Consider the following 46,818-nt stretch of genomic DNA (forward strand, 5'->3'; position numbering starts at 1 on the left):
CAGCGGGTGGCCGGCGAGTTCCGGGAGGTGCTCCAGCACCCACGTTCGAGAGACCGTCCCGACCCGCTTGCCGGCGGGCATCTCGTCCGGCCCCTCTCCGCCGATCCATGCGGTGTAACGGCGGATGGCATCTGCCCTGCCGCGCAGACGATGATCGAACGGATTGCCCCACCGGGTGGTCCGGTCAACCTTCACCGCGTTGTCGGGCATGCGCCATCCCGATGCGCGGGAAAGCCGGACCCGCGCCGGCACAGTGCTCGTGGGTGTGCTGGCCATGCCGCCTCCTGGTCGTCCGCTCGGCACCAGGCCCCCGTGCCCTGCTTGGCATGCACGTTCTACCCGAACTACCACTCGCGGAAGCACAGGACAGCGCACAGAGCGACGTCAGAGGGTGAAGGAGAAGTACCTGGTCAGAAGCCCGTCCGACACGAACGGGCCCGACCAGCAAGGGCGGAGGCTCGGGGATTTGAACCCCGGATGGGCTGTAGACCCAAACCGCATTAGCAGTGCGGCGCCATAGACCGGACTAGGCGAAGCCTCCTTGAAGGTGCGTCCCAAGCATAGCGCCCCGCACAGCGGACCAGACCACGACCCTCCCGTGCGGAGCGCAACACTCCCCCGRTGGCACCACGCCGGCTCCCGATCAGGACACCCTCAGGTATCTGACGGCGACGAACATGACGGGAGCGAGGCGGACGGTCACGGGCCGTCGCCGGTGCTGACGCCGGCCACCGCGCCTGCGGTCAGGGCTGCCAGGACGACGGACTCCACCTCGGCGCGCCGTTCGCCRCTTAGCACCGCGGCCGGTCGCGTGCCGGCCGGCCCCTCGACCGGATCCTCGACGTAGAAGGCATCGACCACGTCCAGGCCCAGGGTCGCGACGATCGCGGTGCGGACGTCCAGGCCCGTCTCGGCCAGCGCCCTGGCGATGCGGTGCAGCACGCCGGCACGGTCGGGCGCCCGGACCTCGACCACCGGCACCGAGCCGGAATCGTCGAAGATCACCTGGGGTGGCGCAGGGGTGCTGCGCCGCCGACTCGATGCATAGTCCTGTTCGCGGCCGGCGAGCCGTGCGGTCAGGTCGAGGCTGCCCGTGATCGCCCCACGCAGGTCCGCCTGGAGCCGTTGGAGGTCGGGCCGCTCGCCGTGCGGCGCGGCGACGGCGGCCTGCAGCAGGGACCGTCCGGCGGAGCTTCGCGCCGAGGCACGTCGGACGTCCAGCCGGTTGAGCGCGAGCACGCCCGCGGTGGTGGCGAGCAGCCCCACCCGGTCGTCGGCCGTCACGACGACGATCTCGAACATGCCCTCGTCGGGCAGCGGGTTGACCTGCACGGTGAGATCGCCGGGCAGCGCGAGCAGCGCGATCTGGCGGTCGGACAGGGCGGGCGGGCAGGGCGGCTCGCGGCCGTCGAGCACGGCCGTGGCGCGTTGGACGAGCTCGGAGACGAGCCGGGCCTTCCAGGCGTTCCAGGCGGTCGGCCCGGTCGCCTGGGCGTCGGCCTCGGTGAGCCGGTGCAGCAGGGTGAGCACTCGGACGCTGCCGGCGGAGGCGGCCACCGACTCGATCGTGGCGGTGTCGTCGATGTCCCGCCTCGTCGCGGCCTCGACCAGCAGGAGATGGTGCCGGATCATCGCGAGCAGGATCTCGGTGTCCTCGGGCGGGAGCCCCAGCCGGGGCGCCAGCTCTCGCACGACGTCGATGCCGGCGTCGGTGTGGTCTCCTGGGTATCCCTTGCCGATATCGTGCAGCAGCGCGCCGAGCAGGAGCAGGTCGGGCCGGTCGACGTCCCGGGTGTGCGCGGCGGCGCGGGCGGCGGCCTCGAGCAGATGCCGGTCGACGGTGTAGCGGTGGTACGGGTTGCGCTGTGGCCTGCTGCGCACCGCGGCCCACTCGGGGATCAGCCGCTCGAGCAGCCCCACCTGGTCGAGGGACTCCATCACCCGGATCGCGGGGTCACCGGTCGCCAGCAGGCTGACCAGGTCGTCGCGCGCGGCCTCGGGCCAGGGCGCGGGCATCGCGGGCGCCTCCTGGGCGAGCCGGTCGATGGCGTAGCGGCCGAACGGGATGCCGGTGCGCGCCGCGGCGGCGGCCGCACGCAGGACGAGTCCGGGGTCGTTCGCCGGATCGGCGTCCCGGGCCAGCTGGATCTCCCCGTCCTGCTCGACCACGCCTTCGTCCAGCGGCCGGCGGACCGGGCGGCGCAGCCCGGCGCCGATCCTGGAGCTGGAGCGCTGCGCGGCCGCGACCCGATACCAGGTGGTGTCCCAGGTCCAGGAGATGACCCGGCCCGCGTCGGCGACCGCGCGGGAGACGGCGACGGAGTCCGGGTAGCCCAGGGCCGTGGCCACCGCCTCGCCGTCCTGCAGGAGAAGCCGGTCCTGCCCGCGGCCCTGACCGATCCGGCGCACCTCACCGCGGACGTCCAGCAGCACCTCGTAGGCCTGCTGGACGCGCGCCGGGGGCTCCTCGGCCACCCAGGCGGCGGCGAGTGCCTTCAGCGCCTGCACATCGCGCATGCCGCCCCGGGAGTCCTTCAGGTCCGGCTCGAGGAGGAAGGCGACCTCTCCCGTCCGGCGAGCCCGCTCGTTGACCGACAGGGCGAGCTCCGGCAGCCGACGTGACGCCCGCGACCGCCAACGGGCCCGGACCGTGTCGACGAGCTTCGCCGCGAGGCCGGTGTCACCGCGGATGAGACGTGCGTCGAGCAGGCCCAGGGCCACCTTGAGGTCGGTGTCGGCGACGGTGACGGCTTCGTCGACGGTGCGGACGCTGTGGTCCAGGCCGACCCCGGCGTCCCACAGCGGGTACCAGATCGCGTCGGCGACCGCGGACACGTCCTTGCGGCGACCGTCGTGGACGAGCACGAGGTCGAGGTCGCTGCCGAAGGCCGGCTCGCGGCGCCCGTAGCCGCCCACGGCCAGCAGCGCGATACCGGCACCTGGTTCTCCGAACAGGTCGGCGAGCGCGGCGTCGGCGAGTTCGGCCAGGGCCGCACGCAGCGCGGATCCGGTCAAACCGGGAAATTCGTCCGCACGGCCCCGCAGAGCCTGGAGTCTCGCGTCCACCGGTCGCCCCCGTCCTACTGGTCCACAGCCCCCACTCTGGCACTCTCGCGCACTTTCCTTCCCGCTGTCCGGTGATATGCGACCGAAAGCTCTTCTGGTCGTCACGGCACCGAAACGGAAAGGGGGCGCACCGTAACAGGTGCGCCCCCAGGATGTTTCGTACGGCTTACAGAGCGTCCGAGCCCCGCTCGCCCGTCCGCACACGGACAACCGCGTCGACGGGAACGACCCACACTTTCCCGTCACCGATCTTGCCGGTCTGGGCAGACGTGGTGATCGCGGCGACGAGCTCGTCCACCGCCTCGTCGTCGACAACGACCTCGATCTTGATTTTCGGGACGAAGTCCACCTTGTACTCGGCGCCCCGGTAGACCTCGGTGTGCCCCTTCTGGCGGCCGTATCCCTGAACCTCGGAGATCGTGAGACCGTGCACGCCGAGACCTTCCAGCGCCGTCTTCACGTCGTCGACCTTGAACGGCTTGATGACCGCGGTGACGAGCTTCATGCCTGGGCCTCCTCGGGGACACGGGCGGCGGCGACGGAGGTGAACCCGCTGCCGCTGCTGAGCGAGGTCTGGCGGTAGGCGGTCTCACCGTGCAGCGCCTCGTCGAGGCCCTGCTCCTCTTCCTCCTCGGAGACCTTGAGGCCGATCGTGTACTTGATCGCCAGAGCGATCAGCAGGGTCACGACCGCGGAGTAGCCCAGCGTCGCGCCGATGGCGATCAGCTGCTCGAGCACGACCTTCCAGGGGCCGCCGTAGAACACGCCGTCCTTGCCCGCCGGGTTGGTGTCGACGGTCGCGAAGAAACCGGTGAGCAGTGCACCGAGGACACCACCGACGAGGTGGACCGCGCCGACGTCGAGCGAGTCGTCGATGCCGACCTTGCCCTTGATCGAGGTGGCCAGTGCGCAGACCGCACCCGCGATCAGACCGATGGCGATCGATCCCATCGGCGAGACAAAACCACAGGCCGGCGTGATGGCGACCAGACCGGCGACCGCACCGGAGGCGGCGCCGAGCGTGGTGGCCTTGCCGTCCCGCAGGTACTCGATGGCGATCCAGCCGAGGATGGCCGTGGCGGCGCCGATCTGAGTGTTGAGCAGGGCGAACGCCGCGACCTTGTTCGCACCCAGCGCGGAGCCGGCGTTGAAGCCGAACCAGCCGACCCACAGGATGCCGGTGCCGAGCAGGACGAACGGCACATTGTGCGGGCGGAAGTCGCCGCCGGGCCAGCCACGCCGGTTGCCCAGCACCACGGCGAGCACGATCGCGGCGATACCGGCGTTCGCGTGGACGACCGTGCCACCGGCGAAGTCAAGCGCRCCCCGCTCGAACAGCCAGCCGGTGCTCGCCCAGACCCAGTGCGCGATCGGCGAGTAGACGAGGATCGACCACAGCGTGATGAAGACCGCGAAGGCGCTGAACTTCATCCGGTCCGCGATCGCCCCGGTGATCAGCGCCGGGGTGATGACCGCGAACATCATCTGGAAGGCGACGAACGCGACGTAGGGGTACGCGCCGTCGCTGGCGGTCAGGTCCTGAAGCGCGAAAAAGTCGAGGCCACCCCAGAATCCGTTGCCCGCGCCGAATGCGAGGCTGAATCCGATGACCGACCACACCAGGGTGATCATGCCCATGGTGAAGAAATTCTGCATCAGCATGCCCAGCACATTCTTCGCGCGGACCATGCCGCCGTAGAAAAATGCCAGGCCGGGCGTCATGAAGAGCACGATCGCGGCGCTGATCAGCACCCACGCGGTGTCGCCCGAGTTCAGTTCTGCCATGTCACTCCTGTCATTCCCCCCGCGCGCACCGCGCGGACTGCGCTACCCGGACTCCGGCCACGCTGCGCTCGTCCCGGTCCCTCCGGCCGAAGAGTCGATAAGATCTGTTCCGTTCTAGTGTCTAATCTGTTTCCGACGTGTGAAATCGCTGAATTGGGCGACCCGTGCGCCCCGACCTTGGGCACCAGGTGGGCGTTCCGAGACCCTCCGTGTCGGTCGGCGCGCTTCCGTGACTCTACAACTGCACAGAGTTACGGTGCCGCGTCGTGACCAGTGTTCCGACGGAGGGCTGGCATAGCGCCGGCAGCCCGTCCCACGAGGCCAACAGTATCCCCCGATCGGGTATGAATTCGCCCGCTTCGTCCGCCGCGGATGACAGAGGAGGTATTGAAGGGCCGAGCTCATCGAGCACGAAAGACGAGAAATGGCGCCGCGAGCCGCCACCGCGGCCTCGGGAGAGCGGTCCGCGAGGCCGGCGCCCGGCCCTCGTCGCGCTGGTTGGCGTGCTGACTGCAGGCCCCGCGCTGACAGCTGGTCCAGGCCTCGGAGTCGGCCTCGGTATCGCCCGCGCCGAGCCAGGCGCCAGCCCTCGCGCCGGCTCCGACTCCGCCTCTCGCGCCGGCTCCGACTCACGCGCCGGCTCTGGCTCCGGCTCCGGCGACCGGCCGCGGGAAGGCCACGCAGAGGACCTCGGTAGCGTCACCGCGCAGATCGCGACCACCCGGGCCCGTATCGACGAGCTCGGGCACCAGCTCTCCGTGGCAGCCGAGCAGTACAACGCGGAACGCATCCGGCTCGCCGAGGCGGAACGCACCGCGACAACCGCCCGTCAGCGCCTCAGCGCGGCGGACGCAGCCGTCCGAACGGCGTCGGACCGCCACCGTGGGCTGGCGACCTCGGCCTACCGCTCAGGCGGTTTCGAACAGCTTTCCATCCTGCTTACCGGAGATCCACGGACCGCGCTCGACCGCGCCGGCGCCGTCAACGCACTGTCGCGGCGGCAGCGGGCCGCCGAGTCCGACCTGCGCCTGGCCCGTCACGACCAGACCGAGGCGAAGCAGGCCGCCGACGAGGCCCTCGCCGGTCGTCAGCACGTCGTCGACTCACTCTCCGAGCAACGGCGCGGAATCGAAGCCTCCGCCGCCGAACAGCACCAGCTGTTGGACGACCTGATCGGCCGACAGGCCCAGCTGGAACGAGAGGCCCGCGAACGGGAAGCAGCCGCGCTACGTGCCCGTCAGGCCGCCGAAGCCGCGGCAGCCGCGGAAGCGGCCCGCCAGGCCGCGCTGGAACGTGAACGCCTGACCCGGGAAGCCGGGCTCGTCGCGACGGCCGGCTCAGCCTTCGCCGCCGCACCCGTCGCGCCGGCGCCACCGCCCCCCACCGGCGGCAGCGGCGGGGCCGCCCGCGCGGTCCAGGAAGCACACGCACAGCTGGGGAAACCGTACGTCTGGGGTGCCGAGGGACCGGACAGCTTCGACTGCTCCGGGCTGGCCCAGTGGGTCTGGGGCAAGGCAGGCGTCGCCATCCCCCACTACACCGGCGACCAGTGGACATCCGGTCGGCGGGTCTCCCGCGCGGAGCTGATTCCCGGCGATCTCGTCTTCTTCGGCGCGGATCTTTATCACGTCGGCATCTACATCGGTGATGGAAAGATGATCCACGCCCCGCGCACCGGAGAGGTCGTGCGGATCGAGAACGTGTGGTGGTCGTCCTTCCAGGGCGGTGTACGTCCCGGAGCCTGACCGCGCTGTACGGGGCACCTCATCCGCGGGGCGCTCTGGAACGAGCAGCGACCGTCGGAGCCCGCAGCGGTGGGCTGTGGCGGTGGGCTGTGGCGGCCGGACGAGACCGAGCCCAGCCCTGGCAGCGGCGAGCCCAGCCCTGGCAGGTCAGGCCGTGGCGCCGGCTCCCACCACGGCCGGAGCGCCTGCCGGCCAGAACATGCCAGGCCACACCCGGCCAACCACCACCTATGGGCTATCAGCTTGCCGGGCCGCCTGGTCCGCCAAACGTCTGGCGCACGCAGCGGCGCCCGACCTCTCCCCGGAAAGACATCGGACCGGACCCACCGGGCCCGGTCCTCAGATACCAGCAGTGAAGTTGTTCGAGATGAGCCGAGCGACGCTTGCCGACAGGCGCACCGCTGTGGCGGGCGCCACCGCTGGCTCGCCGGAGTGCCAGTGAGCCTTCTCCGTCACACAGCCCGCGGACACGGATGCCGCGGAGGCCGAGCCGACGACGGAAAAGGCTCAGTGATCGACGTAGACCAGGGACGCCATGCCCCGGCTGATCTCCGATTCGTCGGCGTCGCCGTCCGGCTTCGCGATGTAAAGCCTGTCACCACGAGCGTTCAGCGAGATCTTCGCGCCTGGCACGACCGATGCGTCGCGCAGGGTGCGCATCGCGTTCTCGTCGGTCTGGAGGCGTTCGGAGATCCAGCTCACCGTCACGGCCTTGGGGCCACTGACATTCCGCTCAGCGGAGGTGAGCAGGCTCACCGGGGCCGCGACGGGCGGCTCGGCGGTCTCCAACGGGGCCGGGATCTCGTTGCCGAAGGGGCAACGCTTCGGATCACCCAGAAGAACCGTCAGCCGGGCCTCGACCTCGTCCGAGATCACGTGCTCCCAGCGACATGCCTCGTTGTGAACCAGCGCCCAGTCCAGGCCAATGATCTTGGTCAGGAGTAGCTCGGCGAGACGATGCTTACGCATCACCGCCGTGGCCCTGACCAGGCCCTTCTCCGTGAACTGCACCGTCCGGTCATCAGCCAGGGCCACCAGGCCCTCGCTCGCCAGCCGCGCAGTCGACTCACTGGCCGCCGGAGCACTCACATGCAGCCGTTCGACCAGGCGGGCACGCAGCGGGGTGATGCCCTCCTCCCGTAGCTCGTACAGGGTCCGGAGGTACATCTCGGTACTGTCAATCAGTCCAGTCACCGGTCTCCTTCGTCCGCAACCAGAGTACGCTTCAACGCCCCTCAGGAGGAGCCACATTCCTCTGCGTCCTGGTGTCGGATTGTGGTATGGCCAAGCCGCCCCGGAAGCCGCTCCGTCGTCACCACGCCGAACCGCTCCCTACCCACCGAGGGTACCCGACCGGGTACCCAAAGTGGGGATTGGGCCTTGTCGGAGGACAGGCGTCGCCAGCTCGGCACGCCCGCACCTCGACCCAGCCCGGAGCATGCACAAACACGACATTAAGGACCGGCTTCCAGGAACACGGCGGCACCGCCGGGCAGGAGCCCAGACGGCCGCGAGCATGATCTCGCCTGCGGTCACGCAGCCACCACGGCACCCACACCGTCAGSGCGGCACGACGCGGGCAGGTACCTACACTCAAGGGTATGAGCACCACGCAGATCGCGCCGGAGACGTCCGACACCCGCACCAACGAGGGAGATGACCACTCCCACTACGCGCGCCGCGAGGAGATCGTCCGAGCCTCCATCGAGGGTGGCCGCGTAACAGCCCTGTGCGGCTACAAGTTCGAGCCGGTCCGCGACCCGCAGCGCTACCCGGTCTGCCCCCGCTGCAAGGAACTCGTCGAGATGGCCGAGCAGTTCGGCTGATCCCCGGCCCCCGAAAAGACGTCTGATCACGCAGCGCGCACGCTCAGCCAGCCCGCAGGACCATCGAGCGCGTGGCCGCCCAACGGACGTCAACCACCCCGGCGCGGTGGCGAGTAGACTTGCCGATGGTTTTCGAAGATCCCGAGAAGCATCGGGTAGGTTCGCGCCACTCGCCGCAGTACGCGACAGGTCCGGCGTGAGGCAGCGGCCGAATCCTTGTATTATTGCGGCGCAATGCCTCTGTAGCTCAGTGGATAGAGCGACCGCCTCCTAAGCGGTAGGCCGCAGGTCCGATTCCTGCCAGGGGCACACGATCGGCTTCCGCCTGTTCGGTGGCCTTCGGCCGCCTTCCCGGGCTCCCGCGCCATGCTGGCCCAGGGGGCCACCCCCTGGAACCCCCAGCTCAGGGGGCTTCGCCCCCCGAGCCCCCGGCCGCTGCGCTTCGCGCTCGCGGCGGCGGCGGCCCAACACACCCGGGTGCCGAGCAGAGCTGGGGCTCCGATGGCGTGGCGGGCGTCGGGGTTCTGGCCGTGCGCGTTGTGGATGCGATGTTGGTTACGCGCCAGAGGGGTCCTTGCGGTCGGCGTCACCTGCGCCGCGAGTATTTCGATGCCTTGTAGGCGCCGAGTGCTGCCTTACTGGAGCGGTAGCGCCCATCCGGGCCGATGATCGCCTCTAGCCTTCCCCGAGTTGCCGCCTGCTTGAGGGCGGCAAGGCTGAACTCGTCGTCAACCAGAGCCTCAAGGGGGACATACTTCGCAGGCCCGGCGATGTTCGGGATCAGTCGGTGCAGATTGTCGATGACCGACCTGGCAATAATCTCGGCCAGCGAGCCAAGATCGTCATGGTCGGCGCGGTCGAGAGCCTTGAGGTAGCGGGCTCGCTGCGCCTTGAGGATGATCGCCGGAGGCCAGCCCAACCGAACCAAGATCAGGTTGAGCGCGAGTCGTCCGGTGCGCCCGTTGCCGTCAAGGAACGGGTGGATCTGTTCAAAGCGGACATGGATGCCTGCCAGCATCTCAGGAACCTGCTCGATCGCGTGCTCATCCTTGACGATGCCGGGCCCGATCGCGTTGACCCGGTCGACCCAGCCTTTGATCTCCATGGGCACGAGCGTGTGTGCCGGGGATGTCATCCCACCCGCGAACGGCTGAATGTCGTGACTTCGGAAGTTTCCTGGGCTCTCCGACTCGTGCGCGTGTGGGTGCGGAGCGACATCCCACACCTTGCCAAGCGCAACCGCGTGGACGTTGCACACCTCGGTAAGCGTGATCAAGTCGTCGTGTTGCCACCGTGGGGCACAGTCCCGGACGCAGTGACCTGCTGGCCTTGGGTGTCCATCGAAGAGCGCGTCTGGTCATGCTCGCGACAGCACCAGGGCCGGCCAAGGTCCGTTGGGATGTCCACTGCGTGGGTCTCAGTTCTGGTCTCGTTCGTGGTCGTTCAGCGCCGGTTGCGACGATGCCACCGACCGCGCTGGCGCCCCTGCCAGACCGTCAGGGACGTCGGTGAACAGGTCACCATGGCACTCCTAGGCGGTAGGCCGCGGGTCCGATTCCTGCCAGGGGCACAAACAGGCTCTGGCCTGCGCTGGGCCCGACTAACAGTGATCATGAGGGTCGAGTACAGCGCTGATAGGCGTGTTGACTTTCCGCGCATGGCCGATCTTCGCGGGGGTCTGGACCCCTCTGGGGACTGTTGCTTACGAGCTGGAACCGCTCGATGGAAGCGGCGCGGCGCGCGCCCAAGACCCGCAAGCTCCACCTCGACGCCGCCACCGCGCTGATCAACTACCTGGCCGACTCCGCCGACCCACTCGACCCAGCAGCTCAGATCACGAAGCCCCAGATCGAGGAGTTCCCGATCTGGTTCGGCACCGTCCCGACCCCGCGACGCCCCGAGGGCCGCGGGGGCGCCTACGTGAACCAGACCTCCCGTGCCCGGCAGTAGTGGTTCCAGTGGCTCCACGACGAAGAGGAGATCACGCACTCACCGCCGGAGCGGGACGCGACCATCCGCTGGCTGCTCGATTCCCGCGGGCGGCGTACCGGGATTGCGAAGCTCCGTGTCGACGGTGTCGACCTCACGCGGAAGGTGCTGCACATGCTCGGCAAGGGGCACCGCCCGCGGCCGACCCCGATCGGCAGCAACACCGCGCCGGCCCCTGGCAGCCTGACCGGGCCGCGGCGTCGTCCACCGCGAGCTACCTGAAGAGGGGCGGGATACGGATCTTCCCGATGTCGATCTTCCATCCTCGGTGGCCAGACGGTCCGGGGGGACCTGGGGGTCCGGCAGGACCGACCGGCCCAGCGGGTCCAGCGGGCCCGACCGGCCCAGGCGGCCCAGCCGGCCCGACCGGCCCAGGCGGCCCAGCGGGCCCAACCGGCCCGACCGGTCCAGCGGGTCCAGCAGGTCCAGCGGGACCGACCGGCCCAGCCGGTCCGGCAGGACCGGGCGGTCCGGCAGGACCGGGCGGTCCTGCCGGGCCTGTGTCGGAGCGCAGTAGAACCGAGGTGGTTGACGGCTTCGAGGTCACCGTGGCCCCGAACACCGGGGTCGCGCTCACGGTCGCCACGTTTTCGACCTTCCGCGCGTCGACGTCGGCCTGTGTGGTCACGTAGTTCGCCGTGCAGATCGTCATCGCGGTGACGGCCAGTGTCGTCACCGGGCAGTCCACGGCCGACAGGCCGGGCATCGGGTCGTTCACCACGAGGCCGGTGAGTGCGCCCGGGCCACGGTTGGTGACGATGTAGAGGTATGTGAGCCGCTCACCCGCGGCGGTGAAGGACGTGGTGTTGGCGGTCTTCACCAGCGACAGGACCGGAACCGACAACGTCGCGATCGCCGGCTCGGAGACGACCGGCGGACCCGTCGGCGGCGTGCCCGCCGCCCAAGCGCTGTTGCTGAACGTGCCCCTGTCGGCGTCGGCCTGCGTCGTGACATAGCGGGCGGTGCAGGTCGTCGACTGGGCCGGAGCGAGGCTCGTCGCGGCGCAGCGCACCGGCGGCACACCTGCCAGAGCGTCGTACACGAACACGTTGGTCAGCGGCTGGCCGCTGGTGTTCGTCGCGGCGTAGGTGAGGTCGATCGGCTCGCCCGGGCCGGTGAACGACGTCTGGACCGTGGATTTTGTCAGCGAGATCGTTGCCCGCGGCAGCAGTGTCGCGGAGGTTTCCGCCGGCGTCGAGATCACCGGTGGCCCGGACGGGGGCTGTCCGGTCACTATCGCTTCGCTGTACACCACGCCCCGGGCGACGTCCTGATCCTTGATGGTGTAGTCGGCGGTGCAGGACATCGACGCGCCGGGCGGCAGCGAACCGTTCGGGCAGGATACCAACCCGGACTGCAGCGCCTCGGAGAGCCGGATGTTCTCCAGGGGGACGTCGCCGGTGTTCGTCACCAGGTAGGTGTAGTGCAGGAGCTGCTGTGCGATGGGGACGGTGGTCGGCTCCACCTGCGCCGTGAGGGCGATGCCGGGATGGGGCTGCTGCGCGGGCCGGCCCGGCGTCGTCGTGATTGCCGGGGCGGAGAGCACCGGCGGCGCGCCGGGCGGCGTTCCGTAGGCGAACGCGTCGTTGCGGACCTGGCCGACGTTCGCGGCGGCGTCGGTGGTGAGGTAGGAGGCGGTGCAGGTCATCGCGGCGCCGGGAGCGAGTGTTGTCGCCGGGCAGGCGACCGGGGACAGGCCTGGCAGGCCGTCCACGACGCGGACGCCGGACAGGCCGACCGGGCCGATGTTCGTCACCAGGTAGGAGTAGTCCAGCCGCTGGCCCGCGCCGACGAACTCGGCCGGCGCGGCGGACTTGGCCAGGGAGATCGCGCCAGTGGTGGGGGGGATGGGCCCGGCACCCTCGGGCTGCAGGATGGTGACCCTCGGCGGCGTTGTGATCAGCTCGCCCGTCGGCGCGGTGCCGACAAGGCGGGCCACGTTCGCGATGAAGCCGGCGTCGATGTCAGCCTGGGTCGCGACGGTCCTGACCGTGCAGCCGAAGGTGCCGCCGAAGGGGATGGGAGGCACCCTTCTGCCGCAGACAACGCCGGCGGCCGGGGCAGCCTGTGACGATTCCAGCGTGACGTCGGTCAGGGTGACGTTTCCGTTCTGGCCTATCCGGTAGTTGAAGTCGACCGGATCACCGGCCTTGCTGAAAGCAGGGGACGAGTCCCCGAACAACTGGAGACTCGGTTGCTGGACGGCGTACGCGTAGACGGTCGTGGCGGCCGACGTCCACCTGCCGGTGGCGAGCCGGCCGGTCACGACGGCACTGATGTAGACCGATCCTCGGTCCACATCCGTCTGGGTGGTGTTTGTCAGGCTGTCGCAGTTCATGGACTCGCCGGGGGCGAGCACCTGCGCCGGGCAGGAGATCTGGGTGCCTGGCGGTGTCGCCGACAGGATGGAGATCTCGCCCAGCGGCGCGGCACCGGTGTTGGTGACGGCGAAGGTGATGGTCAGGCGAAACGGGATAGACCCGAAGCCAGCACCGAAGGTGGGCGGAACCGACGGGCCCACGATGCTGATCGATCCGGTCGGGGGCGTGGAGCTGGTGGAGCTGTGTGACGGCGCCGAGGTCACCGGAGGGCCGGACGGCGGCGTGCCGTTCGCGACGGCGGTGTTCTCGACCCGCCCGCGGTCGACGTCCGCCTGAGTCGTCACGTAGGTCGCACCGCAGGTGGTGGTTCCGCCCGGGGCCAGTTCGTTGGCCGCACAGGTCGCCGGCGACACGCCGGCGAGCGCGTCGTGCACGACGACGTTCGTCAGCGGCGCGTCTGCGCTGTTCGTCACCAGGTAGGCGAAGTCGAGCGTCTGACCGACGCCGGAGAACGAGCTCTGCGCCACGGATGTCGCCACCGTGATCGCGGGAGCCAGCGCCGCCGTGGCAGTGCGCGGGGACTCGCCAGCGCCGGGCCGCGGGTCGACCGATGCGGACGGACCACCAGCAGCGGACGTTGTGACGGCCATGGCCGGGGCCACGGTGGCTGTCAGCACGATCAGCGCGACCACGGCCGGCACGTGCCAGGCCAGCGGGCCCACTGATCCGGCCGACGCGAGCAGACCTGCCCGGCGTCGCGGTAGACGTCTCGGCATGCTCGCTCCTCGGCCTGGGCCGCCCGCCGATGCCACACCGCGACGGGCCAGGCAGCAGACGTCGATCGACCAGCGCAACGCGGTCGTGCGTCCCAGCTGGTGACGGGACGCCCGGCGATGATTACACAGAGTGATCGAGCGTCACGGAACTCGCGCGCGGCGAGTCGTCACCGTCGGTGAGGTGCCAGCATGTCGGTGGCAGCGGGCCCTCCGGCCGCGATGGAGCGCGGCAGGCATCCGCAGCCTGCCGTTGGACGCGATCTCGAGCGGGCGGCCCTGTGCCCGCCGGCCAGGCGGGTGGGCGGGCGGCCCTGTGCCCGCCGGCCAGGCGGGTGGGCGGGCGGCCCTGTGCCCGCCGGCCAGGCGGGTGGGCGGGCGGCCCTGTACCCGCCGGCCAGGCGGGTGGGCGGGCGGCCAGGTGGGCGGGCGGGCCGAAGGTCAGGCTTCCGCGCGCACGACCGCCCGGCCGGTCACCGACCGCGGGTCGATCCGGATCCAGAACGGCCGCTCGACGACGTCCGCCCAGGGCTCCAGCCCCAGGAGCTCCAGTGCCGCGGTCTGAGCGCCCTCGACGACAGGACTCGCCACACCGGTGACCAGGACGCTCCATCCCGCCCTGGTCTCCGGGTCGAACCAGTCGGCCTGGAAGGAGACCGAGTCATGGTTCACCGCCGCCGACAGCTTGGAGCCGACGGCCGACCGGAAGACCACACTGTCGCCATCCATCGCGTGATTGACGGTCAACAGGACGACCTGGCCGTCCGACACGAAGGCCACCCGGCCCACCGGCACCGTCCCCAACAGCCGGATGCACGCATCGAACGGCAGCACGGCGAGGCCGGCGTGATCAAGCGCGAACTCCTCGGAGTCGATCAGCTCCTGCAGCGACAACGGGCCCACGGCAACTCCTCGACCTGACCGGCGGAAACCGACCCGCCGACCACACCGTCGGCGACCACCGCACACCCCGACCAAATTTTCGAGATCTCACGCTGGCGCACGAACCGTACCGCCCCCAGCGCCGATCGCGACCATGAGGTGCCGCGACAGTCCGTGACCGCCCGAAACAGCCGTGGCCACGCGCGGCCGGGCGGACGCCTGCGTCAAGCCTGTCCGGGGCGTCCTGCCCGCATCGGCACAGCCAGGATGTCAGTCGCCCGGGTGTCTGGATTCCCTGACGAACCCGGCGACACCGCCACGACTGGCAGGCGGACGATCGCCTGAGTGGGCTCCGCTCGGGGTGGGGCGCCCTCGGAGTCGTCGTCGCGGAGGATCTCCTCCGTACGGCGCTGCTCGATCTGGAGTCGCTTGCCGGCATAGAAGCAGGCTTCCAACTCGTCGAGCACGACCGTGGACACGCCGCGGCCACCGTGGCGGCGTTGCCACGGAAGCCAGCTGCGAGTGTTGCCCACGTGGCGAAGCGATCGACCGCACTGAGGAGAACCAGGACGCAGACGAGCCCGGGGATGGTCATGAACCAAACGAGCGCCACAGCCTGACGAAGACCCGGACGACCGGCCGGTTCCCGATGTTCCAGACGCCTGCACCCGTCACCGCCACCGCGTCAGGGGTGGTCGCCGGCCGTTCAGGGTTGGTCTTCGCAGCGGCGGAAGCCTTCCGGGGTGTAGCAGGGAAGGTGCCCCTGCTCCCGCATCACGCTTTGACCGATGTCACGGGTGAGATAGGTAAGGAAGCTCGCGGTGAGGGAACCCGCGCGCGGCGGCCCATAGGTGTAGGCGAATTCCACTGCGGCGAACGGATAGCTCATTTTGCCGAGGGACTCGATCGACGGTGAATGCCCGTCGAGGCTCACGGTATGCAGGCCCGGTACCGCCAGGGCGGCCCTCAGCTCGCTGTAGCCGATGGCTCCTGGCAGACTCGCGACCCCGGCGAGCACCTCCCCGGTGCTGCGCCGCTCACACCGGATCACCTTGCCCCCGTCCTGCGGGTAGATCTGGCGCGCGCAGTCGTACGAGGTGAACGCCGGCTCCCCTTCGGCTCCGAGTACAACGCGCCGGAACAGGTCACGGGTTCCGGAGTCGGCGTCCCGGCTCACCAGGGAGATCGGAAGATCAGGCCCGTCGAGCTGGCTCCAGTTGAGAAAATCCCCGCGGAATATTCTGCGGACCTGGTCCGTGGTGAGATTCTTCACCGGCAGGTCGTTGTTCACCACGACGGCGAAGGCGGAGACACCGACCCGGGTCGACAGGAGTTCCGCGTTCGCCTGCGGTCCGGCGCCGTCGTAGATTGTGATCATCTCCGGCGCGCCCTTCGCCGGGGAACCCGCCGCGGCCAGCTTCGTCAGGCCCTCGTTGCTGCCGCGCGTGTCCACCGTGACCGTTGCACCCGCGCAGTCCGCCTCATACCTTGCGGCCACCTCCCGCATGACCGGCGCGAAGGCCGTCGAACCGTTGACGGTCAGGTTTCCCGCGGCACAGCCGATCGGCTGTGGGGTGCCATCACCCACCACGATGATGCTGGCCAGCACGGTCACGCAGACCGTGAGCAGAACGGTGATCAGGCGGGACGGCTGGCTGAACAACGGTGGCTTGTCGTCGACCGTCGTGCTTCGGTTGGGCGCCACCGCGCCGTCCCGGATCCCGCCGCTGACCCGGACCGCGGAACCGACCCCACCGCCGGTGAGAAGTACCAGGAGCTTGTAGTGCTGGCCACGGTTGAGCGGCACCCTGGGCAGGTAGATGGTGTTACCGCTGTTACGCATGCCACGGGACGCGGTGAAGTGCTCCATGAGGTGCTCGGCGTCGGGCTGGGTGACGGTGACCGCGACCCCCCGGACGACGCGGCCCGCGAAGACGGCGGTGAGGCCGTGGAGGTCACGACTGGTGTAGTCGGTGTCGGCGACGCTTTCCGCACCGTCGTTCTCGATCCGGAGCAGTACGAGGGTGGCATCCGCCATGTCGGGAAGGTCGTTGAAAAGGCCCAGGCGAATATCGGCCTGGCCCTGCCCACTCCGGTCATCACCGCCGACGGGCATGTCCATCTGCACTCGGTATCCGATGCGCCGCCGGCGTGGCACCCGACGCTCGTACCACACGACCGCGAACGACGCAGCAATACCGAGCAGTGCGGTGAGTATCGCTACCAGGTTCTCGGTACTCAACCATTCCACGCGTCAGTTCACCCCCGCACGCCCCTTATGACCCCTCGCACCGACCTGATTACCGTATGACCCGCGGGGACCAGGGAGAAGATCGCGGCCCAGTCGGCCACCGAAAGTTCGCCGTGAATTCATCGGAACGCTCGAAATCCCGCCCCTGACCTGTTCGTCCGGGCTGGCTCTGGTACCGCTTCGCAAAGCAGGAGGATGCGGCGGAACAAGGCGGAACAAGGCACATCATTTGGCGCCAGCAGGTTTCCCGGCAACCCGACGGAGCCGGGTTGCCGGGGGCGGGAATGCGCGTGGGGAGCCCATCCCTTCGCGATCTCGACCTGCCGGTGGAGCCGACGCGCGCGCCGGACGACGCCGGGCTGGGCCGATCTGGGCTGGGCCGATCTGGGCTGGGCTCCGTCCGGTCAGACCCGGAAGGGACCGGTGACCTCGAAGGTGATGCCGGCTGTGGACGAGTTCGTCGTGCCGCGCTGCGAGGAGAAGTAGAGCCGGTCGCCGGCCGGCGTGAAGGCCGGCCCGGTGATCTCCGAACCACTGTGGCCGTCGACCCGCAGAAGCGGCGCCACGATTCCGTCCGGGGTGATGATGTTGATCTCCATGTTGCCGCCGTCCTCGGCCACGAAGAGATCCCCGGCACGCGAGCCTGTGATGTTGTCAACGCCGGTCAGCGGCGGGTTCGCGCCGGCCTGAGCGGCATCGTAGAGAATGGACAGCGACTGGGCGGACGCGTTGTAGGCCCAGACCCGGTTGTCGCCCTTCGTGGTGAAGTAGCAGATGTCGTTCGCGTACCAGCAGCCCTCTCCACCGTTGAAATGCGCCGCGGCCGAGACCTGGTTTCGCGTCGCCTGCAGGAGCCCCGCCGGGGTGGGTACCCGAGCCCACCCGACGGGTCCGGTCGCGCCGGTGGTGGCCGTGAGCACCTCCAGCGTTCCCGACGACAGGTCGCCCCAGGTCGTCGGCCGGAAGCGGTAGAAGCATCCGTCGGTCTCGTCCTCGGTCAGGTAGACCACCTGCCGAACGGGGTCGCAGGCGGCGGCCTCGTGCTTGAAGCGCCCCATCGCCGGACGGCTTACCGCTGACGTTCCGCCCTGCGGGAAGGTTTCGAACACCCGTCCGAGCCAGATCTCCTCGCAGGACAGCCAGGTTCCCCACGGCGTCGGGCCACCTGCGCAGTTCGCGTTGGAAAAGGACAGGATGGACCCAGCCGAAACGATGGTTCCGTTCGCGTCGAAACGCAGGGCCGAGGCCCCTCCTATCACCGGAAGCTCCGAATTGGAGACGTAGACCCAGCCGCCGCCGTCCCGGGGGAAGCAGGCGCCTCCGTCCGGTGCCCCGTGCCAGAGATACGAGGTGCCCGACACGGCCTGACCGGACCTCGCCACGATTCGGCTGGTGAAGCCGCTCGGCAATGCCACTCCGTTCGCATCGGCGGCACCGAGCGGCCCGTACGGGCTTGTTCCGGGCTGGGCTGAGGCAGCAAGAGCCGCGTCCCAGGCCGCTCCGGCGAATACGGCGGTCCCCGCCCCCGCCACGGAAAGACGGAAAAGTGTCCGACGGTTCATACGAGCCTTTTCCGCCTCACGGTGCATGGTCGGGGGTTCTGCAGATGCAGGTCGACGATCGAAAAGGCTCACCCTGCACTCCTTCCGGTCAAACAGGCTGTGTTTCAACGAACACGAAACCTACTTTGCGGCCGGATCCGGCACCACGACGCTCAGATGAACGTTCCGGGTCGACCACGCGCCGCCGACATGCGCGCCTCGCGGCGCGCGAAGGTACCACGCGAACGTGGCGCTGGAGGTACGGAACACCCGACGGCGCATCCCTCGGCGGCCCCTGGCGGGCGCCGCAGCGACCTCCACCCACCGGAAACCAGGCCGGGCAGATTTCGCCGCCTGATTACCGGAAAACCCAAGATAACAACACCGTTAACACCATCGAAACGCATCGTTCTCACTCCGGAGAGACCTTTGTCGGGCAGGGCGTCAGCCTGCGGTCAAGGATCGCGGRCATCGGTCGGAGCACCACCACCACATCGAAACGGGCGTCTGCACTGATCCATGACGGCCGGTGGCAGGACCGAGACAGCTACAGCCACGGCTTCCATCTCCCGGGAGGACACAGGTTCGGTGATCACCGACGATCTGGCTGCCGTGGTCCTCGACTCCCTGCCGTCCCGCATCGCCGTTCTCGGGCCGGACGGAACGGTCGTGCGCCTCAACGACGCGTGGCGGCGCAGCGCCGCCGCGGGGCTCGCGGTCGTCCCGGTCCGCCCCGGTACCAGCTGGCTCGCCGCCTGTGACACCGCCGGCCAGGACGCGGCTCCGCTGCGCCAGCTCGCTCTCCTGACCCGGCGGATGCTCAACTCACGCCGCGAGCAGGTGCACCTCGAGCTCCCCGTCTCCTCGCCCCGCGGCGAGCGTTGGGTGGATGTCCGGATCAGAGGGCTGAGCCGTGGGGACGGACTGGTTGTGGTGGTCGACGACGTGACCGAACGCCACGGCCAGGCCGTCGCGCTTCGACAACGTGCCCTGCATGATCCGGTGACCGGGCTTCCCAACCGCCTGGCGCTCCGTGATCTGATCGACGATGCCCTGGAAGCGAACGCGGCGGTCGAACCGGGCTATGCCGCGCCGCCCGGCCGGACCAGTCCCAGCGAACGACGAACACCATCCCCACGGGCGAGTAGCGCGAGCCAGCCTCCGACGCCGGGCCCCGTTCGGGCTATGCCAGCGCGAGTGACGACGACACGAGCGCCGGCGACCGGGCGGCCTGTCACTCCGGGGACCGAGGTCCCCGGAGTGGCCATCCTGTTCCTGGATCTGGACCGATTTCGCCTGGTCAACGAGAGGTACGGCTACGCGGTCGGCGACAGCACTCTCTGCGCGGTGACGCGGCGGTTTCAGGCCGTGCTCGGTTCCGATGCGCTGCTCGGCCACTGGGGCGGCGACGAGTTCGTCATCGTCATGTCGAAGACGACCAGCTCAGCGGCAACCCTTCTGGCGGACCAGGTCGGTTCCTCCCTCGCTGAGCCCTTGCTCGTCGACGGACAGCAGATCCAGATCACGGTGAGCGTTGGGCTGGCCTTCGTGGGACGACTCCGATCGGGCCATGACGTCGCCGCGTCGCCCAAGCCGCTCGGTTCGGCCGCGGCCATGGGCCCGGCAGGTTCAGGAACGCCGTCGTCCGACGCGGAGGCGCTGGTGAGAGCGGCTGGCGACGAAGTTGTGCGGGCGAGAGGCCGGCGTTTCGCGCAGTCGAACGATCCTCAACCGAATCAACTCTCCTGACTAGGTAACACAGAGAGAGCAGTCGCTCTCCACCGGTATCGTGCCGGCCATGTGGATCACCTGCACCGTGGCGCTGCCAGCCGAGAACGGGCATCCGCGGGCGGCCGACGGCCAGGCTCCCGCGCAGTCGGCCGACGTCCGGACCGTTCTCATCCGTGCCGCCCCCGAGACACCGATGCGCGTGATCGCCGACGCGTTGGCGGCGTCGCGGCCGGGTGGCAGCGACAACCCGGGCTCCGGGCGGCACCCTCCCAGCAACCGCGGGCGCCCTCCCAGCGGACGCGGGTCTCCCCTTGGCGGCCGGGAGCGCCATCCAGCCACGTCGCAGCACCGACGGGTACCCGCACCATCCGTCCAGATCGACGGCGTCGAGATCGACGCGGCGCTGCGGCTCGGCGCATCCCCACTGCGCGACGGATCGCTGGTGGGCCTCGGGACACCACTCGGCCAGCGCAGAGAAGCCCTGGGCCTGGTCGAGCTCCGGGTCACCGGCGGCCCGGGCTCGGGAGCCGTATACCAGCTCGCCGCCGGCGAGTACGGTGTCGGCGCGGATCCTCTCGGTGGCATCGTTCTTCCCGAGCAGACAGCACCGCCACAGGCGCTGACCCTGCGGATCGAGGTCGACGGTTCCTGCGTCGTCACACCCACGGTTCAGTCCGAGGTGTGGATCGACGGTTGCCGGCGCACCGGCCCCGTCACCTTCTCCGCGCTACGGCACGCGAGTGACCTGGCCGGGCTGGCGATGCAGGTCGGAGGCAGGTCTCTGCTGCTCACCGCGCCCAGTCCGCCAGACGCACTGCTTCGGCCGGAGCATGCCGGATCAGGTCTCGAGATCAGCCGGGAGCCACGTCTGGTGCGTTGGGCCGGCGACAGCCGCTACCGCCTGCCCGTACTGCCCACGGCGCCGCCGGCCGCGCCGCCCCCGGTACTGGCAGCGCTCCTGCCGGCGGTCGCCGCCGGTGGCATGGCAGTTGTCCTGCACGCCGCCCACCTCCTGCTGTTCGCGGCGCTGGCGCCGTTGTCCCTGTTGGGATCCCATCTGGCGGGCAAACGCCGCAACAGACGCGACCATCGTCGCGCGCTCGCCGAGTACCAGCACTCCAGAGCCGACGTCGAACGGGATGYCGCAGCCGCGCTGCAGCACGAGTCCGCCGTCCGGCGCGCGTCCCACCCCGACGCCGCTGCGGTGATGCTGCGTGCGGTGGGGCCTCGGCGCGGCCTGTGGGAGCGTCGCCCGGAAGATCCCGACTTCCTGCACCTTCGTGTGGGCACGGGAGACGTGCCGAGCCGAGTCCGGCTGGAGGACCCGGCGGCGCCGGACCACCGCCGGACAACCCGATGGATGTTGCGGGCCGTGCCGGTCACGGTCCCGCTGCCCGATATCGGCGTCCTCGGCGTCGTCGGCGCGAGCGGTTTCGCCCGAAGGCTCGGCTTCTGGCTCGTTTCGCAGGCCGCGGCGCTTCACAGCCCGCGAGATCTGGCGATCCACCTTGCCGTCGACCCCGCCGCGGCGCCGAGCTGGGAGTGGACGCGGTGGCTGCCGCACTGCCGCCCAGCCGGCGGTCCGCCGGGCTCCGTGCACGTCGGCGCCGATGGGCCGGGCCGGGCGCGTCTGGTCGATGAGCTGGTGGCGCTGACCGAAGCACGGCTGCGCCTGGCCGATCGCGGCGCCGGCAGCCGGACCGGGGGCGCTCCCGCGATCCTGGCTGTCATCGAAGGCGCGGCTACGCTGCGCGCCGCGCTGATCCCGGTACTGCGGTCCGGGCCTGGCGTCGGCATACACGTGGTCTGCCTCGAACACGACCCACGGCTCCTCCCGCCCGAGTGCGTGGCAGTCGTGGACGAAGGCCCGGCCGGGGTTCGGTTGCGACAGCAGGGGCACCCGGACATCGACCGCATCCAGCCGGATCTCGTCGGTGGCGCGGAAACGCCCTCCACAGCCGACCGGCCCCGCGGAGCTCCCAGGGAATCGATCTCCACAAGGCTCTCGGCGACCACAACCGCCGCTTCCGAGTCCACCACCGCGGCTGGGCGATGGTGCGAGCGGTTGGCCCGTGCGTTGGCGCCACTACGTGATCCCGGGCCCCAGGCATCGGGCGGGACGCGGCTGCCGACGGACATCCGGCTGCTGGATCTTCTGGAGCTGGATCCACCGAGCTCACGGGTGCTCGCCCCACGCTGGATCACGGCTGGCGGCGCGGCGACGTTTCCGATTGGCGTGTGCCCGACCGGAGCAGTCAACCTCGACCTGAGCCGCGACGGACCACACGCCCTCGTCGCCGGGACCACGGGGGCGGGAAAGTCCGAGCTTCTCCAGTCCCTGGTCGCCTCGCTGGCCATCCACAACCGCCCCGACGAGATGACCTTCGTCCTGATCGACTACAAGGGTGGCAGTGCCTTCGGTGACTGCGCCCGGCTGCCGCACGCCGTCGGCCTCGTCACCGATCTCGATCCGCACCTGGTCCAGCGCGCGCTGGACTCCCTCGGCGCTGAGCTGCGGCGGCGGGAGTCGCTGTTCGCAGCCGCTGGTTGCAAGGACATCGGCGAGTACCGACGCGCCGTGCGTACCCGGCGCGCCCGGCCCGCCGGGTCGACCGGGTCCGACGTACCAGGCGGGATGCAGCCGGATCCGTTGCCGCGGCTCGTCGTCGTCGTGGACGAGTTCGCCGCGCTCGTCCGTGAGCTCCCGGACTTCGTCACCGGCCTGGTGGGGCTTGCGGGCCGAGGGCGCTCGCTGGGCATGCACCTGGTGCTCGCCACCCAGCGCCCCGCCGGCGTCGTCTCGCCGGAGATCCTGGCCAACACGACCAGTCGTTAATAGGACCACCACCTGCGTCCGCCAGGCAGACGCCACCGATGCCCTCGGCCGGACCTGGAGTCCGAGCCGGGGTTCGCCGTCCCCGTTCGACGCGCTGCGGCAGATCGACGAGCATGGCCGGGAGTTCTGGTCCGCGCGGGAGTTGGCTCCACCGTTCGGGTACTCGAAGTACGAGCGGTTCGCGGTTGCGGCCGAGCGGGGCAGGGTGGCCTGCGAGAACGCGGGGCACGACCCGGAAGATCACTTTCGAGGAGCCTCGAAGGTCAACTTCAGCGGCCGGCGGTCGGTGGAAGTCTCCGACGTCCACCTCACCCGCTTCGGTGCCTACCTCGTGGCTATGAACGGCGACCCGCGCAAGCTGGAGATCGCCGCGGCGCGCACCTCGTCTGTGATGCGTTTCTCCTGCTTCGATTTGACCTCGTGCGTAGCATGCGAGTAGTGAGCCCTGCGGAGGACCCCTCGACGAACTCCGGCAGCCGGCGGCGTGCCGCTGTTCTGGCGGTGCTCCGTGCCGCGCGGGCCAGCGGATTTGTGATCAATCGGATGAAGCTCGCCAAGATGCTCTACCTAGCCGATTTGCGGGCGGTCCAGGCCGGCGAGGTCCCCGTCAGCGGTGTGGAGTGGAAGTGGTTGCACCACGGCCCGTTCAGTAACGCCCTGCTGGACCTTGAGGATCAGCTTGTGGCGGACGGGGTCGTCAGCAGTGAGCCGAGATCGTATGCGTTCGGCCGCGAGGTCCGTCTGAGGCTGGTGAACGACACTGGTCTGCATCTACCTGAGGACGAAGAGCGATATCTGATCGACATCGTCGCGGAGATGGGGAACCTCGCAGCTTCGTCGCTCAAGCAGCTCAGCTACCAGACACCGCCGATGGTCGAAGCGCTCAAGGGCGGTCATCGGGGCGTGGTTCTCGACCTGGACATCGTGCGGCCAGTCCCCCGGGTGCGGCGCACGCTCGCACGACTCCGTGAGGTCCTGCGGGAGCAGCCGGAAGAGTTCGACGATGATGATGTGGAAGAGGAGATGGCGCGCGAGCTGGAGGAGCTCGCCCCGCTCCGCGGCGCGGCGAACAGGCTGATGATCGGAGATCCGTGAGCTCTGGGTGGCGTCCCATCGTCATCGGCGGCATCTACTGGATCAACGACGACAAGATCAGCATGCCGCCCGAGACCAATCGCTTGAACCACCCACGACGGATGGTCCTGGTGGTCTCCGGACCGTCGAACGGCGATCCCGCCTGGCCTCTCGTCCAGATCATGCCCCTGTCCTCTCAGAGCACCCGGAAAACCCGCTGGTGCGTGAAGATCAACGCAGGTCAGGGGAACGTCGAGCGGAAGTGTTGGGTGCGTATTCCCTTGTCACAGCCCATCCTTAAGGCGGACCTCCAAGATCAGGTGGGGGTTCTACCCGAAGCTCTGCTCCTCCACGTCCAGGCGAACATGGCGGCCTACCACGGCCTCGAAGACGAAGACGAAGAGGACGACCCGAAGGGCTGAGCGCCTGCGAGGCGGTCATGCCGCAGCCTGGACCACGCCTGGGTGGCACCTCGGGCAGGGGGCGCCAGCGGGCCGGCCGGTGTCGGTCCTGTAGGCCGTGTTCGCCTTCATGACCGCGGGTGAGTGGCCGGCGTCTCCGCCGCAGGAGCCGCACCAGGCGGGAACACCCCTGCTAGCCGTTTGGGGTGCGGGTGTGCCCATCCACCCACCTGGTGCGGTTCCGGTGCCCCACGGGTCGCTCAGCGGCTCAGCTGGGGCCACGCTGGCGGGCTGCCCGTCCTCGGTGATGACGACCGTGCCCGTGTTGTCGAGGCGCTTGYCGCCGTCGGTGGCCTCCGCCGCCCAGGTGCGCAGCTCGTCGAAGCCGCGGGCACGCCGCGCGGCCTTGCTCTCCCACCGGCCGCCGACCTGCGGCGGGATCACCGAGGCCAGGAACCGGGTCGGGGCCGCCTCGACCGCCGTCCGCAGGTACGCCACCGGGTCCGACACTGCGCGTGGGGTGCCGTCCTTCGCGTGGAGCACCATCGCCACGCCCTTCTCAGCGAGCTCGCGATCGATGCTCTGCCCGGTCACCTCGCGGACCAGGCCGATGAGCGCCTGGACCAGGTCGATACTGGCATCGACAGCGGGAGTCTGCCCCTCGTTCTCCTCGGTGCTCGGGGTAGACCCGGCCGGGCTGGTGCCGGCTGTGGGCATCGGCTGGTGCGGGGCCGGCGGGCCCGTATCTGCCGTGGCGCTGGTGCCGGGCGGGGTGGGTTCTGCCCTGGGGTTGGGGTTTTCCACAATTGGATCAGTCTCGTGCGCACGCGCGAGATCATCATCAGAAGTTCTCTGATCTTCTTCACTGGTCTTCTTGCTCTGGTCTTCTAGTACTTGTCCACCCGGTTGCCGCGTTGCGGCCGACGGCGGTGCGGTTGACCGCATTGCGGAAACCGGTAGCGCGGTGGGCGTGCTCGGTTCGCTACCGTCTGCGGATCCTGCTGTGCTGCTGGCCGGGGTGGCGTGGAAGATCCACGGGGCGGGTGTCCACCGCCCACGCTCCCGCCTGGCCCGCGGCCTCTCCAGGTGCCCGGTGGCTTCGAGCGCTTGGCATGCGGCGGCAATCGCGCGGCGCCCCTCCGGGAACTCCCGCTCCAGGTGCTCGGCGTTCACGAGGTAGCTCTCCGCGTGCGAGAGCGCGTAGTGAAGGATCTTGTAGGCCAGCGCGGGGAGTTGCACCGCGCGGAGCGTCGCGTTGGGGATCCGGCCGAAGTCGCGGGACAGGTCACCGCGGTGAAGCACAGTCCGGACCGTGTCCGGCTTCTCGTCCCCGTCGGGGGGTTCTGGCGCGCCGGACGCGCCATGTTGGGCATCATGGCCCACGGGTCATCTCCTGCTGGTTCAGGGGGTGATCAAGGGCCCGTCGGGTGTTGGTAGCACCGGGCGGGCCCGTTTCGTTGGCCGACGGAAGTGCTCTGCCGGCGATTGGTGGTCGAGCGAGTCAGCCCCGGTCGGCGGCCCACGCGCGGATCTCGTCCGCCTTCCAGAGGCGAGCGTGGTGCAGCCGGTAGACGGCGGTTGGCAGGTCTGCCAGCGCCAAGAGCTCGTGCGGCTGCTTTCCGAGGTGCGCTGCGACGTCGGCGGCAGCCCAGAGCTCCGGCAGCTTCTCGACGTCTGCGTCACGGACAGCGTCCGGCCGATGGATGGTGATCCAGTTCTCGACGTCCTCGGGGCGCCAGAACGGCACTGCGCCGCGTAGGCCGCGGGTGATCGGCCGCGGAAACGTGTCGGTCTTGGTGAGCTGACGGGCCCGTTCGCGAGAGGTCCCGATCCGGTTGGCGATGTCGCTCGTGGTCCAGAGCTGCGGCTCATCCGGGCGGGTCACACCTCCAATCCTGGCACGGCACAACCACGGACGGTTGCCCAAGCGTCTAGCGCAAACGCATTTGCGCTTGTGCCACTCTATGCGCTAACGTCGCCCCTGTCACAAACGCACCGAGGCCACGAAGGGAGGGACATGGAGCACGAAACCAGCCCGGATCCGCTTCTCACGACAGGTGAGGCGATCCGCGAGCTCGCCGACCGGGGTCTACGGATCCACCAGCGGACGTTGATCCGCTGGGCGAGATCGGGCGGGGTTCCGGCGGAGACGCTGCCGTCGGGTCGCCTGCGCTACCGGCTCAGCGACGTGGCCGCCATAGCAACCAGCCAGCCCACTGTCTGAACGAAGGCGGCCCCGGTCGGAGTTCGCACCTCCGGCCCGGGGCCTGGACCTGAAACCCCTGCGAACACAGGAGCATCAAGCCATGAGTGACATCCTCGCCTACGTCCCCGGCTACCGTCCCGCGACCGCCGAGATCCGCCCTGGCGTCGACGAGGCCGCCGGAATCACCGACTCGAGCGACGCGGTCATGTACGCCGACCCCACCGGCCCTTGGCCCGGCATTGGCCTGTCGGCTGGCGCGACGTTCGGAGACTTGGCGCGGGCGGCTGCGGCGATGCCCGCCGACGCGCTGATCACCAACTGGTCACCGCTGCGCGACACCATCGAGATCTTCGGCGCCGTCCCGAGCTCGGTGGCACTGGCCCGCGCGCAGGTGATGGCCGAGTACGGCTCCGAGGAGTGCGACCCCTGGTTCGCGGCGGCCACCGAGCCGCCGGCCAGCCGCACCCCGGCTGCCGCCTGACCGGCCCCACACGCAAGGCGCCCCCGCCCGAGAGTTGCGACCTCCGGGCGGGGGCTGACGAAACCACCTGACAGCACCAGGAAGGCTCCGCTGTGCCCCAGCATCCCACCCTCACCCGGCTCCGCTCCCGGGCCGCCGGCATCACACGCCGGCTCGTCACCCGCGCTGCGGTCCGGATCCTCACCGCGGTGAACCCCGCCCCCGCGGCCGCCACCACCGAGAAGGCCCCCGCGGGCCCCGCCGTGGTGCCGTCAATCGCCGAGATCGAGGCGTGGGCGCCCGTGCACCTCGCCGCTGCCAAGGCCGACCGGATCGGCGCCCAGGCGAAGCGGAAGGCCGCCAAGACCCTCAAGGGCCTGCCCGCCGGGGTCTACGGCCGCGTGACCATCGCCTACAAGCCGTCCACCCGGAGCATGGCGGACCTGACCGCGATCCGGGCCACCTACGCCCGGTACGRCCTCGGTGAGGTCCCGATGGTCTCGGTCGCCCCGTCGATRATTGTCACCGTCACGGAGGCCAGCAGCACGGACAGCGCCCCGGCCACCGACGCCCAGGCGGACAGCGCCGGGAAGCTGGCGGTGGCAGCGTGAAGGCGCTGATCCCGGCCTCCGAGCTGGAGCCGACCGCCGGGGACATGGCCCGCGCACGCGCGCACTTCGCCGACTGCGGTGAGTACAGCGCGCTGCGGTCCGAGCTGGCGGCCGTGACGGTGCACTCCGAGAACCTCGCCCAGGCCCTGGCCATCGGTAACCGGTGGATGGCCGCCGCCTACGTGCGCACGCTGGTGGCGCACAGGCGGGTGTACGACGCGCTGTGCGCCGAGCTGGACATCGAGCACGGCGCCACCCTGGCGGCGACCACCGCCCAGACGGGTGGTGCCTGGTGAGCGCCGAGGACTGCTACCCGGAGCTGCCGGCGGACTGCCGGCCAACCGAGGCTGACCTGGCCAGGGTCCGCACGGAGTACAGCCGCTACCTCGACGACCCGAACGGGCAGCTCTACGCGGCAGCCACGGGCGCGCTGTACTCCGCCCTGCGGCAGGCCATCGGCGGCACGCAGGAGTGCGCTGCCGCCGTCCGCTACGCCCTGGCGGTCCGCCTGGTCGCCACCGGCGGTGCCCTGTGAGCGCCCCCGCCAACCCGGCCCGGGGCCGGCTCCCGAAGGAGTGCCCGCCGCCGGCCAACCGGGACAGCCCCGGCAACGGCGCGCTGTCCCGGAACGACCCCGACGAGCACGCCGGCCGCGGCCAGAACAGCGGCAACGGCAGCGGCCAGCAGGGAGACCGGCGATGAACGCCTGGACGGAACGGCGACTCGCGGAACGGGCCGCTGAGCGGGAACAGGCCCGCCTCGACCGGGCAGCGGCGGCGGAGCTGGCCCGGGAGGACCAGGCCGCCGCCGCCGACCTGGCGATGCGTGCACAGGCGGAGGCTGACCAGCGTGCGGCCTCCCGCCGGGCGGAGAAGGACGCACGGAAGGCGAAGCGGGCCGCGTGGCGGCGGGAGCACGCCGTCGAGCTGTGGGTGTATCCCCTCGCGGTCGTCTCCGCGGTCATGGCGGTGCCGAGCATGGCCGCCTGGGGCTGGCACACCTACGGCAACCCGACCGGGCTTGTACTCCCCCTGCTTTCGGAGCTGGGTGTGTGGGCGTTCGCCGCCGCGGTGCACGTGTCCCGCCGCCGGCACCCGGACCGGCCGGTGGTCACCCTCCAAACCGGCATGATCGTGTTCGGCGCGGTTGCCTTCGGGCTGAACTTCGCGCACGGCGCCGAACGGTCGATCGTCACCGGCCTCGTGATGGGCATCGTGTCGGTCGCCGGCCCGGCCGCCCACCAGCTGGCCGTCGCCTCCCCACCCCGGAGCCGGGCGGAGCGAGCCGCCGCCCGCATCGACAAGCAGGCGCAGCGCCGTGTCGACCGGGCCCGCCGCACCGCCGTACGCACCGCAGCGGTGGAGCTCGACGAAGCCGGCAACGCACGGTTGATCTTCGTTGCGGGGGTGTACCAGCAGGCCGGCCGGAAGCTCACCAGAGCGGCCGTACCGGGCCGGCCGGTCGCCCCGGCCGAGGCCGACTGGGACGGCTGGCTGGCCACTCTCGACCCCAACGCCGGCCCCGTCGAACCGGCCTTCTCGGACGGGGGGTCACCCGACTTTGCCGCCGACCCGACTACCGAGCCCGACCAGCAGGAATACGACGGCGAGTCGGCCCCGGGAACGGGTGGAGTCGGTGTCCTCGACAGGCCCGAGTCGGGTGATTCCGGGACGCCCGGAAAGGGCCGTCGGATCGACCCGGACGCCCGCCGGAAGCTGACCCCAGATGAGGCGCTCGCCGCGGCCCGCAGGCTCGCGAGGCGGACCGGTAAGCCCCTCACGGCCGCGCAGCTGCGCGGTGCCCTGCGGGTTGGTCAGGACACTGCGCGCGAATTGCGGGACCAGGTGAACCGCGAAGTCTTCGGGGGCGGAGCGTGACGGCCGCCCGTACAGGTCGGCAGCAGCCGGCGGACACCTCCGCACCCGCCCCGGCTGCAGCGGCCGGGGGTGAGGAGCCACAGTCGACCCCGCCACCGACCCCAGGCCGGAAGGGTCCGGCGGAGCAGAACGGGCGGGTGCAGCGGGTGCAGCTCGGGCCGCTGGCAGTGCTGGCCGGTGAGGCCGCGACCAGCGCGGGTGCCGGCCTGTACATGGCAGTGGGGCTGCCGGGGCTCCTGGCCGCCGGTGCGGCTGGGACGGGAGCGGCGGCGTATCGGATGACGCGGCCTGGCCGTGGGACGTCCCGCGCGGGCGGGCCCAGCCTGGCCGCCGCCGGCCGGTCCCGCGCGGCCCGCACGTCCCGGGCGTCGGCGCTGCCGACCCTGCCTGGCGGTGGGGCGGCGCGGCGCCGCGCGGGCCGTACTGGTGCGGGGGTGGGTCTGCCGAAGCTGGGCGGGTCGCCGGCGGGCAGGCGCCGTGCCGGGTCGGGTGGGGGTCGCGCTGGTGCGGTGCCGGGGATGGGGCGGCGGGTCGCCGGCTTGGGCCGGGTCAGGCTGCCCCATCGGCCTGGTGCCACCACGAGCGCGCCAGGTGCGCGCCGGGCGGGTCGGCTGGCGGCACGCGCGGGCCGTGGGATCGGGCGTGTCATCCGTAGGGCGGCCCGGCCGGGTCTGCGGCGGCGCTGGATCCGACGGGCGGTGGCCACGCTGCTGGCCGCCGCCGCGTTGGGGGTGCGGGCCGGGTGGCGCCGGCTTCGCCGCCCCGACCGGGACGACATCGACGGTGACGGCGGAGTCGCCGACACCGTGGCCGACCCGGCCAACGACAACGAGAACGAGGGCCAGGGCGACGGCGACGTCCCGGAGCTGGTCGTGGTGCCCGGCGACCCCCCGCCGCCCGCCGCTGACCTGGCGGCACGACGGATCCCGACAACCACAGGAGGAACAGGGATGTTCACCCCCGCCGCGCTGATCGAGGAGGCGCTCGCGAAAGCCGCCGCCTACGACCCGGAGGACATGTGGCAGTTCGTCGACGACCTCGGCGCCCTGCCGGAGATGGTCATGAACTTCGGGAAGATCTTCACCACGCTCGGAGAGAAGGTCGAGAACGACCTGCCCGCGGCTACCACCGTCGCCGAGCTGCTCTACGCGATCGCCCGCGTCACCGCCGCTGTCACGGTCGCAGCTGAGGAGGCGGAGCCGGGCGCGCGGCGCATCCTCGAAACCGACCTCGCTCGCCGTGACGCCCCGCGCGGTGACGAGCGGAAGTGGAACGTCTGAGATGGGGATGCGGGACGCACTGCCGGGCCGTGACGAGTGGGAGCACGGCCCGGTGATGGGCACGATCAACGCCGCGGGTGCGGCGTTCACCGCCGCCGCGGTCGGCCACGCCGCCGACCTCGACCCCATCTGGGGTGCGGTCGGCGGTGCCGCGGGTGCCCTGGGCGCGGTCGTTGCCGGGCGCCGCGCGGACCTGTCCGGTAGCGCGGTCAGCTACCGGGCCTGCTGCTGGGCGGCGGCCGGTGGCTGGGTCACCCGGGCGTTGGCGACGACCCCGTGGGACATGACCGGTGTGGGGATGCTCGCCGCCGGTGCGCTGGGCGCCGGGGTGCTGGCCCCGGCCCTGTCCCGGCACCAGCGGGGCGAAGCCGAGCGGGCCGCCCGCCGGCTGATCATCGGCGCCCGGCAGGCACGGGCCGCAGAATGGGAGGAGCGGGTCGACCGGGTGTGCCGCCAGCGCGGCACCCACGTCCTGGGGATCCAGGCGTGGGCGCCAGTCACCCGGGCCGACGGGACCGTCATCACCGAACCCGGCTACACCGTCGAGATCCGGCTCCCCAAGGGCGGTGCGACCGCGGCGACGATCGCCGCTGCGGCGGCGGGGCTGGCCTCGGACGCCGACCTGCCCACCGGCTGCGGTGTCGAGGTCCGCCCCGGGGTCCGCCGTAGCCGGGTGCTCCTCGACGTCGGCCTGGTCAACATGCTCGACATCGAGATCCCCTACCCCGAGGACTACCCGCTGGGCTCCTGCCTGCGCCCCTACTCGCTGGGCAAGAAGCCGAACGGCAAGCCGGCGGCGATCCACACCCGGGAGCGGTCCGGCCTGTTCACCGGGTCGAAGGGCTCCGGGAAGTCGAACCTGCTGAACGTGCTGACCAGCCGGAACGTGGAGATGGTCGACAACCTCGTCTGGATGATCGACCTATCCGGGGGGCGGCTCGTCCTGCCCTGGATGCGCGCCTACCTCGAAGGCCGCGCCACCCGCCCGCCGCTGGACTGGGTCGCCGGAGACGCCGACGAGGCGCTGCGGATGTGCCAGGCCGCGCACCGCATCGGCACCGGCCGCGGGAAGGAGTACGCCGGCCTCATGCACCACGCGGACTCCGACATGCTGCCGCTGTCCGCGCAGGTCCCCCAGATCACGATCATCGTCGATGAGTCGAAGTCCATCACCGGGCAGCAGGTCACCAGCTCCGACCGGACCAAGCTCACGAAAGCGATGCTCGACGTCCTGGAGGAGTGCCGGGCGATGGGCGTCAACGTCCACCGGTCCAACCTGCGGTCCACCGGCGACGCCCTCGGCGGCATCGACGTCCGGGTACAGTCCGACATTCTGATCATGATGAAGCCGAAAACCGAAGAGATCGCCAAGCTCTTCGACAACGCCGCCGGACTCAAGGCCGAGGACGCCCCGCACAAGGGCAACGGCCTGTGCTCCCAGGACTCCGAACGGCCCTACCCCTTCATGACGTTTCGGACCACCCCGCAGGCGATCGACCGATGCGCCGTCGCGGTCTCCGACCGCCGCCCCGGCCTCGACACCCCCTCCGCCCGCCTCGCCGGCCCCGACTACACCACCCGCTGGGACCGCATCGGCTGGCTGCAGGCCATCGCCACCACCCCCGCCACCGTCGCCGCGGCCACCGGGACCGGGGGCACGCCCCCAACGTCCGCGGCCGGGACGAACACTGGAGACGGGGGCCACGAAAGCCTGAACGAGGCCCTGGCCGGCATGACCGGCATCGCCGACCAGCTACGCACCGAACGCCTCGCCAGCGACACAGGCCAGGACAACGGCGACCAGGACACCGCGCAAGCCTGGGCGGAGATCGTCGCCGGCTGGGACCAGACCGCCCCCGAACCCACCCCGCCAGCCCGCCGACCAGCCCGGACCACCGCGGAGATCCGCACCCGGATGCTGGAAATCCTCTCCGCCGCCGGCCCCGCCGGGCTGGGCGCCTCCGAGGTGTGGGAGAAGCTCGTGGCCGAAGGATGCGAACGCACCCGCCAAGCCGTCTCGGACTGGCTCCGCGCCGCCGTCGCCGCCGGACAGGTCATCCAACCGGTCGACCGGGGCCCCTACATCCACTCCGACCACACACCCCGCGACGGCGACGGACAGTGACGCAAGGCCGATGACGCAAGGCATGACGCAAGCCGATGACGCAAGGAGCTTGCAACCCCTCTGACAGGCCCTGCGGCACCCTCCAGGCCCGTCATCCCCCGCTTGCGTCATCGGCTTGCGTCATCGACCCTCACGCCCCTCGACGGTCACGACCCGTGGCCGAGGAGAGCACCGACCCCGCGTCGTCCGGTCCGGCTGGCTCTGGCCCGGACGACCATCGACGGGCCGCTGCAGGACCGACCTGACGCGACGCCCACCACTTTGGTGGGGAAGGTCACGTAGCTACTTTGGGTGAGCAAAAGCCGGAAGGCTTGCAGCCTCGCCGTCCGTACCAATCCGTACCAATGAGTACCGATGCGTACCACCAGTGGCCGCCAGTCGCCGCCAGTGGCACCCAGTGGCCGCCAGTCGCACCCCGCCGGAGTTCACCGGAGGTCACCGGAGTCCAAATAGATGGGTGCTACTCCTAACCATGGGCGTACACCGGGAATACCGGCAGTGAAGCCAGTCGAGATGCGCGTCACTGAACGTGGCTGGGCTTTGAAGGTGAACCGTGACCCCGTCATAGCCTTGGAACTTGCGCCCGTCGTCCGGACGCGTAGTGTCTGACACATCGAAAGGAGCCCCTCCGTGCAACAAGTCTGCACCTGCACGCACTGCCAGTGGGTCAACTCCGAACATTCGGCGCGCGCGAATCGCGCACGCTGGGCTCGACTCGACCCGGATGCCCGCAGAGCCGCGACCGCGAAGGCAACGGCAGCGTCAGCCCTCGCCGCCGCGCGACGCCGAGCCGAAAAGGCGCAGGAGAAAGGGGCGGCCTGACAAGGAAAGGACCCCACAAACGACGAAAGGCCGCTGTTAGCCGCAGCGACCGATCGCCGAATCGCCAAAAGGCAATTCATGATTCCCCTGCGAAGGAAATCAAGAACGATGATACGTGAATCGCATAATGGCGTCCACGTGACGTCGCACCTGCGTGACGGTGTCGCGCTGCCCGCACCCCCGCCGACCGCGCCGAGCCTGCCGCCGCTGCCAGATCGGGAACGCGACCCGGCCGGCTACCTCGACGGCATGAGGGCCCGCGTGACCGCGTCCAGGCTGGCCCAGGGCCTCCCCCCGCGGATCACATCGCCGCTCGCGCTCGACAGGATCGCCGCGCTGATGCGCCTGCCGGCAGCCGCAAGCGAGGACGCTCCCGCAGCCTGAGCGACACCCCGGCAGCGTCCCCGCCCGCCGGCACCATCGTGACTGGCGGGCGAGGACAGCACCGGCGCAGCGAAGCGCCTAAGAATCCACGACACGCCGAATTCCCGAACCTGACATAGCGCGCCTACCTGGTCGAACCAGGTAGGATGATGTTAAGCGCCTACGTCGGGGCCGGGAGCCCCTCGGGTTGTCCTCTTACTCGTCTCGTGAAATCCCCGAGAGCGAATTGACAACGTCTGACTTTTGTTCGCGCTGCCAGGAAATCATTTCCCAGCGCCAGCGTAACGCTGTCCGAGCCCGCTGGGCGCGCCTCTCCCCCGAGGAACGTCGCGCCGCCGTTGAACCTGCTGCCGCCGCCCGGCGCAAGAAAGGCCAGCCCACCGAATCCGATGCCACCCCGACCATGGGGAGCGAGCCCGTCGATGCGTGACATGAAAGACGGGGCTGGTGTGGCGACCAGCCCCGTCAAAGAATCGCGCCCCCACGGCAACAATCCTGCGACCATCATAACTCGGCACTCCGACGAAATCGCACGACTCCGCGCGCATCTCCGCGTCTTGGCCGCTGGTGCCGGCCGGCCGCTGCGGACCCGGGACGACGAGCTCCGCCGCCAGGACACCCGGGAGCGCACTGCCCTCGGCCGCCCCGGCCGGATGGGTGGCTGAGGTGGGGTACGAGCTGCSGCGGTGGCTCCGTGAGGCGATGGGGCCCGAGGTGCCGCCGGGGCTCTCGCGGCTCGTGGCCTACGAAATCGCCGACGACGCCAGCGACGAAACACGGCTGAGCTTTGCGGATCTTGCGGATCTGTGTCGCTGGACGGGTGCCAAGGACACCAAGGCGGTCCGTGACGCGCTGCTGCGCCTCGGCAAGGCCGGGTGGGAGTTCCGGGTGCCGATGGGGACAGGCAGCGACGGGCGTGTCGTGTACGCAGCGAAGCGTCACGCGCTGGATTTCCTGGTGCCTCGGGGGCGCCGTGTCGAGGGGTCCGATGGTCTTGGCTCAGACCTCATAGGGCCGAGCGAGTTCGGCCCTATGAGGTCGTCAAAGGGCCGAACTCACTCGTCAAAGGGCCGAACCCAGTCACCAAAGGGCCGAACCCAGTCGGCCCCCTCTCCTCAGGTCTCCTCAGGTCCCCTCAATCTCTCTCGGCCGGGTCTCTCGGTCGTGGCTGCGGACGAGGCGCACACGAGGCGCCTGACGGATGCAGAGCAGGCGCTCCGTGCTGCTGGCATGACAGACGAGAGAGAGATCATCGAGTGCACCAAATGGATCACCGAGCTCCACCGCGTCCGCAGCCAAAGGTGGTGGCGCAGCCTCCCCTCCCAGGACGTCCAGGAGCACATCGCCGCCTGGCGCGCCCAGCGCACGCCCGCCGCCCCGTCCGTGCCGCCCTGGTGCGGGGAGTGCGGTGACGGGGAGCCCGCCGCCCGCACCAATCTCCGGTTCCGCCGCGCTGAAGGCGCGCCGTGCCCCCGCTGCCACCCCGATGCCCTGCAGGAGTCCGCGTGACAGCCGCCGACGACCCGATGCTCACCGCCCCGCCCCACGACCTCCGAGCCGAGGCTGCGGCCCTGGGCGGCTGCCTCATGTCGACGGACGCGACCGCCGACGTCATCGAGATCCTGTCCCCGGGCGACTTCTACCGGCCGGCGCACGCGACGGTGTACGAGGCGATCACGAGTCTGTTCGCCCGCGGCGAGCCCACCGACGCCATCAGTGTCGCCGCCGAGCTGGGCCGGCAGAACCTGCTGGAGCATGTAGGCGGGCCCGCCTACATGCACACGCTGATCTCCAGCGTCCCGACCGCGGCGAACGCGGGGTACTACGCGCGGATCGTCGCGGACACGGCGATCCTGCGCCGGCTCGCCGAGGCAGGCTCGACCATCCGGCAGATCGGGCTCACCCCCAGCCCGGAAGGCGCCGCCGAGGCAATCGACCGCGCCGAAGCGAAGCTTTACGCCGCCACAGCCACCGCCCGGCAGGCAGGCGGCCCCGAGGCCCCCGCTGACAGCCTCCACCGCACCCTGGACCTTCTCGAACGCCTGGCGGCCTCGGACGGCCCGGTCCCCGGCCTTCAAACCGGGTTCGCCGAGCTCGATGAGATGTTGTGCGGGCTACGCGGTGGCCAGTTCATCATCGTTGCGGCCCGCCCGGCCGTCGGAAAGTCGACCCTCGGCCTGGACATCATCCGCCACGCCACACTCCGCCTCGGCAAGTCCGCGATCTTGTTCAGCCTGGAAATGAGCGCGGACGAAATCGACCTGCGGACGATCTCCGCCGAGGGCCGCATCCCGCTCCAGGCCCTGCGGTCGGGCCAACTCGGTGAGGCGGACTGGGCCGCGGTCAGCCGGGTCAGCGGCCCCCTCGCCGCATCACGGCGCTACGTCGACACGTCGACGGACACGCTCATGGGCATCCGATCGGCCTCCCGCAGGTTCCAGCGGCGGCACGGCCTCGACCTGGCGGTGATCGATTACGCGCAGCTTGTCCGCCACGGCGGCCGCGTCGAGAACCGGCAGCAGGAGGTCAGCGAGATCTCCCGGTCCTTGAAGCGCCTCGCGGGCGAGCTGGATGTGCCGCTGGTCGTCTTGTCGCAGCTCAATCGGGCGTCCGAGCAGCGGGCCGACAAGCGCCCGCAGCTCTCTGACCTGCGGGAGTCGGGCAGCCTCGAACAGGACGCCGACATTGTGATCTTGATTCATCGCCCGGAGCTCACCGAGGACAACTCTCCCCGAGCTGGCGAGGCCGACCTGATCGTCGCCAAGAACAGGAACGGCCCTACGGGCACCGTCACCGTCGCCTTCCAGGGCCGCTACTCCCGGTTCTCCGAGATGGCCGCCTGATGGACGCTGCCGGCCTTCGCGCTGAATCGCTCACCCGGGTCCAGGCCGCCATCGCCGCGGCTCGCACGCAGACCGCCGCCCACCGCCAGGCAGACCGCCACAAGCGGGCCCGCCGGACCGCCGGCCTCGAAGCACGCCACGCCCGCAAGCTCGCACGCACCACCCGGGAGACACCGTGACCACCCCCCGCGCGACCGGCCGCTGCCGCACCTGTGCCGCCGACGTCCCGATCCGCCGGGACGCATTGCTTCGCGTCCACGGTGCTGCAGGGCTCCGGTGCCCCGGCTCCGGCACCCCGCCCTGGACCCCGCCCCGGGAGACCACCTGCCGCCTGTGCACCCGGCCGGCCGACCCCGGCCTGAGCCCGTTTGCCGGCTGGTGCTCGCCGAGGCACCGCGACGCCGGCCGCGCCGCCCTCCGCCACCGCGCAGCCGAACGTTCGCGGGCCAGCTGGCGAGCCATCACCGGCCGCACCGCCGCAGCCCAGGACGGCCCCCGATGACCGTCATCCCCACCGAGGACGGCCGGCCTCGGTGCCGTTGCTGCCACCGTCTCCTGCGCGCCCCCACGTCCCGGGCCCTGCTCGTGGGCCCTCAGTGCCTCGCCCGGCTCCCTGCAGGGGACCGGCACCGCCTCGTGCTCGCCGCGGTTCGCGCCGCGCGGCACGTGCCGCTGCAACCGCCGCTGACCTCCGCCGCGTGACCGCCTCGCGCCCGGTCCGGGGACCGCCTCGGGTCGGGCCTCGACCGCCAGCCCACCCCCACCCAAGGAGAAAAGATCATGATTCCCGCTATCGGCTGGTCCGCCGCTTACTCGGCGACTCCCGATTCCCCTGCCGTCTACTCCCGCGACGTGATCGCCTGGGACTCCGCCGGCCGCGCCTTGGTCGTCGACGAACGGAAGGGCACGCTCGTCCCCGCGAGCGACCCGGGCGACGACGGCCTGACCTTCCGCCGGCTCGAAGAGCGGGGCAGGCCCGGCCGGATCGTCCCCGGAGACGGCTGGACAGCCCAGCTCACCTGGGACCACGGCGGCATGACCGTCGAGCGCGTGCTCGCGTGGGAGATCGACGCGAACGGCAACGGCGGGCGCCCGCTCTTCGCCTCTCCCGTCGGCCCGATGCCGCTGCAGAGCTTCGTCGGCGTGGAAGGCGTGGAGTACGAACACGCGACGGACGCCACCGCCTCGACGCGGGCCTGATCACACCAGCTCACCGCGGCCCGCGCGGCATCGACTACCGCGCGGGCCGCACCACCCCGCCCGCTCTCCAGCTCACCCCCGACTCCCTCGCCTCCACAGCCACCGGCTTCGCCGCTTCGCCCGGTGCCGAGGCGAAGGCCCCCTGTACGGCAGCGCTGGGTAGATGTCGTAGTCCGGCTCGGGATCCGCGGGCATCCCCGCGCATGCGAGCCCGTCGGGCGGCTCCCACCCCGGCGGCGCCGGCGGATCACCGCGGATCACCACGTCGTCATCGTCCTGCCGTTCGCCCCCCGTCATGTCCGGATCTTCCCCCTGGAGACCCCTATGCCAGCAACCACCGACCGGCCCTGGAAGGAGCGCGCCCGCCTCACTGCCCCCACGGCGAGGTTCCTGCCTCCGCCCGCGCCCACAGACTCCCGGGCCTTCCCGCCGGCTCGGAGCGGACCGGTGGCCATCGCCCCGTGGTCCGGGCTCCACTCCCCGGACGCATTCGCCTGCCCCTCCTGCAGCGCCGTGGCCGTCCCTGACGCACACGGCGYCCTGACCGTCACGCACACCCCGGCCTGCCCCACACGGAGGACCCCATGAGCACGACCCGCCCGGACCTCGACCCCCGCGAGCTCCACCGCGAAGCCCAGCACTACGAGTTCGTCTCCAAGGTCACCGACGTCTTCAAGCACTCCGGCTTCACGGTCTTCCGGCAGTCGCCCAGTAACCGGCGCCCCGTCCGCATCCTCACCGGGCCTCCGACCTTCCTCGCGGTCGCAGGCCCCCGGATCGCGGCCGTCTGGTGCCCGCCCAGCTTCAACAGCCGCCGCCACACCGCACCCCGCACCGACGACCTCCCCGCCAACATCGAGATCTACATCGTCGCCCCCGGGGAGCTCACCACCCTCCCCGGCCGGATCCTCGCCCAGATCACCGACCGCCCCCACACCCAGGACCAGCCGTGAACCCAGAGTCAGAGGGGCGAACGTTCGTCGGGGGCCTCGTGTGCGTGTTGGCGCCCGCCGAACGTTCGGCGGGCTGGCCGGGGCCGCCGGTCGGGGAGGAGGCGCAGCGGCTACGGTCCGGTCTGGGAGCCGAGCTGCGCCAGCTCCGCGAAGCCGCTGGCCTCTCTACCAGGTTGCTCGCTGCGCGGACCGGTGTCTCCCGCCGGATGGTCAGGGACCTGGAGGGGGGTGCCCGCCGGCCCCGGGTGGAGACGCTGCGCCGGCTCGCCGGGGCGCTTGCGCCGAACAGCGCCGAACGGGTGTTCGGCAAGCTGGTCGATCTGGCTGGGGAGAGCGTGCGACCGGACACGGCCAGGTCGCTGCGGCAGCGTCGGCGGGCAGCCCGCCGCGCACAGCGGCTGGCAGGTGGTCGCCGTGCCGTCTGACCGGCTGGCGGACAGCCTGCCTGCTGTGGCCGAGGTGGATGGGGCCGGCCTCGGTGTCGACCTGGACGCCGTCCGCGCGCGGGTTGACCTCTACGTCCGCCACCGAAACGAGGTGTTCGCCCGCGCCGCGCTGGTGCTCGACCCGGCCGTGTTGCGCACCTTGGACCGCGGGCTCCGCAGGCTCCCGGCCGCTGGAGCGGTCGCGTTCCTCTCCGTGCTGGACGGTGCGACCCCGCGGACTCTCACCGCTGTCCGAGCCAGGCTCGCCGCGGCCGTGGATCCCCGATGGGCACCGTCGCTGGCCCTGGTTGACGCGCTCCAGCGGGCCCACCAGGCCGCGGACGGTGCGTTCGTTCCTGGGGCGGCTGTGGCTCCGGTCCTGGGTGCGGCTGTGGTGGGTGTGCGTGCGCTCCGGCCTCGGGATGGCGGGCTCGCCGAGTCGCCCGCGCTGCGCCAGGGCCTTGACGTGCTCGCTGCGGCAGAGCGCAGGCGCGTGGCTGGCCTCTCTGGCGTGGCCATGATCGGCCAGGCGGAGAGGGCACCGGAGACGCTGAGTATGAGCGTCGCCGAATACGCGGCACGTACTGGCTGGTCGGACCGCACCATCCGCCGCCGGCTCACCGTGGGAACGCTCCCCGGCCGCCAGCAGGCGGGCGGGAACTGGATCGTCTTCGTACCCCGGGAGCCTGATGGCCCGCACCAGCCCGACCCTGGCGGACAGTAACGCCGCCAGCGACGACATCGTCCGGGCGCTCGTCGACCTGGACACCGCACCCGACCTGGAGACCGCCGAGGACAGCAGAGGGCTTCTCGGCCGGCTCCTGGACGCCCGCGCAGCCCGCACCCGTGATCGGCTCGCCACTGAGGCGAACGCCGAGCGTCTCCGCGAGCTGGCCGACCTCCGCGCCGAGATCACCGCGCACACCGGCGACGCCGCTGACCTTCACCTCCGCCTGACCGCCGCCGTCGACGCGGTGTCCGAGCTCGTGGCCGCGGCCGACGCCCGGCGGGCCCGCTTCGCCAGCTGGCGGACCGCTCTCAGTCGGGCCGTCCCCGAGGGCTGGGACTGCGGCCCTGACGACGGCGGGTTCGGGTGGCACCAGCACGATCCGGGGCGGATCGCTGTCGGCCGCGGCGCCTTCGTCGGGCAGCCCGACGTGAACGTGCTCCTGGGCCTCGTCCTGCACCAGGTCGCAGCGCGTCGCACCCCGCCCGGTGAGGCGCTCACCCCCGCCGAGATCACCCCCCGCGCCCACGCCGAACTGATCGCGGACCCCGCCGCGGTCCTGCGGCGTGAGCTGGGCCCGCCTCGGGAGGGCCGATGACCGAAGAGGAGCCCTGGACCACGCCCGCGTTCGCGATGTTCGCCCGCGCCCGCGAGCTCCAGGAGGAGGCTCTGCGGGAGTCGATGTCCCGCAGAGCCTCGGCCGCATCCCAGCGGTCGGGGCACCAGGCTATGACCCCCGTCCCTCAGCGCGACGATCAGTGGCTGGCCAGCGCCCCGCCTGAGGAGGTCGCCCGCGCGTACGGGGCCGGTGAGCTCTCGCAGCTCCTCGGCGACACCACCCCCACTGCGCCCGTCCCCGGTGCCCAGTGGTCCGACACCGACCTGGCCACCGCGAGCCCCAGCCAGGTCAGCGAAGCCCTCGCGCGCGGCGACCTCCGGTCCCTGCTCGAAGGCGAGGACGGGCAGCCAGGCGGTGGTGAAGCCGCTTGAGCACGATCCCGGGTTTCACGCCCAAGGCCACCCCACGTGCCGTCCACGGCTCCGGAGATTTCGGCCACCGGCCCTCACCGCGCGGAACGGGCCTCGCCGGGCTGGTGGCCGAGCGGCGCCAGGCCGCGGCTGACCCGCTGCGGGCGAAGGTCTACGCCGACCCGAAGATCCGGAACCCGGAAGGGTTCCTGGTCTGGCTGGGCCGGCGTAAGGGCGGGCTGAACAGCCACCGGGGCCGGTCGTCCCGGCCGGGCCCGGGTACCCGCAAGCTCGCCCTGGCCGGCGGCGGTCAGACCCCGGACGCTCACCAGCCGGCGGAGAGCAGCCCGGCGGCCCGGCTGGTCGACGCCCCGACGATGCGCCTGTCCCGCGCCGACCTGGCACGCGCCGCGGGTGAGACCGGCACCCGCCGCCCCGCCGGCCGCACCGAGACGGCGACCAGGCCCCCGTCCCGCCCGGCCGCCCCGCGCCAGGCCCCGGCCGTCCACCGCGCACCCGCCCGCGAGGCGGAGACCGTCCGTCTTCACCGGCCGGCCCGGGACACCCCGACTGTGGCTGTCCGCCGGCCCACCCCGCCAGCTCCGGCCGCCTCGCGCCCGCAGCCGGCCGAAGCCCGGGTCGCCGTGCAGAAGCCGCCCCGGCCCGCCGGGGCGGAGGCACCGAAGCCGATCGACCTGCCGCCGCACCTGGCGAAGCTGCGCGTCGGCAACGTCAAGATCTCCGGCCCCGAGTCCCTCGGCCGCCGTTGGAAGCTGGGCCGCCGCCGCGGCTGGTCCTCGATCGCGAAGGGTCTCTGATGCCAGGATTCGGCCTCGGCACGTTCGGCTTGGGCCCGTTCGGGATCGGCGCAGGCGTGGGCGAGCCGGAGGAGCCTCCGCTCGTCCACGATCCCGCCTTGATCGGCACCCCGAGCAGCGGGACGCCGGTCGACCTCCTCGCGTTCGTCGCGTTCGACCGGCCCCGCCTGTCGATTCCGATCATGACCGGGGCCGACTCCACGTTCGAGGCTGACAACTCTTGGGAAGCTGGAACGGACACCTCGTACGAGGTCGCCGCCTCTGCGCAGGCCTACGCGGGCGAGAAGGTCGGCGTCGTCCAGCGCAACGCTGCGGGGTCCGGCAACCCGTCGATCTACTGGTGGTCTCCTCCCGGGTCGGTCGTGGCGAACCGCTGGTGGATGGCGCTGATCCACACCCGGCCCGGCTGGCAGGGCGCGCAGGCCCGCACCGTGCAGGGCACGGTCACGTTCATGACCGCGGGCGGTAGCTCGCTCGGCGCCGTCACCGGCACGGTGACCCAGCAGCTCGGCCGGTACATGCCGCTGTGCCTTGTCGGTCTCGCTCCGGCCGGGGTGTCCCGGCTAGTGTTCCGAGCCACCGTGCTCGGCGCGCCGCAGGGCGAGCAGCACCGGTTCGACACGGCAACGGTCGACTACCTCGGCACCAACATCAGCAGCAGGGTGAAGGGCTCGCCCAGCTGGCGCCGCGGGCGCAGCGACGAGCTCGGCCCCATCCAGGCCTCCACCCTCACCGCAACACTGCGCAACGCTGACGGCGCGCTCACCCCCGACAGCCTCACCGCACCAGCGCCGTACCTCGGCAACATCGACTCGAACCGACGGTTCGTGCTTCTGCGCCGTGTCGACGGGGTCCTTCTGCCGGAATGGGCCGGCGTTACCGAATCCTGGGAACAGGAAGTCTGGGCGGCCGGCTGGAGTGAGGTCGAGCTTCAATGCGTCGATGACTCCAAGTACTTCGGTGGCGAGGTTCTGCCCCCACTGCCCGCAGAGATCATGCTCGACAAGCCCGGCGCCTACTTCCGGCTGAACGAGCCCAAGGATTCCAAGTCGGTCGGCTCCCTCGCCGGAGACGGCAGTTTCGCCGTAGTCCTCACCTCGAAGTACGGCAGCGGCGCATCCGAACTCGGCGCGGACAACGCGCTCCCCGTTCTTGACAGTGGTAAGACCGCCGACGACGGGCAGACATGGCTGTCGCTCAACCCGTCCGAGGCAAGGCAGTTCGCCGGGAACGTGCTCGACCTGTCCGGAGTACCCGCTGCGCTTCCCAGCAACGCCAGCGGATGGACCGCCGAGATCTGGGCGCAGATGCCCACCGGCGCGATCAGTGAGACCCGGATCCTCTTCCGCACCGCCCGCTTCACCGGCGGCCAGGACCTCCTGTCCGGCTTCCAGCTGGAGATGTACACCGACGGCGTGATCCGCCTGGTCATGCCGAACAACCCGCCGGTCGCAGCTGTCGGCAGCTACGCCTTCGGCCGCACTTTCCCGATCTTCATCGCCTACGATCCGACGGTCGGCACCTGGGGGCGCGTAACCCTGCGGATCGCGGAAAGCTGGCAGGCAGTATCCACGACCCTCACCGGCAACCCGTTCAGCCCGGGAACACCGGACCGCGCCTACCTCGGCGGCTATTACGAAACCTACAAGCGGCAGATGAAGTACGCCTGGCGTACCCCGGTCGCGCACGCGGCGTTCTGGCCCCGAGTCCTCACCTCCTCCCGCACCGACGCGCACGCGGTTGTCGGCCAATACGGCAACTTCACCGGCGAGAGCGAGGGGAACCGGATCGGTGGCATCGCTTCCCTGGTCGAATGGCCGTCCTGCTGGACCCGGGTAGACCGAGGGCTCAGCGCCATGATGAGCCGTTCCTGGGCGGAAGGATCGGCGCTGTCCTTGGTCCAGGGGATCGCCGCGCAGACCGGCGCGATCGTCTACTTCGACGCTGCGGGGAAGCTGGTCATGCGGAACCGGCACCACCGGGTCAACCGCGACCCAGCCGCGACGTTCCGCGCGGCCGATGGGACCCCGGTGGCCGCGAAGCAGTTTCGTCCCCGCAAAGACGATCAGTATGTCGAAAACATGATCACCGTGAAGCGTCCGCAAAGCGCTACGGTCACCCTCCGGGACGAGCCATCGATCGCGCTGCACGGCAAGCGCGCCGCAGGCGACCTGGAACTGGCCGTGAGCTCCGAGCAGGAGCCGGTGGCACACGGCCAGTGGCGGCTCGCCACCCGGGCCACGAACCGCGCGCGTGTCGCCACGCTCGTCCTCCAGCCCGGTGCCCGGCCGGCACTCTGGCCGCTGCTGCTCACCCTGGAGATCGGAGACCGGATCTCCGTCGAGGGCCTACCCGACCTGGCGCCGTCGACCACGATGGACTGCCTGGTGGAATCCATCTCCTCTTCCTCGGCCGGCTCGCCGCGGAACGTCGAGGTTGAACTCGGCCTGTCGCCCTGGCGGGCCGACCTGCACCAGATGGCGGAGCTCCATGAGGCGAACGAGCCGTTCTCCGACGCCAGTCTCAGCATGCTCGGCGACCCCAACTGCCGCCTCGGCCTGTACTGACCGCACACACCCACCCATCGCATTCAGCCACCAGCGAAAGGAACCCATGCTCTCCGATGTGACCGAACTGGCCCCGTCCGACCTCATCCCCCGCAGCGAGGTGCCGGCACGCTGGCCGGCGATCAGCACACGCCTGGTCCGTCGGCTGACCGATGAACGGAGGATCGCATGCTGGGTCGTCGGCCGGCGGGTGTACGTCAGCGCGGCTGACGTGGAGTCGTACCTAGCTTCGTGTCACCGGCCGGCGGCGTAGGAACGTCTAGCGCCAGGATCAAAAGATCTGCGACAGCTGCGGTGGGGTGGCGACGTACACCGCTGTCTCCCACTTCCGACCGTCGCTATCCGAGCCGATGACCCGGAGCCGGATCTCCTCGGATCGGTCCGCGAGTACGCGAACCCGCCAGTCCATCCGATCGCCCGTGCTGAGGGTGCCGTGGTCGAGTGCCAGGTGAGGGGCGGATGAGGTGGGGATGATGCCGTCCTGATCGGGAGCGAACTCGACGCCGTGTCCCTCGACGATGGAGACAGTTAGCCGGGCAAGTGGCCATGGGCTGGTGAGGCGCAGCCGAAGGTGGGAGTGCCAGCTTCCCTCTTCCTCCATCTCGATCTCGCCGACGAAGGCCGGGTGCCGTTCGTCCCGACGGCGCTCCTTGTCGCTGCGGGCCATCTGCCGGGCGTAGGCGGCGCTCGCGACTGCGACAAGCAACGAGATGATCGAGACGACGAATGCGGTGATCTCCACACGGAGAGCCTAGGGGCACCCCGGTATCGAGCAGTCCGTCACGGTCTCTCACGGATACAACAGAACAGGCATTCTGTTGTATCTTTCGATCATGTCTTTCGTGATCGACAACGGGGGTTCGGGAGCCGTCGAGGTGCTCCCCGCAGATGACACCCTGACCCTCGCCAAGGGCGGGAGCCGTGTGCCGTGGCCCCGGCTCGTCGCCCTCTGGCTCGACTCCGGGTTCAGCCCGCGGACTCGGGAGGCATACGGCCGCAGCGTCGCCGAGTGGACCCGAGCGTGCGAAGCGTGGGGTATTCACCCGCTCGACGCCCGCCGTCCTCACGTTGACCGGTGGGCGCGCGACCTCGAAGCCGACGGTCAGGCCTCCACCACCATCAGCCGCAAACTGTCGAGCGTCGCCAGCGTCTACAGCTATGCCCTCGACGAAGGGCAGATCGAAACCAACCCGGCGGCCCGAGCCCGCCGGCCGAAGACCACCGACCGGCACCAGGCGCCGGGCATGTCCCGCGAGGAGGCCCGCACGTTCCTCGCCGCGGCCGAGGCGGACGGACCGCGCACGGCCGCGCTCATGGGCCTGCTGCTCCGCAACGGCCTGCGAGTATCCGAGGCAATCGGCCTGGACGTCGCCGACATGGGCTTCGAGCGCGGCCACCGGGTGCTGCGCCTCGTCGGCAAAGGCGCGAAGGCCGCGACGGTAGTGCTCTCGCCTGCCACGGCCCACGAGATCGACCGCTACCTGGATGGCAGGGACGACGGGCCGATATTCGCCACCTCGACCGGCAAGCGGCTGGACCGAGCCGCGGTCTGGAAGCAGGTGCGGATGCTGGGGCGCCGGGCGGGACTGCCGCAAACCCGGCTGTCGCCGCATTCGCTGCGGGCAACCGCGGTGACGCTGCTGCTGGACTCCGGGGCCAGCCTGCGCGACGCCCAGGACTTCGCCAGGCACGCCGACCCGCGGACTACCCGTGGCTACGACCGGGCCCGCGGCAACCTCGACCGGCACGGCACCTACGCGCTGTCCGCGTTCCTCGGTGAGTGACGCCAGYTGGGCAATCTTCCCAGCGTCGGGAAGATCGCGGCGGACGCCCCGGGCTCACCGCCCCATCCCGCGCTTCCCCAGTTGGTGCAGGTGGGGCCAGGGTCCCATACGGCCGAGGCGCGGACCTAAGGAGCGCCTCCGGGGATGCTCGTCTCTGTGGGAGGAATCTTCCGCAGGAGACGAAGCAGAAGATCCGCGAGAAGGATGATCTCTGCGGCTTCCGTCGGATCGTCAAACGTCACCCGGCGGTGGCTCGACGGATTCTTGAACAGGCCGACCGCACCTTTGAACAGCTCCATCATGGCGACCGACTCGCCGCCCTCGGCGTCGTGCCGGCAAAGAGGGCCCGCTGTCGTAGGGTCTCCGTTCTTCGAAGGTCGAAACGCCGCCTGTATCAGCGCCGTTCCGATCTGGGAGTTGGGCAGCCCGGACCGCTCGCGGACCTGGACCTTGAAGCCCCCCGGCGTGTCCGGAGACTCGATCTTCTGAGGAGATGGAGTCATGACACGGCGGTCGAGCTACCCGGCTGAGCTGCGTGAACGCGCG

The 46,818-nt window shown here is 70.7% G+C and carries 45 protein-coding genes and 2 tRNA genes (1 of these 47 running past the window's edge); 31 read left to right on the forward strand and 16 right to left on the reverse strand.

Annotated features, from left to right (window positions below):
- The 5 genes from CcI49_RS17155 to CcI49_RS17175 all read right to left on the reverse strand — a co-directional run.
- A protein-coding gene (locus CcI49_RS17155; RefSeq protein ID WP_054568040.1) for a DUF4326 domain-containing protein crosses the window boundary here: on the reverse strand, positions 1–276 show its 5' portion. It extends 78 nt beyond the left edge of the window; 276 of the gene's 354 nt are visible here — the first part of the coding sequence; it begins with the start codon at positions 274–276; the stop codon falls past the left edge of the window.
- A 175-nt stretch (positions 277–451) separates the two neighbouring features.
- Positions 452–541: transfer RNA gene (locus tag CcI49_RS17160), tRNA-Ser, on the reverse strand.
- A 158-nt stretch (positions 542–699) separates the two neighbouring features.
- Entirely contained in the window at positions 700–3,066 is a 2,367-nt protein-coding gene (locus tag CcI49_RS17165) for a [protein-PII] uridylyltransferase (RefSeq protein ID WP_076827660.1), read from the reverse strand.
- A 166-nt stretch (positions 3,067–3,232) separates the two neighbouring features.
- The gene (locus CcI49_RS17170) at positions 3,233–3,571 is read right to left on the reverse strand and encodes a P-II family nitrogen regulator (protein WP_054568042.1); all 339 of its coding nucleotides are present in this window, start codon (positions 3,569–3,571) and stop codon (positions 3,233–3,235) included.
- Positions 3,568–4,851, reverse strand: a complete 1,284-nt coding sequence (locus tag CcI49_RS17175; protein ID WP_054568043.1) for an ammonium transporter — start codon at positions 4,849–4,851, stop codon at positions 3,568–3,570. The genes CcI49_RS17170 and CcI49_RS17175 overlap by 4 nt, the downstream gene beginning before the upstream one ends.
- 503 nt (positions 4,852–5,354) lie before the next feature.
- On the opposite strand from CcI49_RS17175, the gene CcI49_RS17180 reads away from it, so the two are divergent.
- Positions 5,355–6,596: a C40 family peptidase gene (locus CcI49_RS17180; RefSeq protein WP_241840106.1), complete on the forward strand. Its 1,242-nt coding sequence runs from the start codon at positions 5,355–5,357 to the stop codon at positions 6,594–6,596.
- Between the two features lie 507 nt (positions 6,597–7,103).
- Here CcI49_RS17180 and CcI49_RS17185 read toward each other — a convergent pair.
- Positions 7,104–7,790 (reverse strand): metal-dependent transcriptional regulator, encoded by a 687-nt coding sequence (locus CcI49_RS17185; protein ID WP_054568044.1) that lies wholly within the window; start codon positions 7,788–7,790, stop codon positions 7,104–7,106.
- Between the two features lie 407 nt (positions 7,791–8,197).
- Here CcI49_RS17185 and CcI49_RS17190 point away from each other — a divergent pair, with 407 nt between their 5' ends.
- Both CcI49_RS17190 and CcI49_RS17195 read left to right on the forward strand, forming a co-directional pair.
- Complete coding sequence (locus CcI49_RS17190) at positions 8,198–8,422, forward strand: DUF3039 domain-containing protein (RefSeq protein ID WP_006538809.1); 225 nt, start codon at positions 8,198–8,200, stop codon at positions 8,420–8,422.
- Between the two features lie 236 nt (positions 8,423–8,658).
- A tRNA-Arg gene (locus tag CcI49_RS17195) sits at positions 8,659–8,731 on the forward strand.
- Between the two features lie 277 nt (positions 8,732–9,008).
- Here the strand turns inward: CcI49_RS17195 and CcI49_RS17200 are convergent.
- Positions 9,009–9,698: a Fic family protein gene (locus CcI49_RS17200; RefSeq protein WP_076827664.1), complete on the reverse strand. Its 690-nt coding sequence runs from the start codon at positions 9,696–9,698 to the stop codon at positions 9,009–9,011.
- Between the two features lie 446 nt (positions 9,699–10,144).
- Here CcI49_RS17200 and CcI49_RS17205 point away from each other — a divergent pair, with 446 nt between their 5' ends.
- On the forward strand, positions 10,145–10,372 hold the full coding sequence (locus tag CcI49_RS17205) for a hypothetical protein (RefSeq protein ID WP_054568046.1): 228 nt from the start codon (positions 10,145–10,147) through the stop codon (positions 10,370–10,372).
- A gap of 253 nt (positions 10,373–10,625) precedes the next feature.
- Here the strand turns inward: CcI49_RS17205 and CcI49_RS17210 are convergent, their stop codons facing one another.
- The 5 genes from CcI49_RS17210 to CcI49_RS17230 form a co-directional block, all read right to left on the reverse strand.
- Positions 10,626–13,508: a hypothetical protein gene (locus tag CcI49_RS17210; protein WP_076827667.1), complete on the reverse strand. Its 2,883-nt coding sequence runs from the start codon at positions 13,506–13,508 to the stop codon at positions 10,626–10,628.
- Positions 13,509–13,946: 438 nt separating this feature from the next.
- Positions 13,947–14,408, reverse strand: coding sequence for a pyridoxamine 5'-phosphate oxidase family protein (locus CcI49_RS17215; protein ID WP_076827669.1), 462 nt, complete (start codon positions 14,406–14,408; stop codon positions 13,947–13,949).
- A 203-nt stretch (positions 14,409–14,611) separates the two neighbouring features.
- Positions 14,612–14,866 carry a DUF6191 domain-containing protein gene (locus CcI49_RS17220; RefSeq protein WP_131831109.1) on the reverse strand — a complete coding sequence of 85 codons (255 nt, stop codon included), beginning with the start codon at positions 14,864–14,866 and terminating at the stop codon, positions 14,612–14,614.
- Positions 14,867–15,093: 227 nt separating this feature from the next.
- Entirely contained in the window at positions 15,094–16,638 is a 1,545-nt protein-coding gene (locus CcI49_RS17225) for a substrate-binding domain-containing protein (RefSeq protein WP_054568050.1), read from the reverse strand.
- Positions 16,639–17,042: 404 nt separating this feature from the next.
- Positions 17,043–18,200, reverse strand: a complete 1,158-nt coding sequence (locus CcI49_RS17230) for an alkaline phosphatase PhoX (protein ID WP_076827673.1) — start codon at positions 18,198–18,200, stop codon at positions 17,043–17,045.
- 567 nt (positions 18,201–18,767) lie between these two features.
- Here CcI49_RS17230 and CcI49_RS17235 point away from each other — a divergent pair.
- From CcI49_RS17235 to CcI49_RS17255, 5 genes are all read left to right on the forward strand, one after another.
- Positions 18,768–19,928 (forward strand): GGDEF domain-containing protein, encoded by a 1,161-nt coding sequence (locus CcI49_RS17235; RefSeq protein ID WP_054568052.1) that lies wholly within the window; start codon positions 18,768–18,770, stop codon positions 19,926–19,928.
- Positions 19,929–19,995: 67 nt separating this feature from the next.
- Positions 19,996–22,746, forward strand: a complete 2,751-nt coding sequence (locus CcI49_RS17240; RefSeq protein ID WP_241840107.1) for an FtsK/SpoIIIE domain-containing protein — start codon at positions 19,996–19,998, stop codon at positions 22,744–22,746.
- Positions 22,747–22,888: 142 nt separating this feature from the next.
- Entirely contained in the window at positions 22,889–23,185 is a 297-nt protein-coding gene (locus CcI49_RS17245; RefSeq protein ID WP_076827675.1) for a hypothetical protein, read from the forward strand.
- A gap of 104 nt (positions 23,186–23,289) precedes the next feature.
- A complete protein-coding gene (locus CcI49_RS17250; protein ID WP_131831110.1) occupies positions 23,290–23,841 on the forward strand; it encodes a type II toxin-antitoxin system antitoxin SocA domain-containing protein in 552 nt (183 codons plus the stop codon).
- The gene (locus tag CcI49_RS17255) at positions 23,838–24,242 is read left to right on the forward strand and encodes a type II toxin-antitoxin system PemK/MazF family toxin (protein ID WP_076827679.1); all 405 of its coding nucleotides are present in this window, start codon (positions 23,838–23,840) and stop codon (positions 24,240–24,242) included. The genes CcI49_RS17250 and CcI49_RS17255 overlap by 4 nt, the downstream gene beginning before the upstream one ends.
- 15 nt (positions 24,243–24,257) lie before the next feature.
- On the opposite strand, the gene CcI49_RS17260 is transcribed toward CcI49_RS17255, so the two are convergent.
- The gene (locus CcI49_RS17260; protein WP_076827681.1) at positions 24,258–24,938 is read right to left on the reverse strand and encodes a hypothetical protein; all 681 of its coding nucleotides are present in this window, start codon (positions 24,936–24,938) and stop codon (positions 24,258–24,260) included.
- 784 nt (positions 24,939–25,722) lie between these two features.
- Positions 25,723–26,106: a hypothetical protein gene (locus tag CcI49_RS42590; RefSeq protein WP_076827683.1), complete on the reverse strand. Its 384-nt coding sequence runs from the start codon at positions 26,104–26,106 to the stop codon at positions 25,723–25,725.
- A gap of 132 nt (positions 26,107–26,238) precedes the next feature.
- On the opposite strand from CcI49_RS42590, the gene CcI49_RS17270 reads away from it, so the two are divergent.
- The 21 genes from CcI49_RS17270 (at position 26,239) to CcI49_RS17370 (ending at position 44,488) form a co-directional block, all read left to right on the forward strand.
- Positions 26,239–26,445: a helix-turn-helix domain-containing protein gene (locus CcI49_RS17270; protein WP_076827685.1), complete on the forward strand. Its 207-nt coding sequence runs from the start codon at positions 26,239–26,241 to the stop codon at positions 26,443–26,445.
- A gap of 82 nt (positions 26,446–26,527) precedes the next feature.
- On the forward strand, positions 26,528–26,908 hold the full coding sequence (locus tag CcI49_RS17275) for a hypothetical protein (RefSeq protein ID WP_076827687.1): 381 nt from the start codon (positions 26,528–26,530) through the stop codon (positions 26,906–26,908).
- 92 nt (positions 26,909–27,000) lie between these two features.
- On the forward strand, positions 27,001–27,498 hold the full coding sequence (locus tag CcI49_RS17280; protein WP_076827689.1) for a hypothetical protein: 498 nt from the start codon (positions 27,001–27,003) through the stop codon (positions 27,496–27,498).
- Positions 27,495–27,794 (forward strand): hypothetical protein, encoded by a 300-nt coding sequence (locus CcI49_RS17285; RefSeq protein ID WP_076827691.1) that lies wholly within the window; start codon positions 27,495–27,497, stop codon positions 27,792–27,794. The genes CcI49_RS17280 and CcI49_RS17285 overlap by 4 nt, the downstream gene beginning before the upstream one ends.
- Positions 27,791–28,033 carry a hypothetical protein gene (locus CcI49_RS17290; protein ID WP_076827693.1) on the forward strand — a complete coding sequence of 81 codons (243 nt, stop codon included), beginning with the start codon at positions 27,791–27,793 and terminating at the stop codon, positions 28,031–28,033. The genes CcI49_RS17285 and CcI49_RS17290 overlap by 4 nt, the downstream gene beginning before the upstream one ends.
- Positions 28,030–28,200 carry a hypothetical protein gene (locus CcI49_RS42105; RefSeq protein WP_158230777.1) on the forward strand — a complete coding sequence of 57 codons (171 nt, stop codon included), beginning with the start codon at positions 28,030–28,032 and terminating at the stop codon, positions 28,198–28,200. Before CcI49_RS17290 ends, CcI49_RS42105 begins: the two co-directional genes overlap by 4 nt.
- Complete coding sequence (locus CcI49_RS17295) at positions 28,197–29,375, forward strand: hypothetical protein (RefSeq protein ID WP_076827696.1); 1,179 nt, start codon at positions 28,197–28,199, stop codon at positions 29,373–29,375. The genes CcI49_RS42105 and CcI49_RS17295 overlap by 4 nt, the downstream gene beginning before the upstream one ends.
- A 146-nt stretch (positions 29,376–29,521) precedes the next feature.
- Complete coding sequence (locus CcI49_RS17300; protein ID WP_131831111.1) at positions 29,522–30,655, forward strand: hypothetical protein; 1,134 nt, start codon at positions 29,522–29,524, stop codon at positions 30,653–30,655.
- 7 nt (positions 30,656–30,662) lie between these two features.
- Entirely contained in the window at positions 30,663–32,780 is a 2,118-nt protein-coding gene (locus tag CcI49_RS44170) for a hypothetical protein (protein WP_158230778.1), read from the forward strand.
- A gap of 960 nt (positions 32,781–33,740) precedes the next feature.
- Positions 33,741–33,986 carry a hypothetical protein gene (locus tag CcI49_RS17310; RefSeq protein ID WP_076827702.1) on the forward strand — a complete coding sequence of 82 codons (246 nt, stop codon included), beginning with the start codon at positions 33,741–33,743 and terminating at the stop codon, positions 33,984–33,986.
- Positions 33,987–35,216: 1,230 nt separating this feature from the next.
- Positions 35,217–35,495, forward strand: coding sequence for a hypothetical protein (locus CcI49_RS41565; RefSeq protein ID WP_131831112.1), 279 nt, complete (start codon positions 35,217–35,219; stop codon positions 35,493–35,495).
- Positions 35,496–35,512: 17 nt separating this feature from the next.
- Entirely contained in the window at positions 35,513–36,829 is a 1,317-nt protein-coding gene (gene dnaB / locus CcI49_RS17320) for a replicative DNA helicase (RefSeq protein WP_076827787.1), read from the forward strand.
- Positions 36,829–37,008, forward strand: coding sequence for a hypothetical protein (locus CcI49_RS17325; RefSeq protein ID WP_076827706.1), 180 nt, complete (start codon positions 36,829–36,831; stop codon positions 37,006–37,008). The genes dnaB and CcI49_RS17325 overlap by 1 nt, the downstream gene beginning before the upstream one ends.
- Before the next feature lie 601 nt (positions 37,009–37,609).
- Positions 37,610–38,029: a hypothetical protein gene (locus tag CcI49_RS17330; protein ID WP_076827708.1), complete on the forward strand. Its 420-nt coding sequence runs from the start codon at positions 37,610–37,612 to the stop codon at positions 38,027–38,029.
- Between the two features lie 584 nt (positions 38,030–38,613).
- A complete protein-coding gene (locus tag CcI49_RS40625) occupies positions 38,614–38,982 on the forward strand; it encodes a hypothetical protein (protein ID WP_076827713.1) in 369 nt (122 codons plus the stop codon).
- On the forward strand, positions 38,979–39,407 hold the full coding sequence (locus CcI49_RS40630) for a helix-turn-helix transcriptional regulator (protein ID WP_076827715.1): 429 nt from the start codon (positions 38,979–38,981) through the stop codon (positions 39,405–39,407). Before CcI49_RS40625 ends, CcI49_RS40630 begins: the two co-directional genes overlap by 4 nt.
- A complete protein-coding gene (locus tag CcI49_RS17350; protein ID WP_131831113.1) occupies positions 39,397–40,131 on the forward strand; it encodes a hypothetical protein in 735 nt (244 codons plus the stop codon). Before CcI49_RS40630 ends, CcI49_RS17350 begins: the two co-directional genes overlap by 11 nt.
- Complete coding sequence (locus CcI49_RS17355; RefSeq protein ID WP_076827719.1) at positions 40,097–40,732, forward strand: hypothetical protein; 636 nt, start codon at positions 40,097–40,099, stop codon at positions 40,730–40,732. The genes CcI49_RS17350 and CcI49_RS17355 overlap by 35 nt, the downstream gene beginning before the upstream one ends.
- Entirely contained in the window at positions 40,729–41,124 is a 396-nt protein-coding gene (locus CcI49_RS17360) for a hypothetical protein (RefSeq protein WP_076827722.1), read from the forward strand. The genes CcI49_RS17355 and CcI49_RS17360 overlap by 4 nt, the downstream gene beginning before the upstream one ends.
- On the forward strand, positions 41,121–41,921 hold the full coding sequence (locus CcI49_RS17365; protein ID WP_076827724.1) for a hypothetical protein: 801 nt from the start codon (positions 41,121–41,123) through the stop codon (positions 41,919–41,921). The genes CcI49_RS17360 and CcI49_RS17365 overlap by 4 nt, the downstream gene beginning before the upstream one ends.
- Entirely contained in the window at positions 41,921–44,488 is a 2,568-nt protein-coding gene (locus CcI49_RS17370; RefSeq protein WP_076827726.1) for a hypothetical protein, read from the forward strand. Before CcI49_RS17365 ends, CcI49_RS17370 begins: the two co-directional genes overlap by 1 nt.
- Positions 44,489–44,759: 271 nt before the next feature.
- On the opposite strand, the gene CcI49_RS17380 is transcribed toward CcI49_RS17370, so the two are convergent.
- Positions 44,760–45,230: a hypothetical protein gene (locus CcI49_RS17380; protein WP_076827730.1), complete on the reverse strand. Its 471-nt coding sequence runs from the start codon at positions 45,228–45,230 to the stop codon at positions 44,760–44,762.
- A 100-nt stretch (positions 45,231–45,330) separates the two neighbouring features.
- Between CcI49_RS17380 and CcI49_RS17385 the strand changes: the two genes are divergently transcribed.
- Positions 45,331–46,272, forward strand: coding sequence for a tyrosine-type recombinase/integrase (locus tag CcI49_RS17385; protein WP_198955552.1), 942 nt, complete (start codon positions 45,331–45,333; stop codon positions 46,270–46,272).
- A 125-nt stretch (positions 46,273–46,397) separates the two neighbouring features.
- Here CcI49_RS17385 and CcI49_RS44460 read toward each other — a convergent pair whose 3' ends face one another.
- Complete coding sequence (locus tag CcI49_RS44460) at positions 46,398–46,775, reverse strand: TIGR02391 family protein (RefSeq protein WP_076827732.1); 378 nt, start codon at positions 46,773–46,775, stop codon at positions 46,398–46,400.
- Positions 46,776–46,818 lie beyond the last annotated feature (43 nt).

This window comes from Frankia sp. CcI49, assembly GCF_001983215.1.
Taxonomy (GTDB): Bacteria; Actinomycetota; Actinomycetes; order Frankiales; family Frankiaceae; genus Parafrankia; species Parafrankia irregularis.

What these genes read in the sequence shown, in the direction of transcription:
- CcI49_RS17330 (WP_076827708.1), top strand. Translation starts at nt 37,610, where the DNA reads ATGATTCCCGCTATCGGCTGGTCCGCCGCTTACTCGGCGACTCCCGAT.
- CcI49_RS44170 (WP_158230778.1), top strand. Translation starts at nt 30,663, where the DNA reads ATGCGGGACGCACTGCCGGGCCGTGACGAGTGGGAGCACGGCCCGGTG.
- CcI49_RS17275 (WP_076827687.1), top strand. Translation starts at nt 26,528, where the DNA reads ATGAGTGACATCCTCGCCTACGTCCCCGGCTACCGTCCCGCGACCGCC.
- dnaB (WP_076827787.1), top strand. Translation starts at nt 35,513, where the DNA reads ATGCTCACCGCCCCGCCCCACGACCTCCGAGCCGAGGCTGCGGCCCTG.
- CcI49_RS17370 (WP_076827726.1), top strand. Translation starts at nt 41,921, where the DNA reads ATGCCAGGATTCGGCCTCGGCACGTTCGGCTTGGGCCCGTTCGGGATC.
- CcI49_RS17190 (WP_006538809.1), top strand. Translation starts at nt 8,198, where the DNA reads ATGAGCACCACGCAGATCGCGCCGGAGACGTCCGACACCCGCACCAAC.
- CcI49_RS40625 (WP_076827713.1), top strand. Translation starts at nt 38,614, where the DNA reads ATGAGCACGACCCGCCCGGACCTCGACCCCCGCGAGCTCCACCGCGAA.
- CcI49_RS17230 (WP_076827673.1), bottom strand. Translation starts at nt 18,200, where the DNA reads ATGAACCGTCGGACACTTTTCCGTCTTTCCGTGGCGGGGGCGGGGACC.
- CcI49_RS17270 (WP_076827685.1), top strand. Translation starts at nt 26,239, where the DNA reads ATGGAGCACGAAACCAGCCCGGATCCGCTTCTCACGACAGGTGAGGCG.
- CcI49_RS17295 (WP_076827696.1), top strand. Translation starts at nt 28,197, where the DNA reads ATGAACGCCTGGACGGAACGGCGACTCGCGGAACGGGCCGCTGAGCGG.
- CcI49_RS41565 (WP_131831112.1), top strand. Translation starts at nt 35,217, where the DNA reads ATGACAGACGAGAGAGAGATCATCGAGTGCACCAAATGGATCACCGAG.
- CcI49_RS17355 (WP_076827719.1), top strand. Translation starts at nt 40,097, where the DNA reads ATGGCCCGCACCAGCCCGACCCTGGCGGACAGTAACGCCGCCAGCGAC.
- CcI49_RS17205 (WP_054568046.1), top strand. Translation starts at nt 10,145, where the DNA reads ATGGAAGCGGCGCGGCGCGCGCCCAAGACCCGCAAGCTCCACCTCGAC.
- CcI49_RS17170 (WP_054568042.1), bottom strand. Translation starts at nt 3,571, where the DNA reads ATGAAGCTCGTCACCGCGGTCATCAAGCCGTTCAAGGTCGACGACGTG.
- CcI49_RS17360 (WP_076827722.1), top strand. Translation starts at nt 40,729, where the DNA reads ATGACCGAAGAGGAGCCCTGGACCACGCCCGCGTTCGCGATGTTCGCC.
- CcI49_RS44460 (WP_076827732.1), bottom strand. Translation starts at nt 46,775, where the DNA reads ATGACTCCATCTCCTCAGAAGATCGAGTCTCCGGACACGCCGGGGGGC.
- CcI49_RS17210 (WP_076827667.1), bottom strand. Translation starts at nt 13,508, where the DNA reads ATGCCGAGACGTCTACCGCGACGCCGGGCAGGTCTGCTCGCGTCGGCC.
- CcI49_RS17250 (WP_131831110.1), top strand. Translation starts at nt 23,290, where the DNA reads ATGAAGCTCGCCAAGATGCTCTACCTAGCCGATTTGCGGGCGGTCCAG.
- CcI49_RS17325 (WP_076827706.1), top strand. Translation starts at nt 36,829, where the DNA reads ATGGACGCTGCCGGCCTTCGCGCTGAATCGCTCACCCGGGTCCAGGCC.